Source organism: Paenibacillus tianmuensis (assembly GCF_900100345.1).
Taxonomy (GTDB): Bacteria; Bacillota; Bacilli; order Paenibacillales; family NBRC-103111; genus Paenibacillus_G; species Paenibacillus_G tianmuensis.
Genome location: NZ_FMTT01000022.1, coordinates 1 through 57,671, shown reverse-complemented (window position 1 = coordinate 57,671; position 57,671 = coordinate 1). Strand labels below are relative to the sequence as shown.

Annotated in this window: 50 protein-coding genes, 3 tRNA genes and 2 pseudogenes (1 of these 55 running past the window's edge); 43 read left to right on the top strand and 12 right to left on the bottom strand. The window is 52.3% G+C overall.

From position 1 onward, the window contains the following. The 8 genes from BLO51_RS15555 to BLO51_RS15520 form a co-directional block, all read left to right on the top strand. Positions 1 to 943, top strand: the 3' portion of a protein-coding gene (locus BLO51_RS15555) for a lanthionine synthetase C family protein (RefSeq protein ID WP_090673327.1). Its footprint begins 431 nt before the window's first position; 943 of the gene's 1,374 nt are visible here — the last part of the coding sequence; the start codon falls outside the window, past its left edge; the stop codon is at positions 941 to 943. 254 nt (positions 944 to 1,197) lie between these two features. After that, positions 1,198 to 1,908 (top strand): response regulator transcription factor, encoded by a 711-nt coding sequence (locus BLO51_RS15550; protein ID WP_090673325.1) that lies wholly within the window; start codon positions 1,198 to 1,200, stop codon positions 1,906 to 1,908. Then, positions 1,905 to 2,900, top strand: a complete 996-nt coding sequence (locus BLO51_RS15545) for a sensor histidine kinase (RefSeq protein WP_090673323.1) — start codon at positions 1,905 to 1,907, stop codon at positions 2,898 to 2,900. Before BLO51_RS15550 ends, BLO51_RS15545 begins: the two co-directional genes overlap by 4 nt. Positions 2,901 to 3,111: 211 nt before the next feature. Next, on the top strand, positions 3,112 to 3,885 hold the full coding sequence (locus BLO51_RS15540) for an ABC transporter ATP-binding protein (protein ID WP_090673321.1): 774 nt from the start codon (positions 3,112 to 3,114) through the stop codon (positions 3,883 to 3,885). Beyond that, positions 3,857 to 5,803, top strand: coding sequence for an ABC transporter permease (locus tag BLO51_RS15535; protein ID WP_090673319.1), 1,947 nt, complete (start codon positions 3,857 to 3,859; stop codon positions 5,801 to 5,803). Before BLO51_RS15540 ends, BLO51_RS15535 begins: the two co-directional genes overlap by 29 nt. Before the next feature lie 34 nt (positions 5,804 to 5,837). Next, positions 5,838 to 6,566, top strand: a complete 729-nt coding sequence (locus BLO51_RS15530; RefSeq protein WP_090673317.1) for an ABC transporter ATP-binding protein — start codon at positions 5,838 to 5,840, stop codon at positions 6,564 to 6,566. Beyond that, entirely contained in the window at positions 6,563 to 7,357 is a 795-nt protein-coding gene (locus BLO51_RS15525; protein WP_090673315.1) for an ABC transporter permease, read from the top strand. Before BLO51_RS15530 ends, BLO51_RS15525 begins: the two co-directional genes overlap by 4 nt. An 11-nt stretch (positions 7,358 to 7,368) precedes the next feature. Further along, positions 7,369 to 8,133 carry an ABC transporter permease gene (locus BLO51_RS15520; RefSeq protein WP_090673313.1) on the top strand — a complete coding sequence of 255 codons (765 nt, stop codon included), beginning with the start codon at positions 7,369 to 7,371 and terminating at the stop codon, positions 8,131 to 8,133. A 40-nt stretch (positions 8,134 to 8,173) separates the two neighbouring features. Here the strand turns inward: BLO51_RS15520 and BLO51_RS31205 are convergent, their stop codons facing one another. After that, entirely contained in the window at positions 8,174 to 8,437 is a 264-nt protein-coding gene (locus BLO51_RS31205) for a helix-turn-helix transcriptional regulator (RefSeq protein ID WP_167670220.1), read from the bottom strand. A gap of 416 nt (positions 8,438 to 8,853) precedes the next feature. Here BLO51_RS31205 and BLO51_RS15510 point away from each other — a divergent pair, with 416 nt between their 5' ends. Further along, on the top strand, positions 8,854 to 10,671 hold the full coding sequence (locus BLO51_RS15510) for a cache domain-containing sensor histidine kinase (protein WP_090673309.1): 1,818 nt from the start codon (positions 8,854 to 8,856) through the stop codon (positions 10,669 to 10,671). Beyond that, positions 10,664 to 12,253, top strand: coding sequence for a response regulator transcription factor (locus BLO51_RS15505; RefSeq protein ID WP_090673307.1), 1,590 nt, complete (start codon positions 10,664 to 10,666; stop codon positions 12,251 to 12,253). The genes BLO51_RS15510 and BLO51_RS15505 overlap by 8 nt, the downstream gene beginning before the upstream one ends. Positions 12,254 to 12,307: 54 nt before the next feature. On the opposite strand, the gene BLO51_RS15500 is transcribed toward BLO51_RS15505, so the two are convergent. Further along, positions 12,308 to 13,150: a LysR family transcriptional regulator gene (locus BLO51_RS15500; RefSeq protein ID WP_090673305.1), complete on the bottom strand. Its 843-nt coding sequence runs from the start codon at positions 13,148 to 13,150 to the stop codon at positions 12,308 to 12,310. 184 nt (positions 13,151 to 13,334) lie between these two features. Here BLO51_RS15500 and BLO51_RS15495 point away from each other — a divergent pair, with 184 nt between their 5' ends. The 7 genes from BLO51_RS15495 to BLO51_RS29810 all read left to right on the top strand — a co-directional run bounded on the left by BLO51_RS15495 (position 13,335) and on the right by BLO51_RS29810 (position 21,253). Next, complete coding sequence (locus BLO51_RS15495; RefSeq protein ID WP_090673303.1) at positions 13,335 to 14,471, top strand: MFS transporter; 1,137 nt, start codon at positions 13,335 to 13,337, stop codon at positions 14,469 to 14,471. Positions 14,472 to 14,746: 275 nt separating this feature from the next. Beyond that, positions 14,747 to 15,805, top strand: a complete 1,059-nt coding sequence (locus BLO51_RS15490) for an ABC transporter substrate-binding protein (protein ID WP_090673301.1) — start codon at positions 14,747 to 14,749, stop codon at positions 15,803 to 15,805. Between the two features lie 85 nt (positions 15,806 to 15,890). Further along, complete coding sequence (locus BLO51_RS15485; RefSeq protein WP_090673299.1) at positions 15,891 to 16,991, top strand: ABC transporter ATP-binding protein; 1,101 nt, start codon at positions 15,891 to 15,893, stop codon at positions 16,989 to 16,991. Further along, the gene (locus tag BLO51_RS15480; RefSeq protein WP_090673298.1) at positions 16,978 to 18,672 is read left to right on the top strand and encodes an ABC transporter permease; all 1,695 of its coding nucleotides are present in this window, start codon (positions 16,978 to 16,980) and stop codon (positions 18,670 to 18,672) included. Before BLO51_RS15485 ends, BLO51_RS15480 begins: the two co-directional genes overlap by 14 nt. Positions 18,673 to 18,759: 87 nt before the next feature. Then, positions 18,760 to 19,983, top strand: a complete 1,224-nt coding sequence (locus BLO51_RS15475; RefSeq protein ID WP_090673295.1) for an extracellular solute-binding protein — start codon at positions 18,760 to 18,762, stop codon at positions 19,981 to 19,983. A gap of 40 nt (positions 19,984 to 20,023) precedes the next feature. Then, the gene (locus BLO51_RS15470) at positions 20,024 to 20,887 is read left to right on the top strand and encodes a protein phosphatase 2C domain-containing protein (protein WP_090673293.1); all 864 of its coding nucleotides are present in this window, start codon (positions 20,024 to 20,026) and stop codon (positions 20,885 to 20,887) included. 192 nt (positions 20,888 to 21,079) lie between these two features. Next, positions 21,080 to 21,253, top strand: coding sequence for a hypothetical protein (locus tag BLO51_RS29810; protein ID WP_217266745.1), 174 nt, complete (start codon positions 21,080 to 21,082; stop codon positions 21,251 to 21,253). A 189-nt stretch (positions 21,254 to 21,442) separates the two neighbouring features. On the opposite strand, the gene BLO51_RS15465 is transcribed toward BLO51_RS29810, so the two are convergent. Continuing rightward, positions 21,443 to 21,787 carry a winged helix-turn-helix transcriptional regulator gene (locus tag BLO51_RS15465; protein WP_090673290.1) on the bottom strand — a complete coding sequence of 115 codons (345 nt, stop codon included), beginning with the start codon at positions 21,785 to 21,787 and terminating at the stop codon, positions 21,443 to 21,445. Between the two features lie 177 nt (positions 21,788 to 21,964). Between BLO51_RS15465 and BLO51_RS15460 the strand changes: the two genes are divergently transcribed. The 11 genes and pseudogenes from BLO51_RS15460 to BLO51_RS15410 all read left to right on the top strand — a co-directional run bounded on the left by BLO51_RS15460 (position 21,965) and on the right by BLO51_RS15410 (position 31,586). Then, positions 21,965 to 22,912 (top strand): NADP-dependent oxidoreductase, encoded by a 948-nt coding sequence (locus tag BLO51_RS15460; RefSeq protein WP_217266744.1) that lies wholly within the window; start codon positions 21,965 to 21,967, stop codon positions 22,910 to 22,912. Positions 22,913 to 23,455: 543 nt separating this feature from the next. Further along, positions 23,456 to 24,316, top strand: coding sequence for an Rpn family recombination-promoting nuclease/putative transposase (locus BLO51_RS15455; RefSeq protein WP_090673286.1), 861 nt, complete (start codon positions 23,456 to 23,458; stop codon positions 24,314 to 24,316). An 88-nt stretch (positions 24,317 to 24,404) separates the two neighbouring features. Beyond that, positions 24,405 to 25,103 carry a PIG-L deacetylase family protein gene (locus tag BLO51_RS15450; RefSeq protein ID WP_090673284.1) on the top strand — a complete coding sequence of 233 codons (699 nt, stop codon included), beginning with the start codon at positions 24,405 to 24,407 and terminating at the stop codon, positions 25,101 to 25,103. Positions 25,104 to 25,435: 332 nt separating this feature from the next. Beyond that, positions 25,436 to 26,473 carry an ABC transporter substrate-binding protein gene (locus BLO51_RS15445; RefSeq protein WP_090673282.1) on the top strand — a complete coding sequence of 346 codons (1,038 nt, stop codon included), beginning with the start codon at positions 25,436 to 25,438 and terminating at the stop codon, positions 26,471 to 26,473. After that, the gene (locus BLO51_RS15440; protein WP_245719683.1) at positions 26,470 to 28,530 is read left to right on the top strand and encodes an iron ABC transporter permease; all 2,061 of its coding nucleotides are present in this window, start codon (positions 26,470 to 26,472) and stop codon (positions 28,528 to 28,530) included. Before BLO51_RS15445 ends, BLO51_RS15440 begins: the two co-directional genes overlap by 4 nt. Before the next feature lie 719 nt (positions 28,531 to 29,249). Continuing rightward, a tRNA-Glu gene (locus BLO51_RS15435) sits at positions 29,250 to 29,326 on the top strand. A gap of 93 nt (positions 29,327 to 29,419) precedes the next feature. After that, a tRNA-OTHER gene (locus BLO51_RS15430) sits at positions 29,420 to 29,489 on the top strand. Positions 29,490 to 29,498: 9 nt separating this feature from the next. After that, positions 29,499 to 29,572 (top strand) — tRNA-Asp (locus tag BLO51_RS15425). A gap of 49 nt (positions 29,573 to 29,621) precedes the next feature. Continuing rightward, a pseudogene (locus BLO51_RS15420) lies at positions 29,622 to 30,195 on the top strand (ribonuclease H-like YkuK family protein). 27 nt (positions 30,196 to 30,222) lie between these two features. Continuing rightward, complete coding sequence (locus BLO51_RS15415; RefSeq protein ID WP_090673280.1) at positions 30,223 to 30,795, top strand: RNA 2'-phosphotransferase; 573 nt, start codon at positions 30,223 to 30,225, stop codon at positions 30,793 to 30,795. Then, positions 30,792 to 31,586 carry a TatD family hydrolase gene (locus BLO51_RS15410; RefSeq protein WP_090673278.1) on the top strand — a complete coding sequence of 265 codons (795 nt, stop codon included), beginning with the start codon at positions 30,792 to 30,794 and terminating at the stop codon, positions 31,584 to 31,586. Before BLO51_RS15415 ends, BLO51_RS15410 begins: the two co-directional genes overlap by 4 nt. Before the next feature lie 62 nt (positions 31,587 to 31,648). Here the strand turns inward: BLO51_RS15410 and BLO51_RS15405 are convergent, their stop codons facing one another. The 3 genes from BLO51_RS15405 to BLO51_RS29805 form a co-directional block, all read right to left on the bottom strand. Further along, entirely contained in the window at positions 31,649 to 32,263 is a 615-nt protein-coding gene (locus BLO51_RS15405; protein WP_143006899.1) for a hypothetical protein, read from the bottom strand. A gap of 21 nt (positions 32,264 to 32,284) precedes the next feature. After that, positions 32,285 to 32,851 (bottom strand): papain-like cysteine protease family protein, encoded by a 567-nt coding sequence (locus BLO51_RS15400; protein WP_090673274.1) that lies wholly within the window; start codon positions 32,849 to 32,851, stop codon positions 32,285 to 32,287. A 345-nt stretch (positions 32,852 to 33,196) separates the two neighbouring features. Then, on the bottom strand, positions 33,197 to 33,709 hold the full coding sequence (locus BLO51_RS29805; protein WP_090673272.1) for an SEC-C metal-binding domain-containing protein: 513 nt from the start codon (positions 33,707 to 33,709) through the stop codon (positions 33,197 to 33,199). A 215-nt stretch (positions 33,710 to 33,924) separates the two neighbouring features. Between BLO51_RS29805 and BLO51_RS15390 the strand changes: the two are divergent. From BLO51_RS15390 to BLO51_RS15350, 9 genes and pseudogenes are all read left to right on the top strand, one after another. After that, a pseudogene (locus tag BLO51_RS15390) lies at positions 33,925 to 34,074 on the top strand (helix-turn-helix domain-containing protein); the annotation flags it as partial. A gap of 236 nt (positions 34,075 to 34,310) precedes the next feature. Continuing rightward, positions 34,311 to 35,750: an SWIM zinc finger family protein gene (locus tag BLO51_RS15385; protein WP_090673377.1), complete on the top strand. Its 1,440-nt coding sequence runs from the start codon at positions 34,311 to 34,313 to the stop codon at positions 35,748 to 35,750. Positions 35,751 to 35,766: 16 nt separating this feature from the next. After that, the gene (locus tag BLO51_RS15380; RefSeq protein ID WP_090673270.1) at positions 35,767 to 37,590 is read left to right on the top strand and encodes a HEAT repeat domain-containing protein; all 1,824 of its coding nucleotides are present in this window, start codon (positions 35,767 to 35,769) and stop codon (positions 37,588 to 37,590) included. An 82-nt stretch (positions 37,591 to 37,672) separates the two neighbouring features. After that, positions 37,673 to 39,481: a HEAT repeat domain-containing protein gene (locus tag BLO51_RS15375; RefSeq protein WP_090673268.1), complete on the top strand. Its 1,809-nt coding sequence runs from the start codon at positions 37,673 to 37,675 to the stop codon at positions 39,479 to 39,481. Beyond that, complete coding sequence (locus BLO51_RS15370) at positions 39,457 to 40,548, top strand: AAA family ATPase (protein WP_090673266.1); 1,092 nt, start codon at positions 39,457 to 39,459, stop codon at positions 40,546 to 40,548. Before BLO51_RS15375 ends, BLO51_RS15370 begins: the two co-directional genes overlap by 25 nt. Then, positions 40,527 to 42,920 carry a DUF5682 family protein gene (locus BLO51_RS15365; protein ID WP_090673264.1) on the top strand — a complete coding sequence of 798 codons (2,394 nt, stop codon included), beginning with the start codon at positions 40,527 to 40,529 and terminating at the stop codon, positions 42,918 to 42,920. The genes BLO51_RS15370 and BLO51_RS15365 overlap by 22 nt, the downstream gene beginning before the upstream one ends. Positions 42,921 to 42,923: 3 nt before the next feature. After that, entirely contained in the window at positions 42,924 to 44,129 is a 1,206-nt protein-coding gene (locus BLO51_RS15360; protein WP_090673262.1) for a VWA domain-containing protein, read from the top strand. 138 nt (positions 44,130 to 44,267) lie between these two features. Next, the gene (locus BLO51_RS15355; protein WP_090673260.1) at positions 44,268 to 46,241 is read left to right on the top strand and encodes a dihydroorotate dehydrogenase; all 1,974 of its coding nucleotides are present in this window, start codon (positions 44,268 to 44,270) and stop codon (positions 46,239 to 46,241) included. Positions 46,242 to 46,357: 116 nt separating this feature from the next. Further along, entirely contained in the window at positions 46,358 to 48,265 is a 1,908-nt protein-coding gene (locus tag BLO51_RS15350; RefSeq protein WP_090673258.1) for an APC family permease, read from the top strand. Positions 48,266 to 48,645: 380 nt separating this feature from the next. Here the strand turns inward: BLO51_RS15350 and BLO51_RS15345 are convergent, their stop codons facing one another. Next, entirely contained in the window at positions 48,646 to 48,951 is a 306-nt protein-coding gene (locus tag BLO51_RS15345; RefSeq protein ID WP_090673256.1) for a hypothetical protein, read from the bottom strand. Positions 48,952 to 49,462: 511 nt separating this feature from the next. Next, complete coding sequence (locus BLO51_RS30360; RefSeq protein WP_245719681.1) at positions 49,463 to 49,645, bottom strand: hypothetical protein; 183 nt, start codon at positions 49,643 to 49,645, stop codon at positions 49,463 to 49,465. 931 nt (positions 49,646 to 50,576) lie between these two features. Here BLO51_RS30360 and BLO51_RS15335 point away from each other — a divergent pair. The 5 genes from BLO51_RS15335 (at position 50,577) to BLO51_RS15315 (ending at position 54,801) form a co-directional block, all read left to right on the top strand. Further along, entirely contained in the window at positions 50,577 to 52,031 is a 1,455-nt protein-coding gene (locus BLO51_RS15335) for an RtcB family protein (protein WP_090673254.1), read from the top strand. A 38-nt stretch (positions 52,032 to 52,069) separates the two neighbouring features. Beyond that, the gene (locus BLO51_RS15330) at positions 52,070 to 53,389 is read left to right on the top strand and encodes an AAA family ATPase (RefSeq protein WP_090673252.1); all 1,320 of its coding nucleotides are present in this window, start codon (positions 52,070 to 52,072) and stop codon (positions 53,387 to 53,389) included. Positions 53,390 to 53,468: 79 nt separating this feature from the next. Next, entirely contained in the window at positions 53,469 to 54,116 is a 648-nt protein-coding gene (locus BLO51_RS15325) for a pyridoxamine 5'-phosphate oxidase family protein (protein ID WP_090673250.1), read from the top strand. After that, positions 54,104 to 54,478 (top strand): hypothetical protein, encoded by a 375-nt coding sequence (locus BLO51_RS15320; RefSeq protein WP_245719680.1) that lies wholly within the window; start codon positions 54,104 to 54,106, stop codon positions 54,476 to 54,478. The genes BLO51_RS15325 and BLO51_RS15320 overlap by 13 nt, the downstream gene beginning before the upstream one ends. Beyond that, positions 54,475 to 54,801, top strand: a complete 327-nt coding sequence (locus tag BLO51_RS15315; protein WP_090673248.1) for a hypothetical protein — start codon at positions 54,475 to 54,477, stop codon at positions 54,799 to 54,801. The genes BLO51_RS15320 and BLO51_RS15315 overlap by 4 nt, the downstream gene beginning before the upstream one ends. Positions 54,802 to 55,129: 328 nt before the next feature. On the opposite strand, the gene BLO51_RS15310 is transcribed toward BLO51_RS15315, so the two are convergent. The 4 genes from BLO51_RS15310 to BLO51_RS15300 all read right to left on the bottom strand — a co-directional run bounded on the left by BLO51_RS15310 (position 55,130) and on the right by BLO51_RS15300 (position 57,264). Further along, a complete protein-coding gene (locus BLO51_RS15310; RefSeq protein WP_245719679.1) occupies positions 55,130 to 55,567 on the bottom strand; it encodes an AbrB/MazE/SpoVT family DNA-binding domain-containing protein in 438 nt (145 codons plus the stop codon). A gap of 35 nt (positions 55,568 to 55,602) precedes the next feature. Continuing rightward, on the bottom strand, positions 55,603 to 55,824 hold the full coding sequence (locus tag BLO51_RS15305; protein WP_090673246.1) for a Spo0E family sporulation regulatory protein-aspartic acid phosphatase: 222 nt from the start codon (positions 55,822 to 55,824) through the stop codon (positions 55,603 to 55,605). A gap of 180 nt (positions 55,825 to 56,004) precedes the next feature. Continuing rightward, positions 56,005 to 56,127, bottom strand: coding sequence for a hypothetical protein (locus BLO51_RS30830; RefSeq protein WP_281180366.1), 123 nt, complete (start codon positions 56,125 to 56,127; stop codon positions 56,005 to 56,007). 36 nt (positions 56,128 to 56,163) lie between these two features. Beyond that, positions 56,164 to 57,264, bottom strand: coding sequence for a tetratricopeptide repeat protein (locus BLO51_RS15300; RefSeq protein ID WP_090673244.1), 1,101 nt, complete (start codon positions 57,262 to 57,264; stop codon positions 56,164 to 56,166). 168 nt (positions 57,265 to 57,432) lie between these two features. Between BLO51_RS15300 and BLO51_RS15295 the strand changes: the two genes are divergently transcribed. Continuing rightward, positions 57,433 to 57,671 (top strand): transposase (locus BLO51_RS15295; RefSeq protein WP_143006897.1); only part of this gene is annotated, 239 nt, incomplete at its 3' end.

The following is a 57,671-nucleotide window of genomic DNA, read 5'->3' as shown; positions in this document are numbered from 1 at the left end:
CGAAGAATTGGTGCTACAGAAAGTCCAAATCTGTAAAGAACAATGGGTAGTGGGTCGGCTTCGAATGGATCAATATGACACGATTCAAGGATTTGCCGGAATCGGTCGTGTTGTGATGTTATTCCCCGAACGACCGCGAATGAAGATGATTTGGGAACAAATTATTGAGTTGTTCGATATTTTTTGTGACGAAAAAAGCTATAACGGATACATAATACCAGCATGGCATATAAGTTCGGAGGACCAATTTTTGGAACAAGAGAAGGTTCAATATCCCCATGGAAACTTTAATTTGGGGTTGTCTCATGGCATAACGGGACCGTTATCGTTTATGAGTTTATCGGCAATAAATGGATGGACTACAGATAGTATCGAAGCAAATATTCGGAAACTGGCGGAATGGGTAAATAAATGGAAAATGAGGGACTCTACAGGAACCATTTGGCCCGGAAGAGTTTCTTTTGAAGAACTGCTACATGATGAAATACAGTCTGACAGTATCAGAGGACATAGAGATTCTTGGTGTTATGGTGCGCCTGGGATTGCAAGATCACTTTGGCTTGCAGGACATGCCGTACAGAATGAAGAGTGGATTTCATCAGGTTTGAACGCATATTTGGAGATTGAACAGCGAATGGAGACGAAAGGAGGTTTAACATCTGCCACGCTGTGTCACGGATTAAGCGGTCTATTGCATCTTATTCAACGAATGTATTCGGACACTGGTCATCCAGGATTGAGCGCTATGCGTGATCGCTTTGTCGTTGATTTGTTGGATATGTATAATCCGGATTCATTATTTGGTTATTATGATCAAAAGGGGAAAGACGGAGAAGTAGATGAAGCAGGATTTCTAACGGGTAGTGCAGGGGTGGCCTTGGTACTGGCTTCTTTGATTTCAAAAAAGAGCCCGGATTGGGATTTTGTATTATTGGTTCATTAATCAAAGGTTGCCTGCCAATGTTCCATTTGTATAAGAATATTTGCTTAAACTCCAACCCGCAAGCATTGCGGGTTTTCCTGTTCATTTTGAACTATTAATTGGAGTTTCTGAGAATTTAACTTAGCCAAATTATTGTTTGAATATGAAATATCTGTTATGATTGGGACGAAACATTTTATTGTAAATAAAAGTAAAATTGGTGTAGTTGTGCTCCTATATTACCTATCAATAAAGTTCATCGTAAGGCGAGGTTGATGAACACGTATACGATTCTTATTGTCGAAGACGACGCTAAAATCTCCGGCTTACTTTGCTCCTATATAAATAAGTACGGTTTCACCGCAAAGGAAGTCGATAACTTCAATGATGTTCTGGATAGCTTTAGAAAGTCAAACGCTCATCTGGTTCTGCTTGATATCAACCTTCCTAAATATGACGGTTATTACTGGTGCCGGCAAATTCGTTCACATTCCCACTGTCCGATTCTGTTTATTTCTGCCCGGGATAGTCAAATGGATCAAGTTATGGCGCTTGAAAACGGGGCAGACGATTATATTACCAAACCATTTCATTATGAGGTGGTCATGGCCAAAATCCGCAGCCATTTAAGAAGGGCCTATGGTTCATACTCGTTTGGACAAGGAGAAAGGAAAGTCAAGGCAGGCAATCTTGTTTTGTTTCCAGAACGCTTTGTTGTCATGCTTGGTGAGGGCATAACAGAACTGACACAAAAAGAAGCGGTGTTATTGGAAACTCTGATGACTAAAGCCGGACGTGTCGTCAGCAGGGGGCGGCTGCTTGATCTGATGTGGGAAGATCATCATTTTATCGATGAAAATACATTGAATGTGTATATTACGCGCGTTCGGAAAAAATTAAAAGAACTTGGGGCGGAAGAGGCGGTAGAAACAATTCGGGGCGTAGGCTACAGACTAAATTCCGGAACAGGAGTATCCTCCATATGAGACTTTTTTGGAAGGACCATATTCCGCTACTGCTATTTTATCTTGTCCAAATCATATTGGTTCCGCTTTTGTATTGGCTTACGGGAGAAGGTCGTCCTTTTTCGATCGTTGTTTACGGAGCATTACTTAGTTCCACCGTTTTGGCGGTCTATTTGAGCTATCGCTATTTTAGCCTAAGGAGGTTTTACACCCAGCTAAATAATCCCCTCGAATGGGGAAGAGAGACTATACAGTCGATGGGCGAATCCCCGCTTCCGGACGCCGTTAATCGATTATTCAGCCATTGCGATCAATACTATCAAGAAGAATTGCACCGCTACAGGAGTAGTATGGAGCAGCATGTCATTTTCATTAATCGTTGGGTACATCAAATGAAGACACCAATTTCCGTCATTCAGCTTACAGTACAGGACCTCGAAGATACGGCGGCAGATGGAATTATGGAAGATCTGGAAAAATTGAGAAAAGGACTTGAGATGGTCATTTATACATCACGCCTAGAGCGTTTCGAACAAGATTTTATTGTGGAGAACGTATCGCTTCAGAAAGTCGTCAATCAAGCTGTTGCTGAAAATCGTCGATTATTCATACGTAAGGGTGTTACTCCTAATATCCAACTAATTGAGAATTGGCCGGTATATAGTGACCGGAAATGGCTGCAATTTATGGTAGGGCAAATTCTCATCAACGCAGTTAATTATACGGAGGGCTCCGGAAAAAACGTATATATCCATGCTTACCAACAGGGTGATAGTATAATTTTGGAAATTCGTGATGAGGGAATCGGTATTACCAAAGAAGATCTCAAACGAGTGTTTAACCCGTATTACACGGGTGAACGAGGCCGCCAGTATCATGAGTCTACCGGGATGGGATTATACCTTGTACGGGAAATTTGCAATCGGCTTGGTCATAGGGTTGAGTTAGATTCGGAACCCAGGATGGGAACTACCGTTAGGTTAGAGTTTAGTCATAAACGAGTGCTCACTTAAAGGAAATCGAATTATTCCCAAAGAAGCAATCCGTGTATAGATCACATGGAGCGCTTCTTTGTATTCTCCTGTTGCATGATCGATTAGCCATCAAAATTTACCGAACATAACCTTAAATGCTATGTAAGACAAAGTTAAGGTAAATCTATAGCAGCGCGGCCACCTATACAGTACAGTTAGAAGAGAAGAGCGCAATTGAGGAGCGAGTGGGATGAGCATTCTTCACGTAAAGGGACTTAACAAAATATATACGGGCAAGGTGGCTACACATGCTTTATGCGATATTGACCTGACTATTGATGAAGGTGAGTTTGTAGGTATTATGGGGCCTTCGGGTAGCGGTAAAACGACATTGCTTAATGTGGTTTCTACTATTGACGCACCGAACACAGGCATGGTCAGAATTAATAACAGCGATCCTTATAAATTAAGCAAAAAGGATTTGGCGATATTCCGAAGAAGACAGCTCGGATTTGTATTTCAAGACTTTAATTTGTTGGATACGTTAACTGTAGCGGAAAACATCGTGCTCCCATTAACGCTTGACAATAAGCCGCTTACAGAGATGGATGCCAAGTTGAAGCAAGTTACGGCGCTGTTGGAAATAAGCGATATTTTGCATAAACGAACTTATGAAATATCCGGTGGTCAACGCCAAAGGACCGCTATTGCTCGAGCAATTATTACCTCGCCTGTTCTTCTTCTCGCAGATGAGCCAACAGGTGCACTTGATTCGAAATCCTCGCGCGTGGTAATGGAATCCTTCGCTGCCGCTAACCAGCAGAAGGGGACCACTGTTATGCTAGTTACTCACGACCCGTTGGCGGCCAGTTATTGCCAAAGAATTATTTTTATTAAGGATGGACGTTTGGCAGCTGAAATCCGTCGTGGAGAAAACAGACAAACCTTTTTTCAAAAAATTATCGACACCCTTTCGTTTTGGGGAGGTCATTCGGGTGAGCTTTCGTCAATTCGCATTCAATAATGTCAAACGGAACTCACGTGCGTACTTTGCCTATTTTATTAGCAGTGCCTTTATGGTCATGATTTTTTTTACATACGCTGTGTTTATTTATCACCCCAGGATGGAACAAATTCCAATAGGGAAACTGGCGCGAGCAGGCATGCAGGCTGCGGAATACGTAATACTTCTATTTGCTTTTTTCTTTATATTTTATTCCATCAGCATGTTTTTAAAAGTTCGTAACATGGAATTGGGAATTTTGTTTATTTTAGGTGCTACACCTGCTCAGGTTAATCGGTTAATTTTTTTTGAGAATATGTTAATTGGGTTTGCTTCTATTCTCACCGGCATTGCTGGAGGATTGCTCTTATCTAAACTGTTCTTGCTTTTCAGTACGAAGATGACCGAGATGAAAGAACTACCCTTTTACTGGCCCACCAAGGCGTTGCTGCTTACGGTCGCTTCTTTTTCCACATTATTCATCTGTATCTCTTTGTTTACTCTTGTCTTTGTTCAAAAAATCAAAGTATTTGAACTGCTTCAAGGGAACAAAGCTCCCAAAAAAGAACCTCGTGCATCCGTCTTCATGTCCTTCACAGGAACGGTAATGCTTGCAGTTGGCCTTGTTTCTCTTCGCATGGAGACGTTGACGCCGAGCAAAATCTTTGTTGCGGCAGCAGCAGGAATTGCAGGCACCTATCTGTTCTATTCCCAATTTTCCGTTTATATGGTTCGTCTCTTAAAACGAAGTCGTAAGGCTTTATGGCGAGGCACTAACCTACTTTGGATATCTGAGATAGCTTATAAAATAAAAGACAACGCCCGAATTCTTTTTATGATTACGGTCGTGACCTCTATTGCCTGTATGAGTTCGAGCCTTGTGTTAGCCATGGCCCAAGCGAATTATCAGAGTTACATAAACAATCCTTTTGCATTGAATTATTATAGTCTTCAAAACGAATATTCCGAAGGGGACTTAAAGGAAATCAACAGGCATTTGAACGCGGCAGGTGTCACTTACAATCAAATCAAGGTTACAACTCAGAGAATTAAAGTAAAAACCAGCGTTCACTCTGTGGATCAAAACAAAGATTCAATCGTTGAAGTGATAGCCGCAAGTAATATCAACGAACTTTCAGCGTTTATGAATATCCTTCCAAACAAAAGATTGGACAATGAAGGCTCTTTCCTGATCTACAACTCAAACGGCTCCGCTCTCGCTGATAAAAGACCGCCTTATGCGATCACGCTTGAGTCCGGACAAACATTGTCCATTAACGATATTTATAAGAACGAAGCGATCGCATCACTTGGTTTTAGAGATACGAATCTCTTGGTAGTGAGCCGTGACGAGTATGAAGAACTAAAGGACAAAAGGAGGGAAAGTATAATTTATGTTTATTATGTTCCTGAATGGAATGATCAATCTCCAAAATCGGAAAGCCCGGAGGCTCTAATTAGCATCGACCTGGAAAAATGGTTCCAAGAAAGGATTGGGCAGCATCAAACGGCCAATTTTTTTTCTACGCGAATGGGAAGTTATTTAAACGCAGAACGGGGAACATCTTTATTTAACTTTATCGGTATTTTTATTGCATTAATCTTTTCAATATCATCAGCAAGCTTTTTATATTTCAAACTTCATACGGAGCTTTTGGCGGATAGTAAAATGGTTCTCACTCTATCGAAGATTGGGCTTAGCACTGCAGAGATGAAGACTTCGGCAACATTGCAAATAGGGTTATTGTTCTTTGTCCCAATTGTGATATCTACCATACAGACATTGGTTGTATTAAGGCCTATTCTCGAAACCATGTATATCAACACGCTATACACGCCTGTCTTGATTGCATCCTCCTTGTTTCTGGGAGTACAAAGTGTTTTTTTCTTGATTGTTCGCTCACGTTACCTACGGCGACTAGATAAAGCGATGGTTTAAATCGCTCAATAACAATGAATTGGAGGAAATAATTATGTCTAACATTATTATGGAAGTCGATAAAATAACAAAAAGAATTGGCAAGCGAGATATTATTTTTGAAACATCATTTACACTTGAAAAAGGGAAAATTTATGGCTTCATTGGACCTAATGGGGCAGGGAAAACGACAATGATGCGAATGATGACAGGTTTGATCCGGCCCACAAACGGTCATATCCGCATCGATTCGTTTGATGTGCAATCCGAGCGCGAACGGGCATTGTCTAAAGTGGGCGCAATTATTGAGTCGCCTGTCTTCTTTGAATATATGACAGGTAGGCAAGTATTGCGCAATTTATCGCGGCTGCACTCGCAAATTTCTTCTTCACAGAGAGAAGCACATATCGAACAATTGTTACAAGCTGTAGGTCTTCAAAAAAGAGGTGATGACCGAGTAAAGACCTACTCTCTTGGTATGAAACAAAGACTTGGAATAGCACAATCCATGCTTGGAGACCCGGAAATTTTATTGCTTGACGAACCTTCGAATGGGTTGGACCCCATCGGGATGCGAGAGTTACGCGATATTATTTTTCGTTTGCGCAATTCAGCAAATTATGCTTTTTTCATATCAAGCCATTTGCTTGATGAGTTACAAAAAATGTGCGATGAGTTAATCATTATTCGAGAGGGGACCATTATCTGGATGGGGCCTACTCAAAATTTAGTTCAGGACGGACAGCGCCTGGAGGATGCTTTTATGGAGTTAATGCACGCATGAGAACATTAATAGTTTGTGAAGTTGAAAAATTAGTTAGGCGTAAATGGATATGGGTTATTTTTCTAAGTACACCTTTTCTTGCTTACACTGCGGGGAGTTATTTTTTGTGGCTAAATCTGCTGGATAGTTCTTCATCTGTATCGCCTAGCCTGTTTCCTATGTTTGGGCTCCGCCAAAATTTGTACTTCATATGCAATATAGTTGTCGCTGTGCTTGTTGCTGCAGTCTATACGGAAGAATTTCGTGGCGGACAGCTGCGTTTTCTGTTCTTACGTCGGTATTCACGGGGGCAAATCTTTTTCTGCAAACAGTTTGTGATTCAGCTTTGCATTTTAATGCTGCTGCTTGCCTTTGGAATTTCCTTAGTGGCCGTTGGAATCGTACGACTCCCGCTGGAACTTTCATCGCTTCATTCAGCATTGGGCTATACAGTTGAATATTATATACTTGCCTATGCTTCATTAGTTGGAATTAGCTGTGTTTTCTCGTTTATAGCTATGTATAGCAAGAATGTTACTTATGCAATCGGTATTAGCTTAGCTTATGTGCTAGTCTCTCTATTATTTGATGGCTTGTACTTGAAATTAGCTGCTTTATTTTCATATTTTCCATATCTACGTGATTTAATCTCCTATGTATTGGTTCCATATATGCAGCACACGGGTTTGCATACCGCGTTATCGGGAAGTGAATCTGCACTTTGGGCAATAGCAACAGTATTGATCGTGAATTCTTTTGTTTTCACTTGGCTTGCCTATCGTCGTTTTGTTGCCGATGATTACATGAATTAGGAGGAGTCCATATGTTCGGATTGTGGATTAGTGAGATGGAGCGAATCTGGAGAAGGAAACTCATTATCATATACTGTATCTTCTTACTTCTTGTAATAGCTAACATATGGAGTTTGAAGATTCGGGGCTGGGGGGAATTTCGCTTCGGTGAAGGGAAAATACCGATGAATGATTTGAATATGCCGTGGTTTATGATGAGTGATGTATCCTTGTTGCTCGTTGCGGTAATCCTGCCGATCATCTTTGTCGATCAATTAAGCGGGGAAATCTATTCAGGAGCTTATCGACTATACCTGCTCAGGCCGTTTCGTCGGTTTCAATTTTGGGGTGCCAAACTTTTAGCTCTCGCGGCGACGACGACAATATTTATTAGTGCTACGTACTTTGTTGCGATCCTAGGTGCTTGGCTATTCTTTCCGCATAGCGATACGCTTGTTATGTATGGATCTACGGCTCCCGTAGGACCGGGAGAAGCTGTATTGTATACGCTAAAATTTTATTTGCTTTTTGTACTAACTTGTATAGCCAAGCTTATGCTGAGTAGTGTAGTGTGTTTATTTGTCTCAAGACCGCTTATTGCTTTCTTTGTTCTGTTTATCAGTTCCATCGTACTATACCAATTCGCTAAAGAGCTTGTCATATTATTTGACCCTTTCCAGCAAATTCTACTGGCGATTAGCGCGGAAGGGGCTTTGAAATTTTGGATTTACTTATTCGGCTCCATGATTGCCTTTACAATAATCAGTTTTCTGCGTTGGGAGCGAAAGGTTGTTTAAACTCGCGCCCCGCAGGCAAGCGGGGCATATTTATGTTATTTTATTTGGTTGTAATTTCAATATTACGCTTGATACCTAACAAAAGTAAAAGCAGCGATGTTTTGGAGTGCACTCCCATTTTGGTGTGTATTCTGTTAATGTACGTTCTGACCGTATTTTCCGACAGATGAGTTTGTTTGGCAATTTGTTTATAATCATAATCCAATACCCAGTAAAACGTAATTTCTTTCTCACGTGAAGTTAAATCTAATGAATTAATTATTTTTTTTACATCGAAGAATTCTATTAATTCTGTCTGGTTCAATATAAGTCATCTCCTATTGATCTTATTGATCTTGATTTGTGACTGTGTAGCTTTAGGTATCTTGTAAGTTGTATTATACAGTCATTTTTTTGAAAATAATTATAGGATACTTATATTAAAACATTTTTTGAGATAATTATCCATAATGTTTTATTAATTCAAAATATGTATAATTAATAGTGTGGTTTTAGAAACCAAATTCAATAGTAAGTGGCTTTATGGAAACGTCTTTTCGACTTATTTACAAATAGACTTTTTTTCGTAGAAATTTTCCCTTCTTCCCCGAAGTTTGAATTGAATAATAGTCTGTTAATGTGAACTACCTACAACCAATCTTTCAGACGCCTAGGAATAGTAACCGCTTTCAACTTATGCCATAATAACTAGCAAACGATTGTTCGGGGGGTCTGGGAGACATGGCGAACTGGATACGCGCGCTTAAGAACAACCTGCTGGGAACCAGCCTGCAAACCAAGCTGCTTTTGGCGGTATTGCCGCTTGCCATTATTCCGCTCGCTGTCTTGGGAACGTTTTCATATCACAAATCGGCGCAGGTCGTACAGCAGCAGGTATGCCAGACCATTCTGGAAAGCTTGTCGCAGGTGAATTACAGTCTGGACTATTTTGTAAAAGATATCGAGCAGCTCACGATGTACATCTACAGCAGCCGCGACATTCAGGACGTGCTGTCCAAGCTGGCGGACCGGCCGCTCGCGGAGAAGCATCAGGACAAGCAGAAGGTGGGCGAGGTGCTGGATACGTTTCTCGGATTCAAGAACTGGGACATTTCCATTTACTTGCTGGGGGAAAACGGGGACCGTTATTTTACCGGCGAGCTGCTGCCCGGGGCTTACGACGATTACAACGCCTCTTGGGGGCTTTTCCGGAAAATGAGGCTTGCGGGCGGCAATGTCGTCTGGGATACGCATTACAGCATGAAAAAGACGGACGATTTCGGCATCGTGCTCAGCAGCGGCCGGCTCTTGAAGCGAATCGATACAAATGCCCCGCTGGGCTATCTGGTCGTGGACATGATGGAACATGCGCTCGCGGACAAGTACAAAAAAGCGCACTTGCAGCCGGGCGGACAGATGCTGCTGTTGGACCGCAATGGCTATATCATCTCCAGCACGCCGTCCAAGCACAAGGTCGGGACGAAGCTGGAGGAGCCGTTTGTGGACCGGGTGCTTGCGGGCGGCAAAGGCTTCTTCGAGCAGGCCGGCGAAGGAACGCCGCCCGTCATGGTCGTGTACGATACGTCCGAGGTGACCGGCTTCAAGCTGGTGAACGTGCTGCCGGTGGCGGCGCTGACGCGGGAGAGCAGCAGCATCCGCAATCTGACCCTGCTGGTCATTGCCGTCGGCGCAGCCGTTTCTTGCGTGCTTGCCTACTTGCTGTCTGTGAACATCACCCATCCGCTGCGCAAGCTGAAATCGCTGATGCGTACAGTGGAAACCGGCAATCTGGACGTCGCCTTTCCGACAAAGTACAAGGACGAGGTCGGGCAGCTTGGCCGAAGCTTCAATGCGATGGTGCAGCGTATTAAGCAACTGATCGACGAAGTGTACAAGAAGCAGCTCATGCTCCAAGAAGCGGAGATCCGGGCGATTCAGGCGCAGTTCAATCCGCATTTTCTGTACAATGCGCTCGATTCCATCAACTGGATGGCCCGCATTCATAAGCTCGATCACATTAGCCGGACAGTCGTCTCGCTTGGCGAGCTGCTCCGGTTCAGCATCCGCAAAGGGCAAGCGCTGATTCCTGTACGTGAGGACATGCAGCAAATCCGCAACTTTCTTACGATCCAGCAGATGCGCTACGGGGACAAGCTGGAGGTGCATATCGAGCTGGACGAGGAGGTCGAGCGGCTCTACACGCTGAAGCTGATGCTGCAGCCCATTGTGGAAAATGCGATCACGCACGGGCTCGAAATGAAGCGGGGACCGGGGCACCTCTGGATTACCGGTAAGGTAGTGGGGGAGCGGGTCCGCTTCGAAGTGCGCGACGACGGCGTCGGCATCCTGCAGGAGAAGCTCGAACGCATCACGTCGGGGCAGTTTGTGTCGGCCGACGAGCGGAAGACAGGGATCGGCTTGGAAAATGTAAAAAAGCGGCTGCAGCTCTATTTCGGAGACCGCTATGTATTGAGCCTTGCCAGCCAGCCGCGGCAGGGGACGACAACGACGATCGAGATTCCGATCATTCGGACGCCGGGGGAGGATACACATGTATAAGGTGCTGATCGTAGAGGACGAATGGCTCGTTCGGGAAGGACTTAAGCATACGATCGACTGGGAAGACGTCGGCTGCCGCATCATGGGCGAAGCATCCGACGGCGAGACGGCGCTCCGGCTGATGGAGGAGGAGACGCCGGATATTGTGCTGACGGATATCCGGATGCCGGAGATGGACGGCATCCAGCTCGCCAAGGAAATTGCGTCCCGGTATCCAGGGATGAAGGTCGTATTTTTGACCGGCTTTGACGAATTCGCTTACGCCCAGCAGGCGCTCAAGCTGGGAGCCGCGGATTACGTGCTGAAGCCGACGAATCCGGACGAGCTGATGCAGCTGATGGGACGCATGGCGGCCAAGCTGGATGAAGAACGGCAGCGGCGGACGGAGCGGGAACGCATGGAGTACAAGCTGGCGTTCGGCCAGCCGCTGATCGTCGAGAAGATGCTGTACGACTTGATGCTGGACCATGCGGGAGCGATGGAGCAGGAGCTGTTTCTGGAATATGCGGCCGAACAAGGAGAGGTATTGGACACGTTCCGGATCGCCTTGCTCTATGCGGAGCCGTCTCCAGGCGAATCCGCGCCGCCGGGCGAGCTGTACCGGAGCATCGCGGCCTGGAGCTCCGGCCTGTCGTCGTATCCGCTTGTACGCATGAACGATGCCAAATACGCGCTGCTGCTGGACCGGGAGACGGAGCGCGGGGAGCTGCACCGGCTGCTGGAACTGGTCCGTCTCAGCGTATTGCAAGGGTTGCAGCAGCAGCTGGTGCTTGGGGTCAGCGGGCGGCACAACCGCCTGGATCTGGTTCCGACTGCGTTCCAGCAAGCGACGCACGCCTTGGTGACGTCGTTCTTCTGGGGCGGGGAACGGATCGCCTGGTTCGAGGATACGGAGCGGCTCGCGGTGGAGGTTCCCGCGCTGCCCGGCTTGCTGGAGGAGCTGATCGAGGCGGTCAAATGGGGAACGGAAGCGTCCATCCGGGAGAAAAGCCAAGCTTGCTTCACGTGGATCGTACAGCAGCACCCGACGAACGAGCTGGAGGCGAGAAGGGCGTTTTTCGGCTGGATCGTATCGCTCTATACGATGCTGCTACGCGAGGACGAGCTGCGGCTCATCGTGCAGGATTCCGCCCTTCTGTTGACCTCTCTGGACCGGACGGTCCGGCTGGAGGACGGACTGGAGCGGCTGAACGGAATGCTGCTTTCCTGGAGCGTGCGTTATCAGGAACAAACAAAGCCGCAGTCGCGAAGCGGGTTCGAGGAGATCGAGGACTATATCGGGCGGCATTACGCCGAAGAAATTACGCTCCAGAGCATCGCGGAGCGCTGCAATATGAGCGAGAGCTACTTTAGCCGCTTGTTCAAGAAGCAGGTCGGCACGAGCTTCGTCGATTATTTGACCGCCTTGCGGATGCGCCGGGCGAAAGAGCTGCTCACGAACCCGCGGCTGAAAATATACGAGGTCGGGCTTCAGGCGGGCTATCAGGACTCGCGCTATTTCAGCCAAATTTTCCGCAAATATACCGGGGAGACGCCGACCGAATTCCGCAAGCGGCTCGGTATACCGAACGTTCCGATATGAATGTTTCGCTTGGCAGCGTGAGGCCGCCGGACTCCCGTGTCCCCGGCAGCCTCGCTAATCTGTCGACAACAAAAAGCTGGATAGCTGCGTTCCAAGCTTGCCGCTCTTCGCGGCTAACGAGACGGATCTATTAAAATCCACAATTGGCAGAGCAAACAGATTAAGATGGCCTATGTTCTTAGCTACGATTTCAGGCACAATTGCAAATCCCATGCCAGCCATGACATAGCCAAATATAAAATCTCCGAAGGATACCTCATTCACGATATGGGGGTGGTGCCCGAGCGCCTCCATCTGCGAATAAATATGGCTTCTTGTATCGCAAGGCGCTTGATGGACGATAAGCGGCTCCCCGCAGAGATCGGCAAGGGTTACGGTTGTTTTCGACCGAAAACGATGGTCTGCCGAAAATACCGCATAATAACATTCCGTGAACAATTCGCAGTGCCATACCGAATCGTCGGTATACAAGGTATCCACCAACACGGAATCAAGTCTTCCTTCCTTCAACGATTGTAAAAGGTCCCCGGATGTATTTTGAATCATTAACGTATGAGAGCTTTGTAAGGCTTTTATTCTCGAAGGCAAGTAATAAGTAGCCAGACTTGGAAGGCTTCCCAGCGCCAGTTGATCCGTTTGCCGATATTGTCGCAGCTCCCGGCGAATCGAGGCCAGATCGGAAATTACCGGAACAATTCTCGTATAGAAGCGTTCGCCCGCTTCGGTAAGCTCGGTCCCGCCGGACGTTCGATAGAACAAGGTCACATCCAGATCATGCTCCAGATTCCGAATGTGCTTGCTTAAAGCCGGTTGCGAAAGATTGAGCTCTTTTGACGCCTTGGAAAAGCTTTTTAACTTAGCCGCTTCGGCAAAACTGTGCAGCCACTCCGTATTCATCGATCTCTCCTCCTCCATAACGATACGTTATATCCCTATAGCATACTGATTATTCTTTGTACGTTGAAGATATGGTACCTTTTTATAGTGATCCGATCTTCTTAATCATAACACAACGTTATAGGGTTCGGTCTACGGCAATCCAATCCAGATAACGGATCGGTGCTATAAAAGGAGGATAACGATGAACAAGGTTTTGCTTCTTACCCTAGGCATGTTTGCTCTTGGATTCGACGCATACGTGGTTGCAGGCTTGCTGCCCGATATCGGCGAGACGTTTCACATAAGCGATTCCCAGGCGGGACAAGCCGTGAGCGCTTTTACTTTATGCTACGCGCTGGCGGCTCCAATCTTTGCGACGTTATTGGCGGGAAAATCCATTCGGAAGAGTTTAATTTTTGCGCTTGCCGTATTCTCGGTTGGAAATGCAGTTAGCGCTCTGGCTCCTAATTTTCCGCTGCTGCTTATTGCCCGGGCCGTGGCAGGGATCGGAGCCGGTCTGTTTTCCCCTTTGGCTTCGGTTGCGGCAGCATCTCTGGTTTCCGCGCAAAAACGCGGCCGGGCGCTCGGGATGATCCTGGGAGGAATGAGTACAGGAACGGTGGTAGGCGTTCCAATCGGGTTATTCGTTGCCGGGAAAATAGGATGGCAGGGAACGCTTTGGCTCATTACGGTCATTGGTCTTGGTGCCTTGGTGGGGATTTTATTGTTTTTTCCGAACTTTTTGGCTGCGGCACCGCCGTCCTTGCGCCAACGTGCGGCGATGTTGACCGATAAAAAGGTATTGGCGATTGTCGGGATTACCTTTCTGGCCAGTATTGCAAGCTTAGGTCTTTATACGTATATCTCTTCCGTCTTGTATCAGCTTGACGGGATTGCCAATGCCACTCCCTATTTGTGGGCTTGGGGGATAGGCGGAGTTGTGGGGAGCTTTACCATAGGATTTTTGATCGATCGAACGAGCCATCCGTCGCGGCTCATGGTCGTGCTCCTGTCCATCTTGGCCGTAGCCATGTTTGGCATCCCCTTCGCGCTTAACATCCCGGCACTGGGCTTACTGCCATTTCTGTTGTGGGGAGCGTCCGCATGGGCTTCGTTAGCCCCGCAGCAGCATGCCTTGCTCCTTGCACAACGCGATCACGCTGAAGCGGTTGTCGCCTTAAACAGCTCGGCGAATTATTTAGGGAGCGCCGTGGGCTCATTTGCCGGAGGCGTTGCCCTGTTCGCGGGTTTTCATCCGTCCTTTCTTCCTTTTGCCGCGGGGAGTGTGATCTTGCTGGCCGTTCTCGGACAACTAAGAATACTCCGCCGCTACACGTGAAGCTGCGGCTAAGTCTGATCCTGCGCACCGATAACCGTCTATTTATGTTATGGACGGTTTTTCTGTTGTGCCGCAAATTAGTGCAAAAAATTAAACAAAGAAGAAATTTCACCGCATTGAAAGCGTTTACTTTAGCGATTATAGTGAATAACAGAACAAGAAATCCGGCGGGACACATCAAGCGAAGTTGACGAATGCGCTTTTTTGCGAAAGCAAGGTCCGCCTTTGTCCCGGATTTCAATCCATATCAAATCTAATACGGAGGGGTTCTACAGATGAAAAAAGCGTTTACGGGCATTCTCGCCTCGCTGCTTCTGGTTACGACGCTGGCCGGCTGTGGCACGGAGCAGGCGGCACCGCAAAAGACGGCATCCGGTGACACGGGAGCGAAAAACGAAGCGAAAAAAGGAGGCAAGCTGACGCTGTACTCGCCTAACGCCGCCGAAGTCAATAACCCGATCATTAAGGAATTCCAGGACCGCACGGGCATCGAGGTGCAGCTGATCTCCGGAGGTACGGGCGACCTGCTGAAGCGGGTGCAGGCGGAAGCGGTTTCCCCGCAGGGCGACGTGTTCTGGGCCGGCGGCGCCGACTCGCTGGAGGCGTACAAGAAATTTTTCGAGCCGTACAAAACGAAAGAAAACGACAATCTGCTACCGGAGTACATCGACAAAAACGGCGTATGGACGCCTTTCGCCGCGCTGCCGATGGTCATCATGTACAACAAAGAGCTGGTGAAAGCGGGCGAAGAGCCGAAGAGCTGGAACGACCTGCTCGATCCGAAGTGGACGGGCAAAATCGCTTACGCCGATCCGGCCAAATCCGGCTCGTCGTATACGCAGCTCGTGACGATGCTGACCGCTTTCGGCAAGGACGACAAGGGCTGGGACTTCGTCAAGAAGTTCGTGAAAAACCTGGACGGCAAAGTGCTGTCGGGCTCAGGCCTCGTGTATAAAGGGGTCGCGGACAAAGAGTTCGCGTTAGGCATCACTCTGGAGGAAGCGGCGCTGCGCTACGTGGAAGGCGGGGCTAAGGTAGGCATCGTGTATCCGTCCGAGGGCACGTCCGCCGTACCGGACGGCGCGGCGATCATCAAGGGCGCGCCGAACATGGAGCAGGCCAAGCAGTTCATCGATTTCCTTGTCGGCAAAGATGTGCAGTCCCTGATTCAAAAAGAATTCAAGCGCCGCTCCGTCCGCAAGGACGCCGAGCCGATCCAAGGCATCGTCCAAACGAAGGACATCAAGCTGGTCAACTACGACTTCGACTTCGCCGCGAGCAAGAAGGACGACAATATCAAACACTTCTCCAAAATTATAACCGGCGCGGAATAACGTAGTCCGCCTAGGTTCCACGGGTGCCTTTGACGATCGTCCGACGAGGGCGCCCTTTTTTTCCAAAGAAACGGAGGCTCGATCCATGCAAAAGATCGTATTTGACCATGTCACCAAATATTTCGGCACGCATAAAGCGGTCAACGACGCTCATTTTACGATAAACGAAGGCGAGTTTTTCACCCTGCTCGGTCCGAGTGGCTGCGGCAAAACGACGCTGCTGCGCACGATTGCCGGCTTTTACCGCCAGGAGGAGGGCGGCATTTACTTCGGAGACAAGCTGATCAACGACGTGCCGACCCATCAGCGCAACATCGGGATGGTGTTCCAAAACTACGCGATTTTCCCACACATGACCGTGTTCGAGAACGTGTGCTACGGGCTCAAGGCGCGCAGCGTCCCGAAAAAGGAAATGGAGCAGCGCGCGATGGAAGCGCTTGAAATGGTGCAGTTGGCGCATCTGCGCGACCGCGTCCCTTCGGATATGAGCGGCGGACAGCAGCAGCGGATCGCGCTTGCCCGCGCGATTGTCATTCGTCCGGGGCTGCTGCTGATGGACGAACCGCTGTCCAACCTGGACGCCAAGCTCCGGGTTAAGATGCGGTCTGACATCCGGATGCTGCAAAAGGAGCTGAACATCACGACCATCTACGTGACCCACGATCAGGAAGAGGCGCTGGCCGTCTCCGACCGGATTGCCGTCATGAGCGAGGGTGTCATCCAGCAGATCGCTTCGCCCGAAGACATCTACTCGTATCCCGCGAACAAGTTCGTGTCCAATTTTATCGGCACTTCGAATTTTATCGAAGGCCACTGCTCCAGCTATAACGAGGCGGCGCAGGAGGCGAGCCTGCGGCTGTTGGAAACGCAGTGGAGCCAGAAGCTGTCGCGGCCGTATGAGGGCAAAATATTGTTCTCGCTTCGTCCCGAACGGATCCGGCTGCGCGGCGAAGAGCCGGGAGAGCGGCTGGTCCGGGGGACGATCGACAGCGTGACGTTTCTGGGCGAGAAGGTCAGCTATGCGGTCCGGCTCTCCGACGACTCCGTTATCGAAATTCAGGAGCATGCGATCGAGCCGCACCGGATGAGAAAAGCGCATCAAACCGTGTACGTCGATCTGCAGCTCGACAAGGCGACCTTATTCGACGAATCCGGCAAGGAGGTTCTGTACCGTGCAGCCTACTAATGCCGCCCGGGCGCTGCGGCCCAATCCGTTCAAACGTCTGCTTCAGCCCAAGCAGTGGGATTTCTGGACTTGGGTAACGGTGATTGTGTATGTGTTCCTGCTTGCATTTATTTTGTACCCGCTCGTCTCGTTGTTTTACAACAGCTTTTTCAACGACAAAGGCGACTTCTCCCTAGAAAATTATGGTAACTTCTTGAAGCTGAAATATTACTACGGCTCGCTGTGGAATAGCTTGAAGGTATCGGCGCTGGCGACGGTGTTCGCGATTCTCATCGGTGTTCCGCTTGCGTACGTGACGGCCCGGTATAACGTCAAATTTAAGGGTCTGATCCAAATTCTCGTCATCATGTCGCTGCTGTCCCCGCCGTTCATCGGCGCCTATTCGTGGATCTTGATGCTCGGCAACAACGGCTTCATTACCCGGTTCCTCCAGGATATCGGGATTCCGTTCCAGTCGGTGTACGGCTGGAAGGGCATCGTGTTCGTGTTTACGCTGCAATTTTACCCGCATATTTACCTGTACGTGTCCGGCGCGCTCAAGACGATTGACACATCGCTGGAGGAGGCCGCCGAAAGCTTGGGACGCGGCGCATTCCACCGGCTGATGACCGTGACGCTTCCGCTCATTTTCCCGACGCTGTCGGCCGGGGCGCTGATGGTGTTCATGGCTTCGTTCGCGGACTTCGGCACGCCGATGCTGCTGGGCCAAGGGTTCAAGGTGCTGCCGATTCTGGCGTACGAGCAGTTCATCAGCGAGATGGGCGGCAATCCGGCGATGGCGAGCACGCTCAGCGTGATTCTGATCTTCTGCTCGACCGCGATTTTGTTCGTGCAGCGCTATTTCGTTTCGCGCAAAAATTATTCGATGACCGGCATGCGCACGCCGAAGGTGCAGCCGCTGAAGACGCTGCCGAAGTGGCTGCTCACCTTCGGGGCGCTGCTGGTGGCCTGCGTTTCGATCATTCCGCAGGCGACGGTCATCGTGACGTCCTTCATTAAAACAAAGGGGCCCGTGTTTCACCCCGGCTTCAGCTTAAACAGCTACAAGGAAATTTTGTACCGGGTACCAAAGGCGATTGCCCACACGTACAGCTTCTCGCTCATTTCCATCGTCATTATGATCGTTATGGGCATGCTAGTCGCTTATGTGCTCGTCCGCCGCAAATCGAAGATAACCGCAATGCTCGACGGTATCCTGATGATTCCTTACGTCATGCCGGGCACGGTGCTCGGGATCAGCCTGATTATCGCGTTCAACAAGCCGCCGGTCATTTTGACGGGGACGTGGGTCATTCTGGTGATCGCTTATGTGGTCCGCAAGCTGCCGTATACGATTCGCTCCAGCACCGCCATCCTGACGCAGCTCGATAAGAGCGTGGAAGAAGCGTCCATCAGCCTTGGCGTGCCCCCGATGAAGACGTTCTTCAAGACGACGGGACGGATGATGGCGCCGGGCGTCATGTCCGGAGCGATTCTGAGCTGGATTACGACGATCAACGAGCTGAGCTCGACGGTCGTTCTGTACACCGGGGCGACCGCGACCATTTCGGTCACGATCTACAGCGAAGTGTTCACGGCGAATTACGGCACCGGCGCGGCGCTGGCTTCGATCCTGTCCATCAGTACGTTAATCTCGCTGTTGATTGCCAGCAAGCTGAGCAAAAAAGGGCTCCAACTGTAATGGTCAGGTGCATGATTTCCGAAGGCATGTTCGTGATACAATGGAAATAAGAAGCCGCTCGTATCAGGAACTGGAGGAATCAACATCATGAAGCTGCGCACTTGGCCGGTTTGGCTTGTTCTCGGATGCATCGCCGCAGGGGCTTTGGTGTACGGGTTAACTTACGGAAAGCTGTCGGAGGACGAACCGCAGCCATCAGCCCCTTCCGCGTCGCTGTCGATCTGGGTATATAGCAAAGGCTGGGAGGACGTCGTTCGCGCCTTCGGGCAAAGCTACCCTCAGATCGATGTCCAAATCCGCTCGTTTCGTTCTTACGAACAGCTGTACACCGAGCTGCTCGCATCGATCTCGGCCGGGGCGGCTCCGCAGCTTGCGGAAATTCACAGCTTCTACGGCATTGCCCAGTTTGCGGCCACCGGTGCGGTGCTACCCGTGGGGAATGTCTTGACCGCCGGGAAGCCGGCATTTCTTCCGGCCTTTTCCGCCGCGTTCCGGTATCGGGACGAGGATTGGGCCGTCCCTTTCGGGGGCAGCGTGCCTGTGCTTTACTACCGGGAGGAACCGTTCAAGCGGCTGGCCGGGGGTGCCCCGGCGTTAGGCACTTGGGAGGAGGTCAGGCAGACGCTGTCGCTTGCCAAGGAGCCTCCGGGCGAAGAGGTGTCGAAGGGCTACGGCACGATAACGGTGGATAAAGAGCTGCCCTGGTTTTTGGCAAGCCTGAGCTATGCTCCGAAGGAGTCCGACGGACCGGCCGCGGAACGGATGCAAAGCGCGCTGGAGCTGTGGCGGAATTTGACGCATGAATCCCAGCTGATGAAGCCTTTGCAGCACGATAAGGCAGTAAGCGATTTTATTAACGGCAAGGCTGGGATGTATGTCGGCTCTTCGGATAAGCTGCCCACGATCGAACGCTACATCGGCGGGAAGTTCTCGTTCGATCTGGCGAAGCTGCCCGCGTGGAAGCAGGAGGCGCTTCTGCCCGGCGTTCACGGACTGGCGGTGTTGAAGAGCGATCCAGAGCGGCTGAAGGCGGCGCAAAGCTTCGTGCAGGAAATCACGGCTCCGGAGACGCAGTCCGCCTTGTGGAATACGGTTGGGCTGATTCCGGTACGAACGGATGTAATCGGGAAGCTGGAGGAGGAGCCCGCTTTGAGCGAACGGCTGCGCCGAATTTTGAGCTGGCTCCCCTCCTTGGTCGGCCGCGAGCCTCGGTATGACGATTACGAGCGGTGGAAACGGACAGAACGCATGTTGGAGCAGATCGAGCTGAATCCGCAAGAGCCAGCTTTGGACGTCGGAATGCTGTACTAAAGCCTTACCACTATAAGCAGAGGATCGGGTGGAGGAGACTATGAACATACAAACGTTAACCCTGAAGGGAACCGCCGAATGGAACGAGGACGCGCTGGTCGTTAATCCGGGCGTATCGATGTACGGGGTGCTTGACGGAGCGACCTCTCTGCATCCGTTCCGCGGCCCTAACGGGGAAACTGGGGGATATTTGGCTTCCCGGACGATTCAGCAGTATCTGGAATCGCTGCAGGCGGAAGACTTGGCAGGCATCGATTTGAAGGAAGCGGTCGTTCAAGCGAATGTCCGTCTGAGGGAAAAGATGAAGGAAGCGGGAATCGATTTGACCGATCTGGCGGCGCTGTGGACCAGCGCGTTGGCGGTTGTCCGGATTCACGACCGTTATATCGACTACGCGCAGGTGGGCGATTGCATGATCGCCGCCACTTATGCCGACGGAACGATCCGCACCGTGTCCCGCGACCAAGTCGCGCACATCGATTGCGAGTCCAAGAAGATATGGGAGGAAGCCCTCCGCACCGGCGTCCAGACGCGGGAAGAGCTGTGGGAGCTCGTGAAGCCGCACATCCGCGGCAATAAATCACGGATGAATACGTTAGGCGGCTACTCCGTGCTTAGTGGGCAGCCCGAGGCGAACGATTTCATCGAATACGGGCGGATCAACCGCATCCAGCTGCAATCGATTCTGATCGTGAGCGATGGGCTGTTCCCTCCGAAGACGAGTGCTCAGCCGCCAACCGACGGCATCAGCGAGCTTGTCACCCTCATCGAGGAAATGTCGCTGGAAGGCTATGCGAAGTGGCTGCTAGATTTGGAGGCGGAGGATAAGGAATGCCGCAAATATCCGCGGTTCAAAGTATCCGACGACAAAACGGCGGTCTTGATTCGCTTTGACGTTGAATAGCACATAGAAGACGGGCGATCCTCCGGGATAGCCCGTATATTTTTTATTGCCCGCGGATCATATCCGCCGTATCGGAAGTCATCATCTACATAAAAGGGTGCTTCAGCCCGGTCCGGGCCACGCTTCCTCAGAATCCGCCCACCAGACTTACGCCTGCCTTGAACCGGCTGTCTTTGGCCAGCGTCCCGGCCGTTGTCGTTCCGCCGTACGAGTGTCGAAGATGCCCACCCGCCTAGATCGAGCTTCCCTTGCAGCAGACCGCTCAGATCGTTTGCGTTCCACGCGTTGAGCGTGTTCAAATCCCGCGTCCTCGGAGCGGATATCGAAGCGACGGCCCGCATCGCTCGCGAGAACAGCATCGGTTAGTTTACAAATAAATTTTGAAGTATGGTTAAGATTTTTCTTGTCCGATCAGTTGGGAGCTGATTTGGCAGCAGTATGATCAAATGATGAAGTCACTCGGAGGAACTGCGCCGCGAGTTCTATGGAGGCTTGAATGTCGTGGATAACTGAAGCTTTCCCGCAACGAAAGCCCGCAAGTCGTTAGAAGTCTACTTATATCTGTTGACTATTCTCCCCAAATGACTCCCCCCACTTGATCATTTCTTCAATGACTACTTGTGTTGATTTTCCGTAATCGGTCAGATTGTATTCTACTCTTGGTGGAACTTCGGGAAAAATCTTGCGCTCGATCAACCCGTGTTCTTCCAGCTCACGCAATTGTTGTATCAATACTTTTTTGGTGATAGGTTGATTTGTCGTTAATGGGATGGATCTTAGAAGCTCCGTAAATCGAATCGCACCTTGCTGATTCAGTCGGCAAAGAATCGCGGGTTTCCATTTTTTAAATACCGCACACAGCGCAATATCAATCTGCTTTTGTTTGAAGTTTTCCGGCATAAGAGTCCCCTCGCTTTTATTTATACTGCAAAAAATTATAACATATCGGCGAAACGGTTACTTTCAAATCACCCAGTTACTTGAAAGTGCCTTCTACTCGCGTCCAGAAAAATCTGCTAGATTGTCAATGGAAGAACAAAACCCTAAAGCAGGAGATGGATAGCTGAAATGAAGGCCATGATTATTGAGCAATATGGTGAAGCTGATCAGTTTCGTTTGGAGGATGTTCCATTGCCTTCGATTCATGACGGAGAGGTGCTGGTTAACGTTTATGCTGCCGGAGTAAACCCGGTTGATTGGAAAATTCGCGAGGGCCATCTACAGCGCATCTATCCTTATGCATTCCCCCTTATCATTGGCTGTGATGTTGCCGGTGTTGTAGTGAAAGTTGGTCCTGGTGTAAAGAAATACAAAGTAGGAGACGCTGTTTACGGTTTTAAAAATCTTGCCCAACTTGGTGGCTATGCAGAGTTTGTCAAATTCAACGAGAATGATTTGGCGCGAAAACCTGATTCGCTCAGCTTTGTTGAGGCAGCTTCTGTTCCTGTAGTTGGTCTTGCTGCTTGGCAAATCATGATGGTTCATGGGGGAGGGATCAAACCTGGTGATCGCGTCTTCATTCAAGGAGGAGCTGGGGGAGTTGGCAGTTTTGCCGTTCAACTAGCCAAATCAATGGACGCTTATGTCATTACTACAGCCAGCAAACAAAACCAAACCTTCCTGAAGGAATTAGGGGCCGATGAAGTGATTGACTATCGGGAACATGATTTTTCGACCGTTATTTCAAGTGTAGATATATTATTGGACACGATTGGCGGAGATGCACTTGACCGCAGCTATGATCTCGTCAAAAAAGGAGGCAAGCTGCTCTCAATCGTTGAACGGCCAAACAAAGATAAAGCAGCAAAACTGCAAATCCACACTCATTTTATTCCTGAAACCGAATCGAACGGTAAAATGCTGGAGGAAATCAGCTTATTTTATAAGTATGGCAAACTTAAGCCAGTCGTAGAACATATTTTCCCTTTTGCACAAGCAGCCGAAGCGCATCGTTTGAGTGAGACAAAACACACCCGAGGCAAAATTGTGTTGGAGCTCTTTCAAACCTCTCCATTATCAACGTAGAGTTCACCAATAGAATTATGAACACCATTAAGTCATGGAGTGAACAGTTATTCTATAACGAATTCGTCTATCAGAGACCATGACAAAAGAGCAACCAAATGTCGGTTGCTCTTTTGAATTTATAAAGATGGAGCCTAGGGTTACAGCAAGTCCATGCTTGAATGGGAATGGCTGGGGAGTAAGGCGCTAAAGCTAAGACCCGAGCGGTCCACTCAAGATATCCGTAAAATCGTGAAAAGCTGAACTTCATCTTGCATTTTTGCTGGCCTTAACGACCGGAATGAGACAATCTGAAATTCTTGGACTGTGGTGAAAAGACATTGACTTTGAGCAAGGCGTTTTTTTCGACCGTCAAACTCTAAGACACCAAAACAAAGACAAGTGTCCGAACAATTATGTCCTTCCATCCGTTCATAAAGAAACGGCTCAGTAATATGGGAGTATGCTTTTCGGAGATCATCCTTGACCTGTACCTGTGGTTAAGCACCTACAATAATGATACCTAAGCATGGTATAATAAGAAGAAATGGAGTTGATTGTCAGATGCAAGAGCTTCTTGACCCCCGGAATGATTTCGTGTTCAAACGAATCTTTGGCAGTGAAGACAATAAAGATGTGCTGCTTGCGTTCTTGAATCGTACATTTGCCGAATCCGGCGAGCCGCCGCTGACCGAAATTGTGCTGCTCAATCCGTACACTGACAAAGATGCACCGCTCGATAAGCAGTCCATTTTTGATATTTGGGCGAAGACCGTCGAAGGTAAATTAATCAATATCGAGATGCAGCTTTTCAATAAATACGAAATCGAGAAACGGACGCTGTACTATTGGAGCAAGCGCTACTCCAGCCAGTTGCAGGAAGGACAGACCTACAAGGAACTGAAGAAATGCGTGACGATTAATATCTTGAACTACTCGTTTATTGCCAACGACCGTTACCATAATGTGTTCCATCTGAGGGAAGATCATACGGGTCTGGAACTGAGCGACGACATCGAAGTCCACTTCATGGAGCTATCCAAGCTGGACGATCAAGCGATTCCGGTAGAAGGCGGTTTGATCAACTGGCTGCTGTTTCTGAAGGGTGCCGACAAATCGAACTGGGAGGTGCTGAAGATGAATGAACCGACGTTGAAGAAAGCGATGGATACGCTGGAATTTCTAAGCCAGGATCGGGAAGCACGCCGACTGTATGAGGAACGGCAGAAGTATTTGCATGATGAAGCTTCCATGATCGAATGGGCTATGGAGAAAGGGCTTAAGAAAGGTCGAGCAGAAGGAGAACATGCAAAAGCCATTGAAATTGCCAAAAACATGCTCTCTGTGGGCATTGAAGTTTCCGTCATCGCCCAAGTAAGCGGACTATCCGAAAGAGAAATCGAATCGCTCAAGCCGATTCAATAATTCTTACGCCAATCAATTGACCACCCATCAACCAAGTGTTGAACCGGAGTCTAAGCTATAATGGGTCTAAAAAAGGAGGCGTCTGACGATGGGAGAACCGATCGGATTTTTATACGCGCACCCGGATGATGAAACCTTCTTAAGCGCGTGCCTGATCCGGCAGCTGGCGGATGAAGGACATGCGCCCGTTCTGCTGCTGGCGACCAAGGGCGAAGCGGGACAAAAGAACGGCTACGCGGCGCAAGCGACGAAGGAGGAGCTTGCCGCGATCCGGGTCAAGGAAATGGAGAAAGCCGCCGTGGTCCTGGGCATTGCGGAAGTTGAGCATCTGGGCTTCCCCGACGGAAAATTGGACATGGTCGACGAGACGCTCTTTCTGGAGGCGGTCATCCACTTCATCAACAAACACCGCTTGAAAATTGTCGTGACGTTCCCGGAGGACGGCGGCAACTTTCATCCCGATCATATGGCGATTTCGCGGTTTGCGACAGCAGCCGTACAGAGCGGGCGGTGCCCTTCGGTCCAGAAGCTGTACTACATTCGGTCGAAGACGCTGACCGAGAAAGGCTATGAACCGACGCTCGTCATCGATACGGAACAAGCCTGGAGCATCAAAGCGGAAGCGCTGCGCGCCCATACGTCCCAGCTTCTCGCGATCGAGAGGTATTTCGGCAATTTGGACGTTTTCCCGGAGAACCGGCGCTACGAATCCTTTGTCTTGAACTGGGAACGGGGACAGCGCTGGCCTTCCAAAACCGAGACAAGCCTATTCGACGATTTGCTCTGAACCGACGGTTCGACGGGAAAAGCAGCTTAGCCCGAGACGAGCCCTCGACCGAATCGACATACTCGCGGTTGCCGTCTTCCCATAAGTAGAGGGAGGCGACGCTGCAATACGGCGACTAGTTGTGCGCATGCTGCGCCAAAGGGTTGCCGTCTTTTTTATTTTTCGCTGCATAAAGCCATCGGGCCCCTCGTACCAGCCCCATATCGCCCAGCTTGGCATCTCCCAATCCATTCCAAACAACTTGGGATTGACAGATGCAGGAACCCATTTTAAACTATTAACTGATAATGATAATTATTATCAACAAATGTACATACTTAGGGGGCTGCATCATGTCACGATCCATGCATTATGTTCTATTAGTTTTTTGCTGCGCCATGCTATTCATCGCCGGTTGCGGAACGGCGAATCCCAATACTTCCTCCGCTCCGAAAGCCGCTTCCGGCACCGACGCTAAGAAGCCGGAGCAAGCTTCGACGCAAGAACAGGCCAAATCGCAAGACCCGGCGGTTCGGACCATCAAACATCTGATTGGTACAACAGAGATCAAAGGTACGCCGCAGCGCATTGTCGCCCTCGAATGGTCGGTTGTCGAGGATGTGCTGGCGCTGGGCGTACAGCCGGTAGGCATTGCCGATCTCGCAGACTACAAGAAATGGGTGAAGGTGAAGCACGAGCTGTCCCCGGACGTGAAGGATCTCGGCAGCCGGTCAGAGCCGAGCTTGGAGCAAATCTCCGCGCTGAAGCCGGATTTGATCATCGCGACCAACCGCGTCGAAGCTTTCTACGATAAATTAAAAGCGATTGCTCCGACCATCGTGTTCTATCCGAACACGGAAAAGGAGCCGGATGCATACGCGATAATGGAGAAAAATTTCCGAATTGTCGCGGACGCGCTGAGCAAGAAGGACGAAGGGGAAAAAGTGCTGAAGGAAGTTGACGCCGCGATTGCCGGATTGGCTGAAAAAGTGAAAAAAGCGGGCAAAGTGGACTCCGAATTCATCCTTGTGCAAGCTTTCTCGATGAAAAAAGCGCCGACGATGCGCATCATGTCGGATAACGCGATGTCGGCCAAGGTGCTGATCAAGCTGGGGCTGAAAAACGCGTTCAAGCCGAAGGGCTACGTCCAGACCTTTGAAGAAGGGGGCGTCGAGCCGCTGCTTGCCATGAAGAAAGCGAATTTCTTCTACATCGTGCAGGATAACGATAACATTTTCGCCAACCAGTTGAAGGAAAATCCGGTATGGAAAAACCTCGATTTCGTTAAGGAAAATCGGATATACGCGATGGGTGGCGATACGTGGCTGTTCGGCGGACCGCTGTCGGCACAATTGATCGCTGAAAAAGCGACGGCGGCGATGACCAAATGAGAACGGAAAGAAGCGGCGTAAACGCTGCTTTCTTTATGCGCGGATGGGCACCGCCCATCCTCGTGTTCGGAGGGGGAGCGGCGCTGCTGCTCCTGCTTATGGTCGTCCATGTGATGCAGGGTGCCGCCGATTTGACTCCCCGCATGGTGCTTGAAGCGATCTTCGCTCCGCAGGATACGGCCGAGCACCAGATCGTACGCACACTGCGGCTGCCGCGAGTAATCGCCGGCATGCTTGCGGGCGGGGCGCTTGCGGTCGCGGGCGTGCTGCTGCAGACGATTACCCGCAACCCGCTGGCTTCGGCCGGTACGCTCGGCATCAATGCAGGCGCCTATTTCGCCGTCGTGGCGACCACCGTGTTCGCCCCGTCATGGATGGGCGTCTCGCCGATGCTGGTGGCGTTCGGCGGCGCCATCTTTGCGGCGCTGCTGGCTTATTCGCTGGCCGGGGGACTGCGCGCGACGCCGCTGCGCATGACGTTGGCCGGAATGATCGTATCGATGGCCGTGTCCGCAATGACCGGCGCGCTGCAGTTAATGTTCGAAGAACAAACGAGCGGCCTGTTTCTGTGGGGCAGCGGCACGCTCGTGCAGAACGACTGGAGCGGCGTTAGCGCCGCTTGGCCATGGGTTGCGGCTGCCGCCGCGCTGGCTCTGATTCTCTCCCGTTCACTCGACTTGCTGCTGCTCAACGAGGAGACGGCGCAGTCGCTCGGTCAGCATGTGGGCCGAATCCGGCTGATCAGTTTGATTCTGGCGCTGCTGCTTGCCGCGGTAATCGTCAGTATCGTCGGTCCGATCGGCTTTGTCGGGCTGCTCGCGCCGCATCTGGTCCGCTTGATCGGGGTGCGCAGCCACAAACTGCTCCTGCCGGCCTCCTTCTTATGGGGGGCCGTCATTTTGGTGGCTGCCGACGTCGGCAGCCGGCTTGCCAACAACGATTCGTACGGCGAGCTTCCGGTAGGCGCCGTGACGGCACTCATCGGGGGGCCTTGCCTCGCCTATTTGTCCTACCGGGCGGCGAAAAAGCACCGCGAGGTGCCGAAGCCGTCCGCCACGTCGCTTGGCACGACGGCCCGCTTCCTCTCGTACCGGGCGCTTCTCGGTATATTCGGGGTGCTGCTCGTTGCGGTCACGATCCTGGGCATGATCTTCGGCGATGTGAAAGTCCCGCTGCAAGACGTGCTGGCGGCGATTCAAGGCGAAGGTCCCGAACTGGCCCGCTCGATTGTGCTCGACCAGCGGCTGCCCCGGATGCTCGTCGCGGCCTGCGCCGGCGCGGCGCTTGCGGTCAGCGGCCTGCTGCTGCAGGGAGTCGTGCGCAATCCGATGGCCGATCCGTCCATCGTCGGCGTTTCGGCGGGGGCCGGTGTTGGCGCGCTGCTTCTGCTGCTCGTTTGGCCGGGGCTGCCAATCGCGCTGCTGCCGTTTGCCTCCTTCGCCGGAGCGATCGCCGCGGCGCTGATCGTCTATCTCATCGCCCGCAAAACGGGCCTGCAGCCGGCGGTGCTGGCGCTCGTCGGAATCGCGGTGTCCGCGTGCGGCTCGGCCGTCATTCAGCTCATCGTGGTCCAGTCCAAAATGAACGTGGCCGTGGGGTTAGTCTGGATTTCCGGCAGCACGTACGCGCGCGGCTGGGAGGAGCTGGCGCAGCTCATAGTATGGCCTGTGCTGCTGCTACCGCTGGCATGGCTGATCGGGCGGAGAGTCGACATTTTGGCCTTCGGTCAGGAGGGCGCGGTGGGCCTTGGAGTCAACGTCGAGCAGACGCGGCTGAGAGCGGCGGCGATCGGCGTCGCGCTTGCGGCAGCGGCCGTATCGATCGTAGGCACAATTGGCTTCGTGGGGCTGATTGCCCCTCATGCGGCGCGCCTTCTAATCGGGCACAATCATCGTCGGCTCTTGCCGCTCGCTGCGCTGCTCGGGGCCGTCCTGCTCGTATTGGCCGATATTGTCGGCCGCAATCTGCTGCCGCCCAAAGAAATTCCGTCGGGTCTGATCGTCTCGCTCCTCGGAGCGCCTTATTTTCTATGGCTGATGCGGTCATCACGCAGATAAATAGTTACCGAACGGAGCCAGTCAGCCGAAGTCCCCGCAAAGCGATCGGATTCCGTCCCAGAAAAAGCCTTCATTTTGCGGGGATGCGCGGCGTCGTGTACAAGCGAAAGTTAAAGAAATACAATTTTACAAAAATAATGGTTGACACGCTCGTGGTACGCATGATAAGATTTCACCAACTTAATGAACACATAAAGCGAAGGGAGGTTAGGAACATGAGAAAGCATAATGCATTCGAACAATTGTTACATACTGAGCAAGGTTCCGCTCATGATTCCTTTCATAACCAACGCTTTTTACGTAGCTTTCGCGTACCTGTACGATGTCTGGCGCTTTCAGACGCATCGTAATTGGAATTCGGTAGGTAAGGCTGCGAATCGTCGTAGCCTTTTTCTTTTGCCTTCGTGGCGGGAAAAAGGGACGAAGCGCAGCTTTTTTGTTTGCTTAAGTCCACGTGGAAGGAGAGAGTAGCGATGACGAATCATGATAAGATTGTCCATATTCACGAGGTCCAATTTGAATTACAAACAAAGTCCAGTAGTCTTGGTCTGCTCCGAACCCCTCCTTTCCTGAAGGCTGGGCGATTCTGACATATGCTTCGGCGTATGCGAAATACGGAGATACAAGGCTGCCGGATCACGGCGGCTTTTCTTATGCCTTGGAACGAATCCGGGCGGAAGAAAAGCGCGTGAGCGAGCAGTCTTTTTCATTTTTAACGCGGCGCATTCGGCAAGCGGTTAAGCCACACGACTTTCACTCGTGCACTCGGCGGGTTCGAATCCCCCATGCGTCACCATTTTATCTTGGATAGGAAGTTGTCACAGAGGTTGCTGCTCTATTCGGCGACTGGCAGACCCGCGGGCCGTCCCCGCGCCTATCCGTCCAACTCAGGGGAATCGCCAAGTGGTAAGGCAGCGGCCTTGAAGCCGCGAGCGGTGGTTCGATTCCATCTTCCCCTATACTCACATGGAGCTGTGGAGAAGCGGGAGTTCTCGCCGGTTCGTCAGACCGGAGGCCGCGGGTTCAAGCCCCGCCGGCTCCAACCAAATACATAACGAAAGGATGCCGTGTACGTTGTACAGGTGACAATCATGAAGCGAACAAATCTTTTTACCATGCAGGATGACCTCATATTTCATAATGTGACAGAACGCCGCCTCTCCCTCGACGATGTGATCGAGCGGATGCTGCGGTTCATCTCTCAAGATCCGGCATCGCCGTATCAGTTGATGATCGGTACCGACAGCCAGGTTCACCGCGGTCACACCAAATTCGTGACCGGCATTATTATCCGTCGTCTGGGCAAAGGAGCTTGGGCCTGCTACCGACAGGTCGTGCTTCCCCGGGAGCTGACCTCCGTGAAAGAGAAGCTGACGATCGAAACGTCTCTCGCAGGAAGTAGCCTGCTATTTTGAGGGGGACGCGGTGAACCGGATGGAAGAGCTGCTGCTTCCCTACGTGTATCAAGGTGCCTCGTTCGAAGCGTTCATCGATATCGATGCGGGCACGGAGCCGGTCGTCAACAAGACGTCGCTGTACGTTCAGGAGATGGTGGACCGGGTCGAAGCCATGGGAAGATACGCCGCTCGGGTGAAGCCTGACTCATACGCCGCCTCCGCCTATGCCAACCGGCATACGAAACGGCCAGCCAGTCTGGTCATGTGAACTTGTTAAATAAGGAAGAGATCAAACATGTTAAATGAAAAAACGGAAATTCGCTTAAGCAAATTTATGACCAAACTGTTAAGGCACGATCCCAAAGCGTTCGGGCTCGTTCTGGACCCGACGGACGGATCGTGTGAATTAAAGGACATGATGCGCACCATCCAATCGCAGCCCAGGTGGGCGTCGATCTCGCTGCAGGATGTAGAGCAGGTCGTGCGCAATTGCGCTAAGCAGCGCTTCGAAATCACGAATGGCCGCATCCGCGCCCGATACGGGCACAGCTTCGAGAAGATAAGCTACGAGCCCGGCGATCCGCCCGAGACGCTGTATCATGGCACGAATCGTCATGCCGCGCCGGTGATTCTGCGGGAAGGCATCCGCTCGATGGGCCGCCAGTACGTGCATTTGTCCGAAGGGCTGCAGTTCGCCACACTGGCGGGCAGCCGCAGAGGGGAGCTTGTCATCCTTCGCGTGGATACGGTCAAGGCTCGCAGCATGGGCGTAACGTTTTATTTCGCAGGAAATGAAGTGTGGCTGGCCGACGAAGTGCCGGCGTCCTGCTGCGCCATAGACGATGGGAGAGGAGCTAACAAACGATGAAGAAGCCGTCGCTAATTGATATCGGAGTTAACCTGATGCACCGCTCGTTTCATCCGGACCGCGACCAGGTTGTCGCCCGGGCGGAAGCGGAGGGCGTCTCCCCGCTTATTTTGACGGGGACGCATATGAGGAACAGTGAAGAAGCCGCGCGGTATGCGGCCCGGTTTCCGGGCAAACTGTACTCCACCGCAGGCATCCATCCGCACGACGCCCGCAATTGCGGCCCGGACACGCTGGCACGGCTGCGCAAGCTGGCCGAGCTGCCTTCCGTCGTAGCGATCGGAGAATGCGGCTTGGATTACAACCGCGATTTCTCGCCGCGCGATGTGCAGAGAAAGTGGTTCGAAGCGCAGGTCATGCTGGCGTGCGAGCTGCGGATGCCGTTGTTCCTGCACGAGCGGGAGGCGCATGCGGACTTCGTCCGCATCTTGAAGACGCATCTGCACCGGATCGACCGGGCGGTCGTCCACTGCTTCACCGGCAGCGCAAGCGAGCTGAAGACGTATCTCGATATGGGACTGTATATCGGGATTACGGGCTGGATCTGCGACGAGCGGCGGGGCAAGCATCTGCGGGAGCTGGTACGGCGTATCCCGCTCGACCGGCTGATGATCGAGACGGACGCCCCGTTCCTGACGCCGCGGGATTTGCCTGTCAAGCCGGCGGACGGACGCAACGAGCCCGCGTTTCTGCCGCACATCTTGCAGGCCGTATCCATTTGTACGGGCAAGAGCGCGGAGGAAGTGGCCGAAGCGACGACGCAAACGGCCAGACATGTTTTCGGGTTGTAGTTTTATGGAGAAGGCCGCCGGATTTCCCGACGGCCTTTTTCAAATCTGCGCCCAGACTTCGATCATTCCTGCTGCGCAGAGGCTGAGACGATCCTTGCCTTCATTTTCGTGATAACGTCTTGTGGCTGCGCCTGACCTTCCGGAAGCTGGAGCAGCGATGCCAGCCCCTGGGACAGGAAGACGGACTCGGCTTTGCCGTTTAGCACGAGGAGCATGCCCTGTCCTTCGAATTCGACATAGCGGACCTGTTCGTTGTTCGCCGCAAGCCCGCGAGCGCTATGGTACAGCTTCAGCAAATCTTTACTCCGGTTTTTACCGCCCATCTTCACCGGCTCTTTGTCGTTGGCAATCAGAATCCCTTCCGGTACGCCGTTATTCATGACGAACCACAGGCGTTCGTTTGTCGGCTGGAGCAGCTTCTTGAAAGAGGCGTCCGAATAGGCCTGAATTTGTTCGGCCGGGGCCGTGGCGTCGATCGCGAGGCTGAATTCGGATAATTGCGCGGCGGAGAGGGAGTCGCCGACCAAATTTTTCTCCTCCTGCTGTTGATGGATTTGAATAAAGTCCTGCAAGCCGATTTGCTCGGGAGAGTTGAAAGCCGCGTATCCGGCCATAGCGAATAGAAGACCTCCCGTCATTATCGCTGTCGTTAACGTGAAAAGTTTCCGTTTCCCCATGATTCCACCCCTTTCCCTTTCTTATTTGCTCGTACGAATCGTTCCGCTCCATACGAAACGATTGTTGCTTTTAAAAGAGTTGAACGTTTGAGAATAATGATCGCCGTACCACGGGTCCATGTAAGATACGTATTGGTTTCCGCCGGTTCCGGAATAGTAGCCATCAAGAACGAAGAAGTGACCGATAGCTGCCCCGTTCGTCCAACGGATAAAAGCAACCATCGGACGTCTTCCGTTGACCTCGTTTTGGACCCATTGCAGCGTCGGAAGATAGTAGAAGTCGCTGCTGTTGACGCCGTAACGCTTCAAGCCGTACATGATTTCGCCTGTCGTGGCAGGGGCGTTGTAGAGCCCACCTTTGACATATCGTACAAACTCCTCTTGAGAAACGAACTTTCCGTAATGCTGCAGGATCGGTACGGATACGCCAGCCCAGCACCAGTTGCTCATTTTTTGCTGCACGTTCGGTACGGTGGCGCCTCCGGCTGCGGCAGTCTGAACCGAAACCGGGGCCGGATCGGCGGCAACCGCAAAATTTGCGCTCACAATCAAGGCCAAGCCGACGACAAGCGACAATAATTTTCGCATCGCACATGACTTCCTTTCCAAATTTTTTGGAGCTCCAGCAACGGCCGGAATGGCAAAAAATCGGATCACCTCCCGCTACCTTCCGGTAATTCTCTGGGACGATGGACAAGGGAAATGTAAGCGCTATACATTTCGTTTCCAATACTAAGATGGATGACTTGTGGTGTAAATCCTTCAGCGGTAGTAGGTCTTTCCTTGCCGCTTTCACGGTCCAGGCTGTTGTACTGCATGTTCGTGGGCCTCTGCGCGGCGGCAAATTGACCATTTCTTCGTCGAAACGACAAAAAAACCGTTTTCCCGATGAGTCGGGAGAACGGTTTTTTTTGCGCCGCGTAACTTACGTTTTTATTTTCCGTTTTTCATTTGCTCGGCGAACTCCGTAATTTTTTGCGCCCGCTGAGCGATCGAACCGGAGGAGACGTTGTATTTGGCCGAAAGCGCCGATTGCGTCACTTCGGCAACGCCGTGCATGGAGGCGATGGCGTATTCCAGAGCGGCGAGCATCACGTCCGCTTTGCGGATCTGCGGCCGTTCGTGGGAGGCATAGGCATGCCACAAGGCAACCGCTTCCGTAATGCGCTGCCAATCGAAGGTTCCCGCCATATGCTCGGATAATTGTCCGGCGACGGATTGATATATGTCTTGAGGCCAGTCCAGAACCTCAATGAGCGTCTGCACCGTTTCCGCATTGAGAGACGGACCTTGATCCGTTGAAGGCCGGCTGAGGGACGGCGAGCCGGAATTCGGCACTGCCGCTTGGAGCTCAGGCGCTTCACCGGTCAGGAGGCAGCAGTGCTTGTACTTCTTTCCGCTGCCGCAGGGACACGGCTCGTTTCTTCCAATTTTTCGCAAGTTCAATCCACTTCCATTTCTTCTGCCAAATTCACTCTGATGACATTATAGCCTTTGAAAGAAAAAATTCCAAGGCTTCGACACGATTAGACGGTATTTTATCGTTAAGGCTGAGAAGACTCCCTCTTCGATAAGGGGGAGATGAATCAGCATCTCTTGTATATAAATACGAACATATGTGCTATAATTGTCATGAAATCACCAAAGGAGATAAGTCTCGCATGTTGCATCATAAAGCTTTTCGCTTTCGCATCTACCCTACGGAGGAGCAAACGACGCTGATCCATCAGATGTTTGGATGCGCTCGCTTTGTCTTTAACCACTTCCTTGCGAGGTGGAACGACACCTTCCAAGAAACAGGCAGAGGCTTAAGACCAACTGAACTGCGGGAACCGCAGGGATCGCTTGCTCAAGAAGAGAAGGATGCTTCTCTGTTCGCAAGAATCCCCCACCTCAGCGCCATTAGCTCAGGTGGTGGGAGTGTTCAAGTTTGCAAGCCATCGACGTCGGAGAAATGTCATTTTTTTGACATTAAAAAAAAGGAAAAAGGAGCCTGCATGTGGAAAAAGGTTAAGATCACCATATTTTTACCAAGGAGCATACGATGATAGCCACAATGACAGAAGCTTATGTAGATTCCGTTGCGTTAAATGCCGCTGCGATTAAGAACGGCAGGGATCTGGTCAAGAAAAACAGCTTTCCGAAGCTGTGCCGGTCGGAGGACGAAACGCTCATTTTCGGGGAGTGCAAAGGGAGCGGCAAGGAGCCGTACCGGTGCTCCGTCGATTTCGTCAAGCCGGACAGCCCGGTATTTCGCTGCAGCTGCCCGAGCCGGCAATTTCCATGCAAGCATATTTTAGGCTTGATGTACGCCTACGTTCTCGGTAAAGAATTTCAGGTTGATGCGATTCCTCAGGACATCGCGGACAAGCGGGACAAGGTGGAGAAACGGGAAGAGAAGAAGAAGGAAGCGGCGGATGCCGGAGAAGAGAAGACCGTCAAGCGAAAGCCGAACAAATCGGCCTTGGCCAAGAAACGGGCCGCCCAGCTCGAAGGCATCGGCTTATTGGAAAAGCTGGTTCACCAGATTGTGCAGAACGGGCTGGCGGGACTCGATGCAAAAACGGCGAAGATGATGGAAGACCAAGCGAAGCAGCTTGGAAACTACTATATTCCCGGCGTTCAGGCGGCGTTTCGCGAGCTGCTTTTTATGCTGCGTACGTCCGAAGATCGTGAGCGCGTGTATACGGAAGCGATGGACCGCTTAATCGTATTGCAGTCTTTGGTTAAGAAAAGCAGGGACTATGTAACGGAAAGACAGCACAATCCCGAGCTTCCGCCCGACACGGAAAGCAGCTTGGAAGAACAGCTCGGGCATGCCTGGCAGCTGGCCGAGCTGCGCGAGCATGGATTGGCCCGGCCTCAGGCGGAATTGGCGCAGCTCACCTTCCGTTCGTATAAGGATGAGGCAAGAGGCGAGTACGTCGATGAAGGCTTCTGGATGGAGCTGCAGAGTGGAGATATTTTTGCGGTCCGCAGCTACCGACCGTTCCGGGCGGCGAAGCATTTGAAGGAAGAGGATTCGTTCTTCTCGGTCGTTTCCGCGAAGGAGTTGCTCGTATACCCGGGAGACTTGAATCCGCGGGCGCGGTGGGAGGACATGACGGTCCGCGATTTGAAGCCGGAGGACCAAGGGACAATCCGGAGTCATGCCCGGCGTTCGTATGTCGAGGCGGTCAAGACGGTCAAAAATCAATTGAAAAATCCACTGTCCGATAAACATCCGGTGATGCTGCTTCACTACGCCAAGCTTGGCCGGATCGGGGAGGACTACGTGCTGGAGGACGAGCAGGGCAAACGGATCGTTCTCGGCGATATTCCGGCGTTGGGCCAGTCGAGCACGCAGCTGCTGCCGCTGCTCAAGCACGGAGATACGCAGGACCAGGCTATGCTGGTTATGTTCGAGCACGATTTTGCGGAGGGAAGGCTGTTGGCTCAGCCGCTCGCTCTTGTGACATCAAGCGAAATCGTCAGGTTTATTTACTAAAACAAGGAGAGAATCCATGAGCTTACAGGTGCTTACCGATCTGCATCAAGAAGTACGCCGGTTGTATATCGCCGGCAGTTCCGTCGCCACGGGCGACCTGCGGCTAACCCGCTTGCTGCCTCAGCTGCGCAAGCTTGGAGAGAACGCGCCGGTGTTCAACCGGCTGGCCGATGCCGTAGAGCTCGTAACGGAAGCCAAGCCCGAGCAAGCCTCCGTCAAACTGTTGGAGCTCGGCACCCTGCTGCACTCCATTCTGTATACCCAAGGACGGACGGAGGCGCAGGGGACGCTGGAGGACGTTCAAGTGACGGATGCGCGCGGGGTAACAGCCGTCCCGTACCGGAAAATGAAGGCTCTCATCGAGGCTTTGACAGAACGCGGGCCCGGCCGCTTGGAAGTGATTCGCCAAGGGTACGAAGACTCGTTGTTTCAAGATTTTCGGACGCATATGCCCGCGGTCGCCGCTTTGGAAGACGGGTACGTGGAAATTGCCGAGTTTATACACGATGAAGTTATTCCGTCCATCGGGCCTGCGGTCATACCGGTACTACACCGGCAGTTGAACCTTCAGGGAGGCAAAGGGGATGCCCGCAAGCTGTCTTTGATCCATCGTCTGCAAGGGCCGGCGAATGCCGAGTTAATTCTGAAGGCGGCCGGCGAAGGCTCGACCGAAGTCCGCATAGCGGCCGTAGACATTCTCGGAGACTATCCCGAGATGGAGGAGGTCGTGCTGGAGAAGTCGTACGAGCGAAGAAAAGAAATACGCCGCGCCGCCTTGTCGGTTTTATCCCGGCTGGGGACCGGAAGGGCGGCCGACCGGTTGTTCGAGGCACTGATGGGCAAGGATCGCGAGGTTGCGGTGGCACCGATTCAAGGTTGCTTTCACCCTACGTTGACCCAGCGGATACTGGATCAAGCGGAAGTGTGGCTGGCTGATTTTGACGGAAGCTACGTGATGACGGAAGCGGTGGAGCAGTTGTCCGTGGCGATGCAATGCCTGAAAGGAAAGAACGACGAGGCGGTGCGCGTTTTTTTGGAAAAGCTGCTGTGCTCGCCTGCTTTTATGGTCAAAAAAACGACGGCCGTTCAACAATACGCGGCACAGCTTCTGCTCGATATGCAGCAGCCGGAAAGCTACCAGTTTGTGGAGTCGCTGTACCGGCGGTGGGGCGGAAAGCACATTTCGTACAGCTTTCAAGCGGCGCTTCACTGCTTGTCCCCGGAGGAGGTTTACGACAAGTTCGATCCTCTGATTCGCCGCGCCAAAGAGCAGGCGGTAGCCAAAGAGCTGCTGCGTACGCTGCACGATTTGACCAAGGATGAGGCACCGTATCTGACCGTGTATCGAGAAGCGGATGATTCGTCCGCGGTTTCGTGGGACCCCCGCTGGGTGCATTTGTTTGTGGACATCGACGAAGAAGAGCTGGTGTGCCAGTTCGTCCGGGAGCCGGACACGAAAGTCGTCGATTACTTGCTGAAAAAGGTGCGGGTGGCGCCGTCGCAGATGAAGTGGAGAACGCTCTCGCTGTTCTTTACCTTGTTCAAGATCGGGCACCAAGAAACCCCGGAGCTGCTTATGCAGGCGCTGGAAGCTTCGGTAGGCACGCGGGAGTTTTGGGACTTTTATTATTCGGGCAGGGAGGAAAAATTGGCGTTGATGTCGCTGCTTCCCGGCAGTTATGCCGAAAGGCTGGAGAAGTTTGCCCACCAGCTCGCTTACGAAAGCATGAAGCAGCAGGTGCTTGAATTGGCGGAGCGGCTTAAAACGAAAACGAGCGATGAATCGGAAACAGGCAAAGGAGCGGAATGGATCGAATGTATCAAAAGCAAAATGAATTGAGGCTGCCGGCGGGCTGGCAATTGTCGCCGCGGTCCGTGCTTACGTTTATTACCGGTAGACAAGTGGGCGGCGTGAACATCACATGAGCTTACAGGTGCTTACCGATCTGCATCAAGAAGTACGCCGATTATATATCGCCGGTAGTTCTGTCGCCACGGGCGACCTCCGGCTAAGCCGGTTGCTGCCTCAGCTGCGCAAGCTCGGAGAGAACGCGCCGGTGTTCAACCGGCTGGCCGATGCCGTGCAGCTCGTAACGGAAGCCAAGCCCGAGCAGGCCTCCGTCAAACTGCTGGAGCTCGGCACCCTATTGCACTCCATTCTGTATACCCAAGGACGGACGGAGGCGCAGGGGACGCTGGAGGACGTTCAAGTGACGGATACGCGCGGGGTAACAGCCGTCCCGTACCGGAAAATGAAGACTCTCATCGAGGCTTTGACAGAACGCGGGCCCGGCCGCTTGGAAGTGATTCGCCAAGGGTACGAAGACTCGTTGTTTCAAGATTTTCGGACGCATATACCCGCGGTCGCTGCTTTGGAAGACGGGTACACGGAAATTGCCGAGTTTATGCACGATGAAGTTATTCCGTCCATCGGGCCTGCGGTCGTACCGATACTATACCGGCAGTTGAACCTTCAGGGAGGCAAAGGGGACGCCCGCAAGCTGTCTTTGATCCATCGTCTGCAAGGGCCGACGATTGCCGGACTGATCCTGCAGGCGGCCGGCGAAGGCTCGGCCGAAGTCCGCATAGCGGCCGTGGACATTCTCGGGGACTACCCCGAGCTGGAGGACGTTGTGCTGGAGAAGTCGTACGAGCGGAAAAAAGAAATACGCCGCGCCGCCTTGTCGGCCTTATCCCGGCTGGGGACCGGGCGGGCAGCCGACCGGTTGTTCGAAGCGCTGATGGGTAAGGACCGCGAGCTTGCGGTGGCACCGATTCAGGCTTGCTTTCATCCTACGTTGACCCAGCGGATACTGGATCAAGCGGAAGCGTGGTTGAATGGTTTTGACGGAAGCTTCGTGAAGACGGAAGCGGTGGAGCAGCTGTCCGTGGCGGTGCAATGCCTGAAAGGAAAGAACGACGAGGCGGTGCGCGTCTTTTTGGAAAAGCTTGTGTCCTCGCCTGCTTTTATGGTCAAAGAAATGGCGCCCGAACAATCATATGCAATACGACTTCTGCTCGATATGAAGCGGCTGGAAAGCTACCGGTTTGTGGAGTCGCTGTACCGACGGTGGGGCGGAAAGTACATTTCGTACAGCTTTCAAGCGGCGCTTCACTGCTTGTCCCCGGAGGAGGTTTACGACAAGTTTGCTCCTCTGGTTCGCCGCGACAAGCAGCAGGCGCTGGCCAAAGAGCTACTGCATACGCTGCATTACGATCTGACCAAGGATCTGTATCTGACCGTGTATCGAGAAGCGGATGATTCGTCCGCGGTTTCGTGGGACCCCCGCTGGGTACATTTGTTTGTGGACATTAACGAAGAAGAGCTGGTGTGCCGGTTCGTCCGGGAGCCGGACACGAAGGTCGTCGATTACTTGCTGAAAAAGGTGCGGGTGGCGCCGCAGTTTATGAAGTCGAGAACGGTCTCACTGTTCATCGCCTTGTTCAAGATTGGGCACGAAGAAACCCCGGAGCTGCTGATGCAGGCGCTGGAAGCTTCGGAAGGCAAGCGGGAGTTTTATTATTCGGGTCTGGAAAAATTGGTGATGATGTCGCTGCTTCCCGGCAGCTATGCCGAAAGACTGGAGAAGTTCGCCCACCAGCTCGCTTACGAAAGCATGAAGCAGCAGGTGCTTGAAGTGGCGGAGCGGCTTAAAACGAAAACGAGCGATGAATCGGAAATAGGCAAAGGAGCGGAATGGATCGAATGGATCAAAAGCAAAATGTATTGAGGCAACCTGCGGAGCGGCTGTACGCCAAGGAACTGGAAGCGTTGAAGGATGCGGATCAAGATCCGAAGCCGGCGGGCTGGCAATTGTCGCCGCGGTCCGTGCTTACATTTATTACCGGGGGACAAGCAAGCGGCGTGAACATCACGCCCAAATATATTGGCCACACGCGGCTGGTAGAGATTGCTATCGCGACGCTGCTGACGGACCGGGCGCTGCTGCTGATCGGGGAGCCGGGAACGGCGAAATCGTGGCTCTCCGAGAATTTGACGGCCGCCATCCACGGCGACTCGTCCAAGGTTGTTCAGGGAACGGCCGGAACGAGCGAGGAGCATGTCCGCTATTCGTGGAACTATGCGATGCTCCTGGCGCACGGCCCGTCGGATGAAGCGCTGCTCAAGAGCCCGATTTACCGGGCGATGGAGGGCGGCGGGATCGCCCGTTTCGAGGAAATTTCCCGCTGCGCCTCTGAGGTGCAGGATGCGCTGATTTCCATTTTATCCGAAAAAACGATCTCCATCCCCGAGCTGGGCCGCGAGGTGTCGGCGACCAGAGGCTTCTCGATCATCGCAACGGCGAACACGCGGGACCGGGGCGTGAATGAAATGTCCGCCGCGCTCAAGCGCCGGTTCAACATTCTGGTGCTGCCGTCGCCGTCCGGTCTGGAAACGGAAGTTGAGATCGTGCGCAAACGCATCGGCGAAATTGCCGCCAACTACGAGCTGCAGGCGGCGCTGCCGGAGGAAGAAGCGGTGCGCAAGATCGTTACCATTTTCCGGGAGCTGCGCGCCGGGGTAACGTTGGACAGCAAGGAGAAGCTGAAATCGCCGAGCGGCGTCATCTCGACGGCGGAAGCGATCTCGCTTTTGACGAACAGCATGGCGCTTGCCGCCAGCTTCGGAAACGGCCGGATTCAAGAGGAGGATTTGGCTGCCGCTCTGCAAGGCGCGATTGTGAAGGATGAGGAGAAGGACCGTATTGCCTGGAAAGAATATTTGGAAAATGTGATGAAAAAGCGGGGATCGGAATGGCGGAGTCTGTACAGCGCATGCCGGGAGATGAACGATTGAGCACTAGTGACGGGAGAGTCCATGTGTTTGGCATCCGCCATTTGTCGCCGGCGGGCGCCTTTCATCTGCGGGCGTTTCTGGATGAAATCCGGCCGCAGGTCGTGCTGGTGGAAGGGCCTTCGGATGCGGGGGACTTGATCGGGCAGATCGCTTCCCGCGGCGTCGTGCCGCCCATCGCGATTCTTGCTTATACCGATCAGCTTCCGGTTCGTACGCTCGTATTCCCTTTGGCTTCGTATTCTCCCGAATACCAGGCTTTTCTATGGGCGGCGGAAAACGGGGTTCGCGCCGAGTTCATTGACCTTCCTTCCGATGCGGCGGTGACGCTGCAAGCGGCAAGACGCGCAAGCGCGGGCCTGAAGGAATCGGACCGGGAGGGTGAACAAACGGATCGCGAGGACGATCAAACGGGCCAGCAGGATGCGCTGGCGGAACGCAGAGCCTTTTACCGGCGGCAGAACGAGCTGTATGAGCGGGTTGCCGAGCTGGCCGGGGAGACGGATTACGACAGTTACTGGGAGCGGCATTTCGAGAATAGTCCGAGCAAAGAAGCGTATCGTCACGCCATCGAACGTTTCTCTGCGGAAATGCGCGAGCTGCTGGAGCAGGAAGAGCGGGCGCATGACCCGCGGGAAGCGTCCTATAACGCCGTGCGTGAAGCTTACATGCGGCGGCAGATCCGGCAAGCGCTGGACGCCGCCGGACCATCGGACCGCATCGTGGTCGTGACCGGGGCGCATCACGTCTCGGCGATGGATTTAACGCTGCCTGCGATGTCGGACGAGGAGCTGCGCAAGCTGCCTCGTTCGTCCACCAAGCTGACGTTGATGCCCTATTCGTACTACAAGCTGTCCGTTCAATCCGGCTACGGCGCGGGCAATCAGGCCCCGGCTTATTTCGAGCGGATGTGGGATTGCTTGAACCGGCAGGACGCGTCCAGACTGCCGTCGCTTTACTTGTCGCAAGTGGCCTTGTACCTACGGGAAAGCGGGACGCATCGCTCCACTGCTTCCGTCATCGAGGGGGTACGGCTGGCCGAATCGCTCGCCTCGCTGCGCGGGGGCAGCATGCCAACCTGGGGGGACTTGCGGGATGCGGCCGTTGTCTGTCTCGGGTTCGGGGACTTGGGCTCGGTGGCCGAGGCGCTGGCCCGCGCAGATATCGGCACGGCGATTGGCGCGTTGCCCGAGGGGGTCAGCCAGACGCCGATTCAGGACGATCTGAACCGGCATCTGAAGCGTCTGAAGCTGGAGAAGTATAAGTCTGCCGTCGCTACCGATCTGGAGCTGGATTTGCGGGAGAACCGGCGGGTTAAGAGCGAAGAGGCGGCGTTTCTCGATCTGCACCGGTCCGTCTTTTTGAACCGGCTTGCGCTGCTCGGCATCGATTTTGCTCGGCAGCAGCAGGTACGGCAGAACGCGGCGACCTGGGCGGAGCACTGGGTGATCCAGTGGAGCCCCGAGGTGGAGATCCAAGCGGTGGAATCGACGCTCAAAGGGGAAACGGTGGAGCTTGCCGCAGCGTTTGTGCTGCACGAGCGGCTCGAAGGGTGCGCCGATCTCTCGGAAGCTTCCCGGATCATCCGCTTGGCCTGCCAATGCGGACTTCCCGAGGCGATGGAAGAAGCGAGGCTCACCTTGCAGCGGCTGGCCGTCGATGCCGGAGACTTCGCGCAGATCGCCGCCGCGGCCAACGAATTATCGATATTGATCCGCTACGGCGATATTCGCAAGGTGGATACCTCGTCGTTCGTGCCGCTGCTTCAGCAGTTGTTTTTGCGGGGGACGCTGCTTCTTGTGGACGCGGCCGTGTGCAGCGATGAAGCGGCAGGCGGCATGGTGACCGGGATGAACGAGATGCATCGCATCTCGCAGGAGCATTCGGAAGAGGTGGACGACGAGCGGTGGCTTGCCGAGCTGTGGGCGCTGGCTTCCCGGGACGACCGGAATGCGAAGCTGTCCGGGTTTGCTTTTGCCATCTTGCTGGAGCGGAATTTGATCTCTGCCGAACAGTGCTCGCAGGAAGTATCGCGGCGGTTGTCGCCGGGAATTCCGGCGGAGCTTGGCGCGGGCTGGTTCGAAGGCGTGTCGATGCGGAACCGGTATGCGCTGCTGTCGCGCTCGGGGCTGTGGCAGCAGCTCGACGAATATATCGCGTCGCTGGAGGACGAGGCGTTCCTGCGTTCGCTGGTCTTTTTGCGCAGGGCGTTCGGCTCGTTCGAGCCCAGGGAGAAAGCGGCGATTGCCGAAACGCTGGGCGTGCTTTGGGGCCTCGACGGGCTGGGGGCTGCGGAGCAGCTGCAGGAGCCGCTAAGCGAAGACGAAAGAGGGAAGCTGGATGAACTTAACGATTTTGATTTCGGGGATTTGTAGACCATGACGGATCAAAATAAAGCGTTGCAACGATGGAGACTGATTCTGGGAGACGCATCCGAAGAAAAGCTCGCAGAGTACGCGCAAGGAGAGTGCTTGCTGGACAGTGAGGCGCAAATTCTAGACCAAGCACTGGCAGCCATCTACGACGGCACCGGGGGTACAGGGCTGGAATCCGACGCCTCCTCGGGGCCGCGCTCCGCAGGGCTGGGCCCTTCTTCGCCCAAGGTGGCGAAATGGCTTGCGGATATCCGCACCTTTTTCCCTTCGGACATCGTCTCGGTTATTCAAGCCGACGCCATCGAGCGCAAAGGGCTGACGCAGCTGCTTTTCGAACCGGAATCGCTGGCGCAGGTGAAGCCGGATATTCGCATGGTCGCGACGCTCATGGCGCTGCGCGGCAAAATTCCCGAGAAGACGAAGGACACGGCCCGGCAGCTCGTAAAAGCCGTGGTGGAGGAAATTTCCAAGAAGCTGGAGCACGAGATCCGTCAGGCGGTCACTGGCGCTTTAAACCGCAGGAAGCATTCGCCGCTTCCGTCCTTATCCGGGATGGATTGGAAAAAGACCATCCGCGCCAATCTGAAGCACTACGATACGGAAACGAAACGGCTGATCCCGGAGCGGTTCTATTTCTTCGACCGTGCGCGCAGAAGCAAAGAATGGACGGTTATTCTGGATATCGACCAGAGCGGATCGATGGCCGATTCCGTCATTTACGCCTCCGTGGTCGGCTCGATCTTCGCCAGCCTGCCGGCGCTTGACACCCGTGTCGTCGTGTTCGATACGGAGGTCGTCGATTTGACGGAGCAGTGCGCGGACGACCCCGTCGATATGCTGTTCGGCATTCAGCTCGGAGGTGGGACGGACATCAATAAGTCGGTTGCCTACTGCGAGCAGTTCATCACGGAGCCAAAGAAGACGCTGTTTATTGTGATCTCCGACTTGTACGAGGGTGGGAACCGGTCCGCGTTGATCCGCCGGATGAGAGAAATGCGGCAGGCGGGCGTGCAGGTGCTTTGCTTGCTGGCTCTATCGGACAGCGGCGTTCCGTCGTATGACGAGCATGTCGCTAAGACGCTTGCGCAGTTTGGCATCCCGTGCTTCGGCTGCACGCCGGATCTGCTTCCCGAGTTGATCGAAGGCGCGTTGCAGGGACGGGATTTGCAGGAGCTCGCCGCGAAGGCAGGGAAGGATGCGAAGAAGTAGGCCGTACGACGGTTGAGGCAAAAGGTTAAGGGTAGCGGTCGGGCAGCGGATGTTTGCACTCGGCCGCTTTTTTTATGCTCGATTGGTGGCGCGTGATACAATGGCACCATATGGATATTGGAGTACGGGAGTGAGAGGATGCCGGATTGGTCGTATCAGACGTTGTTTCGTCCGTTATTGTTCGGACTGCCCGCCGAGACGGCGAGAGATTTCACGTTGGGAGCCATGGGCCTGCTCAGCAGATTGCCTGGGGGGACGCTGGTCATCAAGACGCTGGGGCATATGGAGTCGCATCCGATTCTGGAAAGCGAAGCGTGCGGGGGGCTGCGCCTGAAATATCCCGTCGGCCTCAGCGGCGGACTGGATGTTCACGGCACGGCGCATCGGGCACTGGCTCAATTCGGGTTCGGATTTATCGAGATCGGTCCGGTGACGGTCCGGGAGGTAACGGACGACCGCCCGATTCGAAGGGAGGTGTCCGGCGAAGCGCTGCTCTATCCGAACATCGGCGCGAACGAAGGGCTGGAAAAGCTCGTCCGGCGCATGCAGCGCAAGCAGGGGCACCGGCTGCCGCTGATGTTCCGGCTGCGGCCGATGCCGGGCGCATCGCCGGAACAGGCGCAGGTGGAGGTGCGGCGGATGATGGAACAGCTCGCCCCATGGGCCGCCGCGTTCTATATCGACAGCGTCGATACGGGCTGGTCGCTGGAAGCAACCGCAGCGTATCTGAGCGCGGTCCGGCAGGCGTCCCGGGAGGTAGTCCCGGGGAAGCCGCTGCTGCTGTATGTGGCGCCGGACGATCCGGCGGAACGGCTGCAAGCGCTGCTCGGCCGGATCGACGCGGCGGCATGGGAGGGCATCGTCGTGGGCGATGCCGTGCGGACGCCCGAGGGCTTCGTCATCGGGCGGGAGGCCCTTGCGCCGGGCGTGGAACGGGTGAAGCAGCTTCGGCAGCTTGCCGGGCCGGAGCTGACGATCATTTTGGCCGGGGGCATCCACGAGCCCCGGGACGCGCTGCTGGCGGTGGAAGCGGGAGCGGATTGCGTGCAGCTTCACAGCGGACTTGTCTATTCCGGGCCGGGGCTGCCGAAGCGGATCAACGAGGCGTTCATCTACGAGAAGGTGCGGGAAACGGAGAGTCCGCCGGAAGCACCCTTTTGGCAGGATTGGGGCTGGATGTGCCTGCTTGGCATCGGCATGGTCATCGGCGGCATTTTGGCCTGGATCATCGCGGCGACGACGGTCATGCTGCCGTACGATGTGTTGTTTCTCGGCATGGATCAGACGATGCTCGGACAGGCGAACCGCTGGCTGCTTGGCTTTATGTCGCACGACCGGGTAACGCTGGCGGGAACAATGATCTCTATCGGCATCTTGTATTACCAATTGGCCCGGCACGGGCTGAGAAAAGGGCTGCATTGGACGAAAACGGCTTTGATGACCTCGGGTCTGGTCGGCTTCAGCAGCTTTTTCCTGTACCTCGGGTACGGGTATTTCGACCCGCTGCATGCGCTGGCGGGGGCGGTGCTGCTGCCGATGTTCATCCTGTCCATGCGGGCGCGGGCCGACCGGCCTTCGTACGATCCGCCGAATCTGGCGAACGACCGGATCTGGTGGCGCGCCCAATGGGGCCAGCTTCTGTTCGTCACGCTCGGCTTCGCGCTTGCCGTCGGCGGCGTCGTGATCGCAGGCATCGGAATCACCTTCGTCTTCGTCCCGACGGACCTTGCTTATCTATGCGCTTCGGCGGAAATGCTCGCGGACATCAACGAGCGCTTGATCCCGCTGATCGCGCACGACCGGGCGGGCTTCGGAGGCGCTCTGTTCTCGAACGCCCTCGCCGTGCTGATCATCGCTTTGTGGGGGATCGGCCAAGGCCAGCGCTGGGTCTGGTGGACGCTGCTGCTTGGCGGATTTCCCGGCTTTCTGGCGGGCCTTAGCGTGCATTTTCAAATCGGCTACACCGATTTCATTCATCTGCTTCCCGCATATTTCGCTTTCCTGCTGTATGTCGGCGGTTTGATTCTGCTGTATCCGTATCTGATGCAGCGGCCCGTGCGAAGCGGACCGCCGTTGGAAGCCACGTTGACCCAAGGCATCGTTCCTAAATGAGGACGATGTCTTTTTTTGCTGCCGCCCGAAGGGAAACATGGTTTTGTAGTAAAAAAATGGCGAACGGGGAAAATAGACGAGGCAGTGGAAATCATTCGCACAAAAGGTGGGGTAGCATGATTCATCATACTCTGGCCATCGAAGCCGTCATTATCGCCATTGTGATCGTAACCATGTGGTATGCCGTCTTGAACTTCATCAGCATCAAACGGATCATTATCGGCCGCCCTATGCGCCTGAAGGAGCTGCACGCTCAACATAACAAGCTGTTCTGGATCATGGCGCTGCCGATCCTTTCCGCAGATTTATATTCATCCGTTTCGTACGGCCCGGAATCCGGAATCACGGAGCTCATCGGACTCGGACCGGATGCCAAATGGATCATTCTCCCGATTACGGCCTCGACGGTCGTTTTGCTCGCGATTTTGATTGTCTCCTATATTATGGGGGTTCTCGCTTATCCCAACGGAGGCGGCGCATACGCGATTGCGAAGGACAATTTTAAAAGGCCGCTGCCTTCTCTCGTAGCCTCCGCCTCTTTGCTGGTCGATTACATTTTGACCGTTGCCGTTTCCGTCTCCGCGGCCGTCCAAGCCGTGGCCTCGGCGTATCCCGCCATCGGGCCTTATAAGACGGCGCTTGCCGTTTTATGCGTGGTCGTGCTTCTGTTGGTGAATTTGCGGGGAGTGGCGGAATCCGCGACGATTTTCGCCTGGCCGACGTTCTTTTTTATGGGATGTATGGTGTGGTTAATTGCCGCCGGGTTTCTTGACGAATTCCGCCACGGCTTTGTCCAGCCCCAGACGCCGAGCTTCGGTACCGTTCCCCAAGGGCTGACGTTGCTGCTGGTGCTCAAAGCGTTCAGTTCCGCTTGCTCCGCCTTGACGGGGATCGAAACCATTTCCAATGCGGTGCCGATCTTCCGCGACCCTAAACAAAGAAGCGCCGTCAAAACGTACCTGGCCTTGGGGGCGATCACGGGAGTTACGCTGCTTGGCTTTGCGTACCATCTGTATGTGAAGGGGATTACGGTTGACCCCGCCAATACGATGCTGTCGCAGCTTGCCCAAAGCTATTTTGGAAAAGGACCGCTGTACCAAATCATCATTTGGTCGACGTTTATCGTCCTGATTCTGGCTGCGAATTCCACGTTTACGGGATTTCCGCAGCTGTCGGCGCTTGTGGCGAGCGACGGCTTTTTGCCCCGAGCGCTGACGAACCGCGGAGATCGGCTGGGCTACTCGAACGGCATTATTTTACTGGCTGGGGTCGCCATTATTTTGATCGAAATCTTTCATGCGCAGACCAACGCCTTGATTCCTCTGTACGCCATCGGGGTATTTCTTTCGTTTACGATTGCGCAAATCGGTCTTTGTATGCGCTGGAAGAAGGTCAAAGGGCGGCTGTGGAAAACAAAGCTTGCGGTCAACGGGGTCGGGGCGGTCGTTACCGCGATTGTTGCTATGATTTTCGCCATTACGAAGTTTGTGGACGGGGCTTGGATCGTGTTAATCGTGCTCCCTGTCATCATTTTGTTTTCCGTCGCGGTTCGCCGTCATTACAACCAAGTCGCCGAGGAGCTGCGAATCGATCCTTCCCGGATGAAGCCGGAAGCTCACCGCGTGCGGACGATCGTACTGGTTTCCGGCGTACACCGCGTCGTGTACCACACCGTTTGTTTCGCCAAAAGCTTGAACACCGATGTTATTGCGCTGTTCGTCGGTTTCGACGAGGACTCCATCGAGAAGATGAAGAAAAAATGGGAGGAGTGGGGCAATCCCTTCCCATTGGTGACGCTCCGGGGAGAGTTTCGCTCCCTGTTGTCTCCGATTTCCCAATATATCGGCATGCTGGAGGAACGGGAAAGACACTCGGACCGTATTCATTTGATCCTGCCCCAGTTTATTCCCAGACGGTGGTGGCACAACATGCTGCACAATCAAAGCGCGCTGCTTCTCCGTTCCTGGTTTTTTAGGCACAAAGACGTTGTCATTACGACGGTGCCGTATCATTTACGAAAGTAGCTTCGTGGCGATGGGACGGAAAATGGAGGCATGCAATATATTTCAACCATCCTTTGACTTAATATTTACTATCTGTGTCACAATGAGAGCTTGATTTGTTTCTTTATTAAAGTAACAAATTGTTAAAGTTTTCGCTATCTCACTAAAAGGCAGCGGCGCCGATGAACAGACACGAGTGCTAGTACCGCGGGAGCCAACGCAGACTACCGACGGGAAAGACCGATCAAGGGGTAGTTCCAGTGTAGCTGTCATCACCCGCAAACACATGGATTAAAATGGGGAATATCAGCCTTGGTTGTCTTCGTCGTCAATGATACTGTGACAAACAGCGGGGATGCCAATTTATGACAATGAGTTCGCCTTTGGTAAGAAAAAACCGCTTATTCTTTTTTTGTATTCCGGAGAACAACAAGAAAATTAACTACCGACATTATCACTACTACTATAAACATATCAAAGGAAACAGGATCGCCACCGATTGCTAATTCATCAGAAAGAATACCTATTTGATACGTTAAAAAAGCGGATACTGCTGAACAAATAAATGAGATACTGAATATTGCATATCCATTAATTGGTTTATGGTGTTTTATCTGGGATATGATGTTTATCAATGAAATGGCTTGAATAATGATAAAGAAAATATATATTGGTCTAAAATTAGTAAAGATAACAACACTGTCCATAATTCTCCTCCTCCTCCCATTATTACTTAATTATTGTATCATAATGTTAATTAAATAAAAAACCGATGGAACTCCCCCTTAAAAGAGAAGTTCCATCATACCATATATATTATGGGAGCCTCTCTAACCCACTTTACTTCTTATTCAGGGTTACAAGCGGCTCTTACAGTATCTGCATAACTAACATCTGCCTGAATCCGTGATCTTAGCTTCTTGATAATACGAGAAAAATAAAGGAAATGGCTGATCTGATGGAGAAAAAGTAGGATATCTACTACTATTTCTACTTCACCATCGAGGTGCGCCGATGAAAATCCAATTCGTAAGATCCAAAGAGCTTATTCTAACCACTCACGCAGGGCTGGTTACAGTCGGTGCCCTGCTTGCTCATACCCAATTGACGAAACGATTAAATCATTCCGTCATTAAGGACATTGAAAACCCGTTTCACTCTCACTCTGATGTGATGAAAAGCTATCTTGGCTTGCTCTGAACGCCAAGAGCGGCGTGGCTAGCCATCGCGAAAACAAAAGGAATCGCATGCGAGCAGCGGGAAGGCCAAACGGAATACGTCGGCGCGATTGAATTTGCACAAAAAGGATTTGACAGTAAGCTGCGTCAAGTGTTTCGTGTCATTGAACGAACGATGGACCGCGGCGGTCAACTCTTTCTCCTTCCGGAGATCCAGGTACATGTATACTGGACATCGCTTCGATGCGCACCTTGGCGGGTGATCGAACTGTACCGCGACCATGGCACAAGCGAACAATTTCACAGTGAAATCAAAACCGATTTGGATCTGGAGCGTCTTCCTGCCGGTAAATTTAACACCAACGATTTGGTGCTCCATGCGGGAATGTTCGCATACAATCTCCTTCGCATTATGGGGCAGGAAAGCCTGCGAAAGGATGATTCGCCGATCCGGCAAAAACTCATATACAGGGTTAAGGCCCCACAGTCGTGTTGAGGATGGGACTTACTGTCAATGCCTTATTTCAACCACAAACCAATACAGGGATCAAGGCCCACAGCATGATCACGGATTCAGGATATAAGTTTAACCAAAAATTGGGTAATCATGGTAAGGGAAATCATACCTTCTTGTCGAATAAGTAATGAAACATGAACAGTCAGGCAGGGAATGTGGCACAAGGAGTAACGATCAAAACTTCGGACTCCTCGAAGTCCCCTGCCTCTGCCGCAAGCGGCATGTCCCACGTGCCCGGTGCTGCTCTTATTTTTTTGGTTGACAAAGTTTCCCTTCCGCGTGTATGATAACCATATCTTAAATGGAGAAAGGAGGCCGATTCACATGATCTGTTATAGTATTTTGTTGTTCCATCATTTGAGCGACAATCACATACCGGAATTCGTTCCATCGGCCTCTACGGGCCCGACGTAAGCGAAAGCAACCCCGGCACGTTCAATTTCATGTACGTTCCGGCAGGTTCCTTCGTTTACATCAAAACAAACGGCATGAAGAGTAGCGCAGTGAGCTGTGAGCTTGCTCCATGCTTTTGTACGCATATACGCGTGACATGACGACCGTAGGCTTATGGCTTACGGTCTTTTTGCATTCATTTTTACCAGAATAATAGAAACAGGAAGGAAGTTTGTCATCATTTATGTTTACTTTCAACGAGCAACAATACGATCAACAACGAAACGAAAAATATTACCGCAAGGTGCAGCTGCCGGCGGGCGATCTGCACGTCTTTGCCGGAGACCGGCTGTTCGAAGCGCTGGATTACAAAGTGTTCGACATGGCCAATAACAATCTGCAAATTCCAAACCGGCTCTACATGAGCTACACGCCGGACGTGCACGTGGGCGTCGGTACGTGTATCGGCACGACGGCGGTGTGGGAAGCTGCGAACGGCTACGTTTCCCCATCGATTGTCGGCAGCGATATCGGCTGCGGGATGCGCGTTCACCTGACGAATCTGCACCGGGACGATCTGCAGGAGGTAAAGCTGCGGCGCAAGCTGGTTAAGGCAATCGAGAAGGTATTACCTTCCGAAGAGCATGCCCGCGGGCATTTCTCGGATATCCGGCTGGAGCATGTGCTGCGCAAAGGGCTGCACGGTCTCCCCAAAAAGTACATCCCGGACGGCTACACCCCGAAAAAAGCTACGTCGCTCACGCATGTGGAGAACAGCAAGTTCGCTTTTGACGAGTCCCACTTGGATCGTCTGCCTGAGATGTACTGGCACCGGTCGCACCGACAGCTTGGGACGCTCGGGAGCGGGAATCATTTTGCCGAAATTCAGGCGATTGAGATTCACGAGGACAACCGCGATATTGCCGAAAAATGGGGACTGCGCGACGGTCAGATTATCGTCATGATCCACTCCGGCTCGCGGGCTTGGGGCGGCGCGGTCAACCAGTACGGCGGCTCCGAGATCGGCAAATGGATGCGCCGCACGGGGACGGGAACGGCCGATCCGCGGCTGATTTTTGCCCCGCTGGACAGCGAAGCGGCTGCGGCTTACGTCCATCTGATGTATTCCGCGCTGAACTATGCCGTCACGAACCGGCACCTGATCGCTTACGCCATCCGGGAAGCGTTCCGGGACGTCTTCGGTTCGAAGTTCGAAATGACGACGCTGTACGATCTGATGCACAATTACGCTTGGGAAGAAACGCACAACGGCACATCTTTATTCGTGCACCGCAAAGGGGCGACGCGGGCGCTGCCGGCGCAGCATCCGGACAATCCGGAGTCGTATCTGGCGACCGGTCATCCGGCCCTGATCCCCGGGTCTATGGGCACCTCATCGTATTTGATGGTCGGTCAGCCTGGCGGTGAGCACAACTATTACTCGATCTGCCACGGAGCCGGCCGGATTCGCTCACGCAGCGCGACGAAGCGGCTTGTGACCGTTGATCAGTTCGAATCATCGCTGCGCGTCGGGACGGCGGACGAAATCGTCGTGAACCAGCGCATGCTGGAGTCGATCATCGACGAATCGCCGCAGGCGTACAAGGACGTCGATCAGATTATCGATAGCGTAGTCGGAGCCGGACTCGCGTCCGTCGTCGCCAAATGCAAACCGCTGGCTAGCATCAAGGGCATCTAAATCGAAACATAATAAAGAAATGAGGAAATACATCTACTATGAGTTCTCTTATTAAAATAAATGAAAAAGCAAACCATCCGCAGCCGATCGTTACCGCTTCCGGTGACGGCATACCGGGAGTCGAGGTCGTCCAATACAGCGATTACGCCTTCGTCATTCAGTCGATCCAAGCCCGGCTGGAAAGTCAATACCGGGCACGTTTTCAGCTTTATGTTCAAGAGGATTTCGGGCAAGATATTTGGGATCAATTGGAGAGAGACATACAGGCGGCCAATCCCGAGGTTGAGCGGCTTTGCGCCGTCTTCGATACGGTGGAGGCCCGCACTTTCACCTTCGGAGATGCGATGAAAAGTGAAGGACCGCGCATGTTCCCGTCGCTGCGCAACAATATTTTCGTCTACCCGCGTTTTCGGGTTGCCATGGCGCGAGTGCCAATGTTCCGGCATCATGGAATTTCCAACGAGGATTTTATATGGGCCGAAACCGACGCGGGCTTGGCCGAGTTCCTGACCGATATGTCCCGCCGACAGCGGCAGTCCGACCGGGAGCAGGTGACTGTATTCAAGGATACTCGCGATGGGCTGGACCGCGAACGCGAATCCTTGACCCGCGGGGTAAAGCGCGACGAAGTGGTGATGAACGAAGGCGTGAAAACGGAAATTTACCGTTCCATCGACGAGTTTTTTGCACAGGACCGCCACTTTTTCCAAACGTACGGCCTCCCCTACAAGCGGGGCATTCTGCTGTACGGCAAGCCGGGCAACGGCAAAACGACCTTGGTCAAATCGATCGCGGGTAGCGTGGACGCGCCGGTCGCTTATTGGCACATTACCGAGTACACGACAAGCGACTCGATCCAGGAGGTGTTCGAAGCGGCTGTCCGCATGGCCCCGATGGTGCTCGTGATCGAAGATATCGATTCCATGCCGGAGTCGGCGCGGTCGTATTTTCTGAACACGCTCGACGGGGCGACCTCGAAGGAGGGCATTTTCCTGATCGGGACGACGAACTATCCGGAGAAAATCGACCCGGCGCTGATGAACCGGGCGGGCCGTTTCGACCGGGCATACGAAATCAAACTGCCGGATGAAGAGCAGCGCCGCAGCTATCTGCTGCTGAAGCGGCTGCACGAGCTTCTCGACGACGAAGCGATGGCGGTGGCGGCGAGAGCGACAGAAGGGTTCACCTTCGCGCAGCTTGGCGAGCTGTATGTGTCGGCGGCGCTGCGCAAGCATTACGAGCATACCGTCGATGTGGAGCAGCTTGTGCGCGAGATGAATGTGGAGCTTGGCAAAGGCCGCACCCAGCTGTGGCATTCCGATGAAAAAGCGTCCAGGGTCGGATTTACGACCGGCTGAGGATCACCGTGAAAGGTTCACCCTGACTTGCTGGAACGTGTTGCAATGGCTTGCATTTCTGGAAACGAGGTGGAGCGGTATGGAGCATGTATTTCGGGAACGGATCACAACGGAAGAGCAGTTGGAAGCCTTGCGTCCGGTCTTGGGAGGAGCACCGAGCAAGCTGGTGATGGACAAAGTTATCCACGCGCTTGACGCTCACGGCAAAGCGTTTATTGCCAAAGCGCCGTTTATCGCTGTCGCGACGGCCGACGCCGAGGGACATTGCGACGTCTCGCCGCGCGGCGATGCGCCGGGGTTCGTGCATGTGCTGGACGACCGGCATTTGTTCATCCCGGAGCGCCTCGGCAACCGCAGGATGGACACCATTCATAACATTATCGCGAATCCGCACATCGGCCTGATTTTCATCATCCCCGGTTTGGAAGAAACGTTCCGCGTGAACGGCAAAGCCTGTGTTACCCGCGACCCGGAACTGCTTAAGCTGACCGCCGTAAACGGACGGGAGCCGCTGATTGGCATCGGCGTCGAGGTGGAGGAGTGCTTTATGCACTGTGCCAAAGCGTTCAAGCGGTCCGGGCTGTGGAAGCCGGACTCCTGGCTGCCGGAGGGCGACCGGCCTTCTCCTGCACAGATGCTCGCCGCTCATGTCAAGGGCAAAATAGAGCTTACGGCGGATCAAGTGGATCAAATGCTAGAGGAGAGCTACACGAAGTGGTTGTATTAATTGGAAGTTTGAGTTACAAAAAGGCTGCCGGAGATAGGCCTTTTTACAAACCGTTCGGGAAAGACACGAAAAAGATTACGGTAAACGATTTTTTGTTTCATTGTGTGATTAATCAATTTCCCCGCAATGAAGATGTCGGCTTTAGAGTGTATTCATCGAAAACTTCTTTTTTTGAAGTGCGGTTTTCGTGGAAGGGCACATGGGACATCAACCCGCATCGGCCGCATACGTGCGCCAGCTTGATTCAATATGCCATTGAGCAGGGATGGGACTTTAGTCAAGAGAAGCAAACGATGAAAATCGAACAAGGCGATTTTCTTATCGATGAATTAGGGTTAGGTGAACGGAGGGGAACCAGGTGACATTAAGAAACAAAGGCTCCAGGAAAATCGTTGTAGGAAATGATCCATACCGCTGGGTCATCTCCACAGCTTCAAAAGGATATATTGTGCTCATGGCGGAACACAAGCAGGAAAAAGGGCGGAAGCTTCGTATATATATTGAATCGGACATCAATGATTATTGGGTGGAGTATCCTTATACTGATAGCTTGAATTTAAAGGTCGTAACGCCGAAGGAAGTGGCGACGATTATTTCTCAAGCCATCGAACAAGGATGGAATCCAAAAGAGAAGGGTCCGCCGATGATTTTCGATTGGAGTGGAGATGTATTGGGTGGAAGGTAGGGAGCTTTTATCTAGAAGTCCTGCCCCGCTTAAAACGGTGGCAGGGACTTCTTTGGATTTAAAAAAGAGGCTCGATACCAAACGTAGTGCTTGAAAGCTACGATTGATTATGCTGGTTAGAAATAGAAAAACATCTGTACATTCCGTAAGATGGTTGTGCGACCAATCCACCAGAGGGAATGACAGATGCACAATCAGTATACCGTAGAGCATTGGAATCCCCGCTAACTTAAAGGTTGCGGGGTTAATCTTTTTACGCGATTTTATACTCTATTATGATGCCTGAGCAACTGACTGACCCTGGATGGTGAGACACCTATCATTTCGGCTAATTTTTTTGCGAAGCTACCGGGTTTTCCTGCATCACTTTATGCAAACGATTCAAGGTTGTATCTTTGCCGTCTTTCACTTTTTTGTTTGATGGAAGAGTTTTATTATCCTCGTCAGGTCGCGCGCGTTCCAAACGTTCGAGGAAGACTTGAAGGGGCGGGAGGCTTTGGATACACGGGATGCAAATATAAAATCTTTTGAAATTCAGGATTTGCTCCGGGTTGGAGCAGAATAAGCATTCTTTCGCACGATATTTGCAAACCATAATCGCTTTTCTCTCGTCGTCAAAGAAATACTCAGTAAGAGTATTATGATTTAAATTCAAAACACGCCTGACCTCCGTAGGAATCACGATTCTCCCGAAATCGTCTACCACTCTAACAATCCCCGTCTTACTGCCAATACGCAACACCCTCACCTCTAATTGATATTCCATGAATATGAGTTATCATGCTACCCCGGAACGTTACGTTAACGGTTTAACCTCATTTTCCGAGTTTGCGCTATAACAACATATCCGTCTAATTGTTGACTCAGTTGGACGATATATTCGCTCGTTAAGCTTGCGCCTTGCCGTACTGCCTCTTCCATTTGGCTCTGAATGTTTTTCATGGAATTGTGTAATGCTCCATCATCTAAATGATCTAGTCCTAGGGTTGCGCAAGCCTCCTTTCTATTCGCTAACATGGTCATATGGAACTCTCCTTTTTTAACCAGTGTAATTTTGTCACTTCACAAATCAACTGTATTATACATCCCACAAAAACCTTATAATTCCATTTTGTGCAACGATTGTTTTGGGAAATAAAAAAACAGGCATATAATCACCTGTTCACAAAGACCTTCATATTTCATTTTCGTATGACAAAATAATTAATGCCCTCCATCAATATCATTGTACAAAATTTTTTGGCCCGGATTTGCATCTGGCGAAACAACAAACATAGTTCCAATCACAGCCAAAGATAAAGCCATCAGCAAGATGAATTTCTTCACTGACTTCGCCTCCGATCAAATGGTTTATTTACCTTATTATTCATATGCCTCCTTCAACTTCATTATATGCTTTAGTTCCAAGGATTTCGACAGTTTTATGTGATATGTTAACAATTCCTGCAAGCAGTCGTCTTTCTCTTTCATAGCGCTGACACTCCCGAACGCCTTTAAACCTTTAACATAGTTTTCTATTCCATCGTCAAGCAAACCTTTACTAAGCTGATAGAAGCCTTTAAATCTATGGAACCTTCCAATAGTAATGTATTTATGTGGTGTTTGTGGATGCTCAGGTAATAATTCTTCCCCCTTCTCCAATATTTCAGCAATTGATTCAAGATCCCCTAATTGAAAATAGATCTCCAGAAGTTCGTCAGCAATATGTAAGCTATATTCCTTCCCTAGTTCCCCTAAATATTTCCGAAGCATGGGTATTGCTACATCATATTCTTTTTTTCTCGCTTTTGTTAAGGCCCGAGTAGCCTTGGCAGGTACGACAACAAAATCATTCCTCATCTTTTCAAATATGTTTAGATGTCTTTCAACCGCATTGTAGTCTTTTAATTGCGAAAATGAATTTATCATCATCAGATATGCTCTTGCCTTTAGTTCCGTATCTTCTGTCTCTAAAGGGAGACCCAACTCACAAAGTTCAATACATTCATTGTATTTATTTATGTTTTTCGCATGCAAAGCCATTCTAAAGTAAAAAGTAATTTTCTCTTCGCGTGATAAAAAGTCGGTATAATGAAGAACTTCTTGTCCCATCCGAAACGATTCTTCCAGTTGCTTCAAATCGTTCCTTTCAATCAAATATTTTTGCAGCAACCCTTTGGCTACGTAATGTGGCACTCCGCGTTTTCTAGAATACTTAATGATTAACGTATAGAGTGTTACTTTCAGCGAATCATCGTGTAATGTTTTAGTAAAGCTGAACAATCGTTGAAGCGATTCTTCGGTCTCGATAGTGGGCAATTCCAATATGCGCACCGCCACTTTCGGAACTAACAATAAGCGCTCTTCACAGGTAGTCACCTCTTCGAGCACTTCAATCAAAGTATTGATCCGGTTTTCTTCTTCAAGATAACATTCCATAATCTCGGAATAGTGTTCAGGTAAAGCTATGGATATAGCTTTCAAGTTCTTAAATTCCAGCCGCTTCGTTTTCCCACGCTCTATTCGATTTAGTACACTTTTGCTTACACCCGTTAATTCCTCTAGGGCGTGTCTGAAAACTATCTATTGCTTCAAAGAAGAAACCGAAGCATAATTTTACAGGGACGAGATCACGAGGAGGCCTGTAAAATTATGCTACGACGCCACGAAATCAAGGACCAGGATTGGGAACGGATCCAAGGTCTATTGCCACCCGAAAATACAGGCGAAGGCAGACCCTCGAAGCCCAATCGAGTCATGCTGAATGGAATGCTTTGGAAAGTAAAAACAGGGGCTCCTTGGCGTGATTGGCCGGAACGTTTTGGTCCTTGGAAAACCGTGTATTCCCGTTTTCGTTTGTGGAGCAAAGATGACCTCTTTCAAAAGATATT

What these genes read in the sequence shown, in the direction of transcription:
- BLO51_RS15470 (WP_090673293.1), top strand. Translation starts at nt 20,024, where the DNA reads ATGAACATACAAACGTTAACCCTGAAGGGAACCGCCGAATGGAACGAG.
- BLO51_RS15475 (WP_090673295.1), top strand. Translation starts at nt 18,760, where the DNA reads ATGAAGCTGCGCACTTGGCCGGTTTGGCTTGTTCTCGGATGCATCGCC.
- BLO51_RS30360 (WP_245719681.1), bottom strand. Translation starts at nt 49,645, where the DNA reads ATGTACCTGGATCTCCGGAAGGAGAAAGAGTTGACCGCCGCGGTCCAT.
- BLO51_RS15520 (WP_090673313.1), top strand. Translation starts at nt 7,369, where the DNA reads ATGTTCGGATTGTGGATTAGTGAGATGGAGCGAATCTGGAGAAGGAAA.
- BLO51_RS15460 (WP_217266744.1), top strand. Translation starts at nt 21,965, where the DNA reads ATGATTATTGAGCAATATGGTGAAGCTGATCAGTTTCGTTTGGAGGAT.
- BLO51_RS15530 (WP_090673317.1), top strand. Translation starts at nt 5,838, where the DNA reads ATGTCTAACATTATTATGGAAGTCGATAAAATAACAAAAAGAATTGGC.
- BLO51_RS15400 (WP_090673274.1), bottom strand. Translation starts at nt 32,851, where the DNA reads ATGCGAAAATTATTGTCGCTTGTCGTCGGCTTGGCCTTGATTGTGAGC.
- BLO51_RS15310 (WP_245719679.1), bottom strand. Translation starts at nt 55,567, where the DNA reads ATGGAATATCAATTAGAGGTGAGGGTGTTGCGTATTGGCAGTAAGACG.
- BLO51_RS15455 (WP_090673286.1), top strand. Translation starts at nt 23,456, where the DNA reads ATGCAAGAGCTTCTTGACCCCCGGAATGATTTCGTGTTCAAACGAATC.
- BLO51_RS15440 (WP_245719683.1), top strand. Translation starts at nt 26,470, where the DNA reads ATGAGAACGGAAAGAAGCGGCGTAAACGCTGCTTTCTTTATGCGCGGA.
- BLO51_RS15355 (WP_090673260.1), top strand. Translation starts at nt 44,268, where the DNA reads ATGCCGGATTGGTCGTATCAGACGTTGTTTCGTCCGTTATTGTTCGGA.
- BLO51_RS15500 (WP_090673305.1), bottom strand. Translation starts at nt 13,150, where the DNA reads ATGAATACGGAGTGGCTGCACAGTTTTGCCGAAGCGGCTAAGTTAAAA.
- BLO51_RS15495 (WP_090673303.1), top strand. Translation starts at nt 13,335, where the DNA reads ATGAACAAGGTTTTGCTTCTTACCCTAGGCATGTTTGCTCTTGGATTC.
- BLO51_RS15370 (WP_090673266.1), top strand. Translation starts at nt 39,457, where the DNA reads ATGGATCAAAAGCAAAATGTATTGAGGCAACCTGCGGAGCGGCTGTAC.
- BLO51_RS15335 (WP_090673254.1), top strand. Translation starts at nt 50,577, where the DNA reads ATGTTTACTTTCAACGAGCAACAATACGATCAACAACGAAACGAAAAA.
- BLO51_RS15365 (WP_090673264.1), top strand. Translation starts at nt 40,527, where the DNA reads ATGCCGGGAGATGAACGATTGAGCACTAGTGACGGGAGAGTCCATGTG.
- BLO51_RS15465 (WP_090673290.1), bottom strand. Translation starts at nt 21,787, where the DNA reads ATGCCGGAAAACTTCAAACAAAAGCAGATTGATATTGCGCTGTGTGCG.
- BLO51_RS15485 (WP_090673299.1), top strand. Translation starts at nt 15,891, where the DNA reads ATGCAAAAGATCGTATTTGACCATGTCACCAAATATTTCGGCACGCAT.
- BLO51_RS15545 (WP_090673323.1), top strand. Translation starts at nt 1,905, where the DNA reads ATGAGACTTTTTTGGAAGGACCATATTCCGCTACTGCTATTTTATCTT.
- BLO51_RS15325 (WP_090673250.1), top strand. Translation starts at nt 53,469, where the DNA reads ATGGAGCATGTATTTCGGGAACGGATCACAACGGAAGAGCAGTTGGAA.
- BLO51_RS15345 (WP_090673256.1), bottom strand. Translation starts at nt 48,951, where the DNA reads ATGGACAGTGTTGTTATCTTTACTAATTTTAGACCAATATATATTTTC.
- BLO51_RS15550 (WP_090673325.1), top strand. Translation starts at nt 1,198, where the DNA reads ATGAACACGTATACGATTCTTATTGTCGAAGACGACGCTAAAATCTCC.
- BLO51_RS15305 (WP_090673246.1), bottom strand. Translation starts at nt 55,824, where the DNA reads ATGACCATGTTAGCGAATAGAAAGGAGGCTTGCGCAACCCTAGGACTA.
- BLO51_RS15360 (WP_090673262.1), top strand. Translation starts at nt 42,924, where the DNA reads ATGACGGATCAAAATAAAGCGTTGCAACGATGGAGACTGATTCTGGGA.
- BLO51_RS15510 (WP_090673309.1), top strand. Translation starts at nt 8,854, where the DNA reads ATGGCGAACTGGATACGCGCGCTTAAGAACAACCTGCTGGGAACCAGC.
- BLO51_RS15505 (WP_090673307.1), top strand. Translation starts at nt 10,664, where the DNA reads ATGTATAAGGTGCTGATCGTAGAGGACGAATGGCTCGTTCGGGAAGGA.
- BLO51_RS15490 (WP_090673301.1), top strand. Translation starts at nt 14,747, where the DNA reads ATGAAAAAAGCGTTTACGGGCATTCTCGCCTCGCTGCTTCTGGTTACG.
- BLO51_RS15405 (WP_143006899.1), bottom strand. Translation starts at nt 32,263, where the DNA reads ATGGGGAAACGGAAACTTTTCACGTTAACGACAGCGATAATGACGGGA.
- BLO51_RS15380 (WP_090673270.1), top strand. Translation starts at nt 35,767, where the DNA reads ATGAGCTTACAGGTGCTTACCGATCTGCATCAAGAAGTACGCCGGTTG.
- BLO51_RS15415 (WP_090673280.1), top strand. Translation starts at nt 30,223, where the DNA reads ATGTTAAATGAAAAAACGGAAATTCGCTTAAGCAAATTTATGACCAAA.
- BLO51_RS15375 (WP_090673268.1), top strand. Translation starts at nt 37,673, where the DNA reads ATGAGCTTACAGGTGCTTACCGATCTGCATCAAGAAGTACGCCGATTA.
- BLO51_RS15330 (WP_090673252.1), top strand. Translation starts at nt 52,070, where the DNA reads ATGAGTTCTCTTATTAAAATAAATGAAAAAGCAAACCATCCGCAGCCG.
- BLO51_RS15445 (WP_090673282.1), top strand. Translation starts at nt 25,436, where the DNA reads ATGTCACGATCCATGCATTATGTTCTATTAGTTTTTTGCTGCGCCATG.
- BLO51_RS15540 (WP_090673321.1), top strand. Translation starts at nt 3,112, where the DNA reads ATGAGCATTCTTCACGTAAAGGGACTTAACAAAATATATACGGGCAAG.
- BLO51_RS15525 (WP_090673315.1), top strand. Translation starts at nt 6,563, where the DNA reads ATGAGAACATTAATAGTTTGTGAAGTTGAAAAATTAGTTAGGCGTAAA.
- BLO51_RS15410 (WP_090673278.1), top strand. Translation starts at nt 30,792, where the DNA reads ATGAAGAAGCCGTCGCTAATTGATATCGGAGTTAACCTGATGCACCGC.
- BLO51_RS15450 (WP_090673284.1), top strand. Translation starts at nt 24,405, where the DNA reads ATGGGAGAACCGATCGGATTTTTATACGCGCACCCGGATGATGAAACC.
- BLO51_RS15350 (WP_090673258.1), top strand. Translation starts at nt 46,358, where the DNA reads ATGATTCATCATACTCTGGCCATCGAAGCCGTCATTATCGCCATTGTG.